Consider the following 57,217-nt stretch of genomic DNA (forward strand, 5'->3'; position numbering starts at 1 on the left):
CCGGTGGCGCGGGTGGCCTCGGACGGGCCGCTGATCACCCGGGTCCGGCTGGAGACCTCCGTGGGCGAGGTGGTCGTGGACCGCCCGACCGGCTCGCTGGCCACGCTGGTGCTGCCGGGCTGGCCCGATCGCAAGGTCGCGCTGAAGATCCGCAGCACCGCCGAGCTGATCGCGGAGGAGCTGCGGCGGCTCGACGCCGACGAGGTCTACGCCTCGGTGCTGCGCGGCCGGGCGGCCCAGGCGTCGCTCTCGGCGTAGTGGTTGTCGTACGTGGGCTGGCTGTCGATGATGTCCTGCACGGTGGCCTCGCCCGCGCGCACCCGCCCGAGGAGGCGGTAGTAGTCGAAGCGGGCCATGCCGGGGGTGAAGCCGACGAACACCTCGGCGGTGTGGCCGGCGGCCGGGGCGAAGGCGTGCTTCACGCCGGGGGCGATGCTGATGAAGTCGCCCTTGGCGAGGGTGTGGACCTCGTCCCCGACGAGGACGTCGAGCCGGCCGTCGGTGACGTGGAAGAACTCGGTGGCCTTGGTGTGGAAGTGCACCGGGGCCCCGGCCGCGCCCACCTCGAAGCGTGCGGTGTTGCAGGTGAGTTCGGGGGTGTCGGTGAGCAGGGTGATGAAGCTGCCGGGGCCGTCGGAGATGACTTCGGCGTTCGCGGCGCGGGTGAGGTTCTCGGTCATGATCCCGACCCTACGGCGACCGCTCCGCCGCTCTGCCGACGGGTGCCCCTGGAGCGCCCAACTCCGTTTGTCCGCTGCGAGTTCACGCCCCGTCGGCTGACGCGGAGCGCTTGGCGGCGGCCTTCTGGGCCTGCTTGTACTCGCGGACCTTCGCCAGGGACTCCGGGCCCGTGATGTCGGCCGCCGAGCGGTGGACGCCCGGCAGGCCGTAGCCGCCGGCGGCCTCGCGCCAGCCCAAGGGTCGGACGCCGAACCGCTTGCCCAGCAGGGCCAGGAAGATCTGCGCCTTCTGCTCCCCGAACCCCGGCAGCGCCTTCAGCCGGGCCAGCAGCTCGGCGCCGCTGGAGGCGTCGGCCCACACGGCGGCCGCGTCTCCGTCGTAGTGCTCCACCAGGTACGCGCAGAGCTGCTGGATCCGCTTCGCCATCGATCCCGGGTAGCGGTGCACGGCGGGCTTCTGCGACAGCAGCGCCGCGAAGGCCTCCGGGTCGTGGGCGGCGATGGCGTGCGCGTCGAGGTCGTCGGTGCCGAGCCGCCGGGCGATGGTCCAGGGCCCCGAGAACGCCCACTCCATCGGCACCTGCTGGTCGAGCAGCATGCCGGTGAGCGCGGCCAGCGGGCTGCGCGCGAGCAGGGCGTCGGCCTCGGGCTGCTGCGCGAGCCGGATGGTGATGTCGTCCATGCCCCAAGCCTCCCCCGGCGGCGGCCCCGGCGCCCGGTCGGCGCGCGATTGTCAGACCCCCCGCCTAGCGTGGGAGCGACAGGACAAGCACGCGTACGGACGGCAGACGACACAGGAGTCGATCGACCATGGCTGAGTTCCCGGAAGGCGCCCCGTGCTGGGTGGACGCGATGTTCTCCGACGTGGAGGGCGCCAAGGAGTTCTACGGCGACGTGCTGGGCTGGACCTTCGGCGAGGCCAGCAGCGAGTACGGCAACTACACGCAGGCCTATTCCGACGGCAAGGCGGTCGCGGCCGTGGTGCCGCCGATGCCGGGCGGTGACGCCCCCTCGCAGTGGTGTCTCTACTTCGCCTCGTCCGACGCCGCCGCCACCGCCGAGAAGATCAGGGCGGCGGGCGGCGCGCTGATGATGGAGCCGATGCAGGTCGGCTCGTTCGGGACGATGGCGATCGCCAAGGAGCCGAGCGGCGCGGTCTTCGGCGTCTGGCAGCCCGGTGAGCACAAGGGCTTCGAGAAGCTCGGCGAGGCCGGTGCGTACGCCTGGGCGGAGGTGTTCACGCGCGAGCCGGACAAGGCGGACGCCTTCCTTTCGCAGGTCTTCCCGTACGAGTCGCAGCAGATGGACCCCGGTGACGACCCGGAGGCGGCCGGGATGGACTTCAAGGTCTTCAGCGTGGGCGGTCCGCAGAACCCGGTGCTGGGCCGGATGAGGATGGGCGAGGAGTTCCCGCCGGAGATCCCCTCCTACGTACAGGTCTACTTCGCGGTGCCGGACTGCGACGAGGCGGTCGCGAAGACCCGCAAGCACGGCGGGCAGCTGCACTTCGGGCCGATGGACAGCCCCTTCGGCCGCTTCGCGGCGGTCACCGACCCGCAGGGGGCGGCGTTCGCGGTGATCGACCTGTCGACGACGGCCGGGGAGATGCCGAGCTTCGGCTAGGCCGCCCGGCTTGCGGGGCGCCTGGTGCCTACGGTCGGCCGTGCGGCCGGCCGTGGCGCCGGCCGCGCCGGACGGCCTCCCAGGCGGCGCCCAGCGCCGCGGACTGCACGAGGCCACAGGCGACCAGCACACCGGCGGAGAACCACAGGGGAGGCTTCGACGCGCCCCAGAGCAGCATGCCGACGGCCGTCGCGGCGAAGGAGGACGGGGCGGTGACGAGGGTGGGCCAGATCCAGACGAACCCCGGGTCCTGACCGAAGAGGGTGATGCCCGTCGCCACCGCGATGGCCCCGGCGACGAGGGTGAGGTAGACCGCCGAGGCGGGATTGGCGAAGGTCAGGCGTATCAGCGTGCGCGCGTTCATCGGCTCTCCCTGGGGCGTGGTGTGCCTCCAGCGTCGGCCCGGACGGCCGCGGTGTCGTGAGTACGCGTACCCAACCGCGCCCGGTACGGGCGCGGTTGCGCAGGCCGGCCCGCCCCAGGGGGAGGGGCGCTGGAGGCCCTGCGGCGTCCTACTCGATGAACAGGCTCCGGCCGTGACCGATCGCGATCCGGCCCGGGAGGATCGCGTGCACCACCCGGCCGTCGCAGTTCGCGCCGTCCCACACCCAGGCCACCCCGTTCGTGAAGTTGGCGACCTCCGAGGGGGCGAAGTCGCCCAGGGGGAAGCAGCCGCTGGGGGCTTCGTTCGGCGCGCCGTCGATGAACAGGACGCCCTGGGCCGCCTGTGCCGTACCGGGGGCCGCCAGCGCCAGCGCCACGGCCGCCGCGCACGCGCCGACCAGCCCCGCCGCCCTCCGCGCCCGCGTCCCCATTCCCCTCCGCGTCCCCACACCCATCCGGTTCCTCATCCGGTTCCTCATCCGCTTCCTCCTCGTTTCCCGCCCGGCCAGCTGTCATGACCGACGGTAGGCGGAGGTCACGTTCCGTGACACGGCGTGTGGTGGTGAAGGAGGGGCGTGAGGGGCGGGCCTGCGCCCGGGTGTCATCAGTGGCCGGTGAAGGCGGCGGCGTTCTCGCGGGCCCATTGCGCGTAGGTGCGGGCGGGCCGGCCGAGCAGGGTCTCGGTGGTGTCGGCGACGGTGGCGGGGCCGTGGTTCGCGGCCTCCCACAGGTCGAGCAGCGAGGAGACCATCGGGGCGGGCATGTGGGCGCCCATCTGGCGCTCGGCCTCGGCGCGGGTGATCTGCTCGACGGGGATCTCGCGGCCGATCGCGTCGGCCAGGACCGCCAGTTGGTGTCGGAAGGTGAGCGACTCGGAGCCGGTCAGGGTGAGCCGGCGGCCGGTGAGGGCGTCGCCGGTGAGGGCCTCGAAGGCGATGTCGGCGATGTCCTCGGGGTGGATGGGCGCGATGTGCGCGTCCGGGTAGGCGAGCTGGAGCGGCAGGGACCGGCCGATGGGGTACGCCCAGCCGAAGGAGTTGCTGGCGAAGGCGTCCGGGCGCAGGAAGGTGCAGGTCAGGGCGGAGGCGGTGAGGGCTCGCTCGACCTCCAGGCTGTGGCTCGCGAGCGCGTCGTGCGCGGCGCCCGGGGCGAGGACGGAGGACGAGGACAGCAGGACGACGTGCTCGACGCCGGCGGCCTCGGCGGCGGCGATCAGCTCCTGGATGCCGGCGGGCTCGGGATAGAGGAAGACCTGCCGGACGCCGTCCAGTGCGGCGGCGAAGGTCTCGGGACGGTCGAGGACGAGCTCACGGGTCTCGACCCCGTCCGGGACGGTGAGCCGCGCGGGGTGGGAACTGGCGGCGCGGACGGCGTGTCCGGCGGAGTGCAGGCGGCCGACGAGGGCCCGGCCGACCTTGCCTCGGGCGCCGGTGACGAGGGTGCTCATGGGTTCTCCGTTCGCGAGGGCGGCCGTCATTGCCTGACCGCTGACATATGCATGCTTGCATGCACACGTTTTCGGGTCAACACATGTTTGCCGACAGTCACGTATGTACGATGAGGGTCATGACGAAGCAGCAGGCGGACGCGGCGGACATGGGCGACGAGGACCTCCTGAACGCCGTCGGCCCGGCGTTCGGGAAACTGCGGCGCTCCTCGCTCCTGGAGGTCGAGAACCCGATCTCCCAGAAGGACCTGGGCCGGACCCTGGTCCTCAACGTGGTCCTGGAGATCGGGCAGGACGGCGCCCGCGAGGTCACCGTCGGCGCGGTCGGCGCGCACCTGGGCACCGACCCCTCGGTGGCCAGCCGCATGGTGTCCGACTGCATCTCCGCCGGCTACCTGGTCCGCGCCGCCTCCCAGCGGGACGGCCGCCGCACGGTCCTCCACCTCAGCCCCGAGGGCGAGGAGCTGATGGCCCGCTTCCGCAGGCACCAGCGCTCGGCCTTCGAGTACGTCACCGCCGACTGGAGCGAGCGCGAACGGCTGGACTTCGCCCGCCTGATGCTGAAGTACGTCGCCGCCCAGGAGTCCCTGCGCCGACGCGGGACCTGAGCCGCCCGGCGCCGACGGGGGCACTGTCGACGCCGGGGAGTAGACAGTGTCTACGAAAGTGGCCACTTCTGAGTACGCGTACTCAGGACGCGTCGGTCCCGCACTGGGAGCGTCTGACGCATGGACAAGATCTACTCAGTGGTGGGCAGCACCCTCGCCGGTCTGTTCACCGGATACCTGGCGATGGGGCTGTGGTGGTGGGGCGCCACCGAGGACGGCCGCTGCGAATCCGGCCCCACGATCTGCTTGCCGGTGTTCCAGTTCATCGCCTTCGCCTCGTGGCTGGCCGTGACGGCGGTCTTCTACGTGGTCGCCCTGCGCCTGCTGGACGTCCGGCCGAGGGTGGCGACCGTTCCCGCCTGCCTCGCCCTGCAGATGTACGCCCTGGCGCTGCTGGCCCCGCTCTCCGTCCGCGAGTACCCGGAGCCCTCGCTCCTGAGCTTCGCCGCCCTGGCCGCCGGCCCGGGCCTGGTCGCCCTGTGCGCCTTCCCGGAGTGGCGCCGGCGGGGCCTGGCCGCGACCGCCGTCCTGATGGCCGGCGCCTTCGTCGCGTACGGCTGCGCCGAGGGCTTCCCGTGGTGACCGCGCAGGGGAACTGGCCGGGCGCTTGATCCCACGTCTGGGGTGGCATGGCCGCGGAACGGCGAAGGACCCGGCCGCTGAGCGGTCGGGTCCTTCGGTTGCCCTTGCGGGCGAGTGCGGAGGATACGAGATTCGAACTCGTGAGGGGTTGCCCCCAACACGCTTTCCAAGCGTGCGCCCTAGGCCTCTAGGCGAATCCTCCGCCGCAAACAATACAAGACGTTGAGGGGTGCTCGCGAACACGATCCCGGCCGGCGGTCCCGGGTGGATCCGGGGAGGGGTCCGGCTCGATTCCGGGGCCCCGTATCCGCTAGGGTGGGGCCCAGCCCCTCACGTGGCGCTATCTCACCCAACTCCCCCAGGGCCGGAAGGCAGCAAGGGTAAGTGGGCTCTGGCGGGTGCGTGAGGGGCGCTTTGCGTTCCGGGGCGGGTCCGGGGCGTCGGCGGGCCGTGGTTGTCGGTGGGCCCGGATAACCTCGTAGACGTGTCGTCCCTTGCGCTGTACCGCCGCTACCGCCCCGAGTCGTTCGCCGAGGTCATCGGGCAGGAGCATGTCACTGCCCCGCTGATGCAGGCCCTGCGGAACAACCGGGTCAATCACGCGTACCTGTTCAGCGGCCCGCGCGGCTGCGGCAAGACGACCAGCGCGCGCATCCTGGCGCGCTGCCTCAACTGTGAGCAGGGCCCCACCCCGGATCCGTGCGGGGAGTGCCAGTCCTGCCGGGACCTCGCCAGGAACGGGCCGGGGTCCATCGACGTCATCGAGATCGACGCCGCCTCGCACGGTGGTGTCGACGACGCCCGTGACCTGCGCGAGAAGGCCTTCTTCGGGCCCGCGTCGAGCCGGTACAAGATCTACATCATCGACGAGGCGCACATGGTCACCTCGGCGGGCTTCAACGCCCTGCTGAAGGTGGTCGAGGAGCCGCCGGAGCACCTCAAGTTCATCTTCGCGACCACCGAGCCCGAGAAGGTCATCGGGACGATCCGCTCCCGGACGCACCACTACCCCTTCCGGCTCGTGCCGCCCGGGACGCTGCGCGACTACCTCGGCGAGGTCTGCGGGCGCGAGGGCGCCAAGGTCGAGGACGGCGTGCTGCCGCTCGTCGTGCGCGCCGGTGCCGGGTCCGTGCGTGACTCCATGTCCGTCATGGACCAGCTCCTCGCCGGTGCCGGCGAGGAGGGTGTGACATACGCCATGGCCACCTCCCTGCTCGGGTACACGGAGGGGTCGCTGCTCGATTCGGTGGTCGACGCCTTCGCCGCCGGGGACGGGGCCGCCGCGTTCGAGGTCGTCGACCGGGTGGTCGAGGGCGGCAACGACCCGCGCCGGTTCGTCGCCGACCTGCTGGAGCGGCTGCGCGACCTGGTGATCCTGGCCGCCGTGCCCGACGCCGGGGAGAAGGGGCTGATCGACGCCCCCGCCGACGTCGTGGAACGGATGCAGGCCCAGGCGTCGGTGTTCGGCGCCGCCGAGCTCAGCCGCGCCGCCGACCTGGTCAACGCCGGGCTCACCGAGATGCGCGGCGCCACCTCGCCCCGGCTCCAGCTGGAGCTGATCTGCGCCCGGGTGCTGCTGCCGGCCGCCTTCGACGACGAGCGCTCCTTCCAGGCCCGGCTGGACCGGCTGGAGCGCAGCGGGCCGCCCGCCGCCGCTTTCGCCGCGCCGGCCGCAGCGCCCGCCATGGGCTACGTGCCCGCGCCCGAGGCGCACGGCATGGCCCCGGCCGGTCCCGGCGGCGGGGTCGCCGCCGCGCGTGCCGCCGTACGGGGACCCGGGCCGGACGCCGCCGCGGCGCCGGCGCAGGTGCCGCCCGTGCCGGCTCCCGCCCCGGCTCCGGCGCCCGCGCCCGCCCAGGCGCCCGCGCCCGTCCAGGCCCCCGCTCCGGCCGCCGCCGCTCCCGCGCAGGCGCCCGGTGCGTGGCCCGGGGCGGCGCAGCCCGGCAGCGGGGCACCCGCCCCCGGCGCCTGGCCCGGGGCCTCCACACCGGCCGCGTCCGCCGCGCCCGCCGCCCCGGCCACGCCCGCCGCCGGGGCCTGGCCCTCCGCCGCCGTCCCCGGCAGCGGAGCCCCGGCCGCCCCCGCACCCACCCCCGCCCCGGCGGCCTCCGCTCCCGCCGCCCCGGCCGCCGCCGCGCCCTCCGCCGAGATGGCGGTCGGCGTCGGGCAGGTCCAGGCGATGTGGCCCGGCGTGCTGGAGGCCGTCAAGAACCGCCGCCGCTTCACCTGGATCCTGCTCAGCCAGAACGCCCAGGTCACCGGCTTCGACGGGACCACCCTCCAGCTCGGCTTCCCCAACGCCGGAGCCCGCGACAACTTCGCGAGCAGCGGCAGCGAGGACGTCCTCAAGGCGGTCCTGGCCGAGCAGTTCCAGGTCAACTGGAAGATCGACGCCGTGGTCGGGGGCGGCGGGCCGGCCCCGGCCGCGCCCTCCTCGTACTCCTCCTACTCCGCGCCGGCCGCCCCCGCCTACAGCCCGCCCCCGGCGGCCCCGCAGGCCCCGCCGTCGCAGCAGGTCCCGCAGCCGCCCGCGTACCAGCCGCCGCCCCCGCAGGCGGCCCCCGCCCCGCAGCCGCCCGTGCAGCAGGCGCCGCCGCCGGTCGCCCCCGAGGACGACGTCCCGGAGGAGGACGACCCGGACCTCGTCGACAGCGCCCTGACCGGACACGACCTGATCGTGCGCGAGCTCGGGGCGACCGTTGTGGAGGAATACACGAACGAGTAGCCCCCGCTGATTGGGTGGCCGCACGAAACCGGCCGCGCCGTCCGGGCTACCCTGGGCGGCGTGAAGGTCCTCGTCATCGGCGGCGGCGCCCGCGAACACGCCCTGTGCCGCTCTCTGTCCCTCGACCCCGACGTCTCCGCGCTGTACTGCGCCCCCGGCAACGCCGGCATCGCCGAGGTGGCGGAGCTGCGCCCGGTCGACGCCCTCGACGGCGCGGCGGTCGCCGCCCTCGCCGTCGAGCTCGGCGCCGGGCTGGTCGTCGTCGGCCCGGAGGCCCCCCTCGTCGCCGGCGTGGCGGACGCCGTCCGCGCGGCCGGCATCCCGGTCTTCGGGCCGTCCGCCGAGGCCGCGCGGCTGGAGGGTTCCAAGGCCTTCGCCAAGGACGTCATGGCCGCGGCCGGGGTCCCGACCGCGCGCAGCTACGTCTGCACCACCGCCGAGGAGGTCGACGCGGCCCTCGACGCCTTCGGCGCCCCGTACGTCGTCAAGGACGACGGCCTCGCCGCCGGCAAGGGCGTCGTCGTCACCGAGGACCGGGCCGTCGCCCGCGACCACGCGCTGGCCTGCGACCGCGTCGTCATCGAGGAGTACCTCGACGGCCCCGAGGTCTCCCTCTTCGCCATCACCGACGGCGTCACCGTGCTGCCGCTCCAGCCCGCCCAGGACTTCAAGCGCGCGCTCGACGGCGACCAGGGCCCCAACACCGGCGGCATGGGCGCGTACTCGCCGCTCCCATGGGCGGACCCGAAGCTGGTCGACGAGGTCATGGAGCTGGTGCTCCAGCCGACCGTGGACGAGCTCCGCCACCGCGGCACCCCCTTCTCCGGGCTGCTCTACGCGGGCCTGGCCATCACCAGCCGCGGCACCCGCGTCATCGAGTTCAACGCCCGCTTCGGCGACCCCGAGACCCAGGTGGTCCTGGCCCGGCTGCGCACCCCCCTCGCCGGCGTGCTGCTGAACGCCGCCAACGGCACCCTGAACTCCCTCCCGGCGCTGAACTGGAGCGACGACGCGGCCGTCACGGTGGTCATCGCCTCGCACAACTACCCCGATACCCCGCGCACCGGCGACCCGATCGAGGGCCTCGGCGACGTGGCGGCGAAGGACGCGCCCGACGCGTACGTGCTGCACGCCGGGACCCGCCGCGAGGGCGACGCCGTCGTCAGCGCGGGCGGTCGCGTCCTGTCGGTGACGGCGACCGGTTCCGACCTGGCGCAGGCGCGCGAGAAGGCGTATAAGGCGGTCGGGCGGATCAAGCTCGACGGGTCCCAGCACCGCACGGACATCGCCGCCAAGGCGGCCGAAGGCCGCTGACCAGCACGGCCGTCATGACGCGGGCCCGGTGTGCGGAGAAGCGCACCGGGTCCGCGCGTGCGTACGCGTGCGACTGCATCCGGCCGCCTTCGAACGCAGCCACCTTTAGCCAAAGCCATTCCATCGGGTGATCGTCACCCGGACTGCCTGACGTCCGCGCCCGCCCCAACTAGGGTGCGGCGCAAGCATTCCGGCACATGGCCCACCGGCATTGCGATGTCAGTGGCGGGTGTCACAGTGGGGGAGTGAGCAAAGCCGCCGCAGGGCAGAGGGGGTGAGGTCCGGCCGTGTCCGGAACCGGTTCGATCGCAGAAGTGGGCGCGCCGTCCGCGCGTTCACGGGCCCTCGCCGTGCTGCGGGTCCGCAGCAGGGCCACGGCCGCCGTCCTGCTGCCCGCCGCCCTCGCGGTGGTGCTCGTCGCCGCCCGGATGACGGGCCGGCTGGGCGGTGACCCCTGGCCGGCGGTGACCCTGGCCGTCTGCGCGGTGGCCGCCCTGGTGCTGCTGGCGGGCGGGATATTCGGCGCGGTGGTGCTGCGCGCGGGTCCCGCCGTGACCCCGACGGTGCCGCTGCCGGAAGCCGCCGCCCCCGACCTCTACCGCCTCGTGCGGGACCTGGCAGACCGGATGGACGTCCCCGCGCCCTCCGCGATAGCCCTCACCCCGGACTGCGACAGCTGGCTGGAGGACCGCACCCATGCCGCCCACCGCCGCCGGGGCAGGGGCACGGGCACCGGACCGGAGTCCGAGCCCGGCGCGGCCCCCGTCCTGGTGATCGGATCGCCCTTCCTGTGGTGGATGCGGGTCGCGGAGCTGCGGGCCGTCCTCGCGCCCGTCGTCGCCGGTACGGGCCCCTCCGCGCATCCGGACATAGCCGACGCGCGCGGCTTCGTCCGCGGGCTCGACGCGGCGGCGGACATCGGCGGCAGGCCCGGCCTGGGCTGGATCGGCCGCCCGGCCCGGCTGCTGCTGCGGCTGTGCCGGACGGACGCCGCCGAGATGGAGCGCGGGGTGGCCGCCGCCGCCTCCGACCGCGCACAGGGTGTGGACTACGGCCTGCGCATCGTCGCCCAGGAGCAGGTCGGCCTCGCCTACGCGGGCTGGGACCGGCTGCTGACCCGGGTCGCGCTGCCCGCCTGGCGGATGGGCCGCTGGCCGGCGCACCTGGACGCCGGGGTGGTCTCCGCCCTGACCGAGCTGTCCCGGCGGGACCGGCTGGCGGAGGGGTTCACCTCGCGGCTCGGCGAGCGCCCCGCCTGCGACCTGCTGGAGCAGCCCGGCGTGGTCGACGAGGCCGCCTCCCTGCTGGCGGCCAGGCTGTTCCACGGCGGCCCGGCCGAGGCGGGCCCGGACTGGTCCCCCGTGGACTGGGCGGCGTACCCGCAGGAGGTCGTGGACCGCAAGTGGCGTACCGAGGCGGCCCGCCTGCACGCCGCCCTGGACGCCCTGTCCGTCCCGGCGGAGCTGGCACCGCCCGCCGCCGGCCGGCCCCGGCCGGACGCCCCCGCGGCCCCGGCGGAGCCCGTGCCCGTCACCACGGGCGCCCCCGCCCCCGCCGGAGCCTCCGTGAGCGGTGCCCCGGGTGCCCCCGGCGGCCCCTCCGCCCCCGCCGCCGCCCGCGCCGCGGACCGGGCCCCCGGCGCGGGCGGACCGGTTCCCCCGGGCGGGGCGACGCTGGAGCGGGTCCTCGGCTACCTCACCGACCCCGCCGGGGAGGGCGCGGCCGGGGAGGCCCTCGCCGGGCGGCTCAGCGGCGACCTGGCCCGGGAGGAGCGCGCCGCCGGAGCCGCCAGGCCGCAGCCCCGCGGCGGCGCGGACACGCTGCCGCTGTTCCCGCTCCAGCCCCCGCGCAGCGGGCGCGACCTGCTCGCCGACCACGTCACCGCCCTCGTCTGCTGCGCCGCCGTGGACTCGGCCGGCGCGGGCCCGGGCATGGACTGGCTGGACGGCCCCGTCCTGCTGGTCGGCGGCGAGCGCCGCGCCGACCTCGCCCCACGCGTGCTCTCCCTCGTCGAGGACGGGGACCCGGCGCCGCTGCGCGACTGGCTCGCGGAGCTCGGCGTGCGCCCCGAGAAGCCCGTACGCCTCCTCTGAAGCGCCCGCCCGCCCCCCGCGTTCCGTTCACGTCAATTCACGACGAACGGTGACGGAGTGAGTGCGTTATGTGATGTGCTTGGGACCGGTCGCGGAAAGGTGTCCGAAATGCCGCCGCGCACCTGACGGGAGCAAAGGCGTTCGGGGGAGCGAGGGAGGGAAGCGGTATGGGTGCGGACCAGATCCGGCGTTGGGAGTCGGGCGCGCTCGCGCACGCGGTCACCGACCCCTTCGGGCAGGGCCCGCTGCCCTGGTTCCGGGGCAGCGAGCTGTACTTCGACGACACCGGCCAGGTGGTCCCCTGGTACGTGGACCCCGCCGTCGCCACCCCGGGCCACGGCCCGGACGGCCGCCCCCGCGTCCCCGCCCAGAGCCCCCGGGGCGGCGGCCCCCGCACCGCGGACGACGTGCACCGGCAGATCAAGGGCTTCGCCTCCACCGGAGCCGTCGCCCCCGGCGAGGCCATCGACTTCCACGTCACCGTCGACCCGCCCCAGCAGTTCTCCGTCGACGTCTACCGGATCGGCCACTACGGCGGCGACGGCGCTTCCAAGATCACCACCAGCCCCCGGCTGTCCGGCATCGTCCAGCCGCCCCCGCTCACCGCCGACCGCACCGTCTCCTGCCACCACTGGTGGCTCTCCTGGCGGCTCCAGGTCCCCTCGTACTGGAGCATCGGCGCCTACGTGGCCGTCCTCACCACCGCCGACGGATACCGCTCCCACATCCCCTTCACGGTCCGCGACGACCACCCCGCCGACCTCCTCCTGCTGCTCCCGGACATCACCTGGCAGGCCTACAACCTCTACCCCGAGGACGGCCGCACGGGCGCCAGCCTCTACCACGCCTGGGACGAGCAGGGCCGGCTGCTCGGCGAGCGCGACGCGGCCATCACCGTCTCCTTCGACCGCCCCTACGCGGGCGCCGGCCTGCCGCTGCACGTGGGCCACGCCTACGACTTCATCCGCTGGGCCGAGCGCTACGGCTACGACCTCGCGTACGCCGACACCCGCGACCTGCACTCCGGCCGCGTCGATCCGACCCGCTACCGGGGCCTGGTCTTCCCCGGCCACGACGAGTACTGGTCGGTCCCCATGCGCCGCACCGTCGAGCGCGCCCGCGACCACGGCACCTCCCTTGTCTTCCTCTCCGCCAACACCATGTACTGGCAGGTGGAGCTCTCCCCCTCGCCCTCGGGGGTCGAGGACCGGCTGCTGACCTGCCGAAAACGCCGCGGCCCCGGCCGCCCCAGCCTGTGGCGCGAGGTCGACCGCCCCGAACAGCAGCTGCTCGGCATCCAGTACGCGGGGCGGGTCCCCGAGCCCGCGCCGCTGGTCGTCCGCAACGCCACGCACTGGCTCTGGGACTCCACCGGCGCCGCGGAGAACGACGAGCTCGACGGGCTGGTGGCCGGCGAGGCCGACCGATACTTCCCGCGCACCCAGCTCCCCGAGCACCAGGACCGCATCCTGCTCGCCCACTCCCCGTACCTCGACGGCGAGGGGGCCAAGCGCCACCAGGAGACCTCCCTGTACCGGGCCCCGAGCGGCTCCCTGGTCTTCGCGTCCGGCACCTTCGCCTGGTCCCCGGCACTCGACCGCCCCGGGCACGTGGACGAGCGGGTCCAGCGGGCGACGGCGAACCTCCTCGACCGGATCTGCAAGCGGGACTGACCGGACCCGTTGTCCCCGTTCGCGGACGGGTGCGGGAGAATGGTCCCGCGCTCGTACAGAACCACAGGGAGAACCCGTGCCCGGATTCGTCGAAAAGCCCGAGCCGGTGCAGGTGCCCGGCCTCCACCACCTCCACACCGGCAAGGTCCGCGACCTCTACCGCGACGAGGACGGCAACCTCGTGATGGTCGCCAGCGACCGGATCTCCGCCGCCGACTGGGTGCTGCCCACCGAGATCCCGGAGAAGGGCCGCATCCTGACGCAGCTCTCCCTCTGGTGGTTCGACCAGCTCGCCGACCTGGTCCCCAACCACGTCATCGGCACGGACCTGCCCGCCGGCGCCCCCGCCGACTGGGAGGGCCGCACGCTGGTCTGCAAGAGCCTCGACATGGTCCCCGTCGAGTGCGTGGCCCGCGGCTACCTCACCGGCTCCGGTCTCAAGGAGTACGTCCAGACCCGCACGGTCTGCGGACTCGCCCTCCCCGAGGGCCTGGTGGACGGCTCCGAGCTGCCCGCCCCGATCTTCACCCCGGCCGCCAAGGCGGAGGTCGGCGACCACGACGAGAACGTCTCCTACGAGGAGGTCGCCCGCACCACCGGCGCCGAGACGGCGGCGCTGCTGCGCCAGACCACCCTCGCCGTGTACGGGCGGGCCCGGGACATCGCCCGCGAGCGCGGCATCATCCTGGCGGACACCAAGTTCGAGTTCGGCTTCGACAAGGACGGCACGCTCGTCGCCGCCGACGAGGTCCTCACCCCGGACTCCTCCCGCTTCTGGCCGGCCGACCAGTGGCAGCCGGGCCGCACCCAGCCCTCGTTCGACAAGCAGTACGTCCGCGACTGGCTGGCCTCCCCGGCCTCCGGCTGGGACTCCAAGGGCGAGCTCCCGCCGCCGGTCCTCCCGCAGGAGGTCGTGGCGCGGACCCGCGCCAAGTACGTCGAGGCCTACGAGCGCCTCACCGGTCAGACCTGGAGCTGACACGACGAAGGCCCCGATCGGTGATCGGGGCCTTCGCCAGCTGAGCGGACAACGCGACTCGAACGCGCGACATCCACCTTGGCAAGGTGGTGCTCTACCAACTGAGCTATGTCCGCCTGTGCGCCGTAGCGCGACACCCACTATACCCAACCCCGCTGCCGTGCGAGACGCACCGCGGTGTGCCGGTTCTCCGCGCCGAGCTTCGTCGCCGCCGAGGACAGGTAGTTGCGTACGGTCCCCTGCGACAGCGAGGCCCGCTCCGCGATCTCCGCGATCGGCGCCCCGTCCGCCGCGAGTTCCAGCACCTCCGCCTCGCGGGCGGTCAGCGGGGAGTCGCCCGCGCTGATCGCGTCGGCCGCCAACTCGGGGTCCACGTACCGCCCTCCGGCGTGCACGGTGCGGATCAGCTCGGCCAGCCGCTGCGCGGAGACCGTCTTCGGCGCGAAGGCCCGCACCCCGGCCGCGAGGGCCCGCTTCAGGTGCCCGGGACGCCCGTGACTGGTCACGATCATGGTCTTGCAGTCGGGCAGTTCGGCCCGCAGCGATGTGGCCACGCTCACACCGTCGGCGCCCGGCATCTGGAGGTCCAGCACCGCCACGTCCGGCCGGTGCGCCCGCGCCATCGCCAGCGCCTCCGGCCCGGAGGCCGCCTCGGCCACGACGACGAGGTCGTCCTCCAGGCCCAGCAGTGCGGCCAGCGCGCCCCGGATCAGGTGCTCGTCGTCGGCCAGAAGTACGCGTACGGGGCTCACGCCCGCACCTCCACTCGTCGTGTGTCCAGGGGCACCTCGGCCCGCAGCCGGAACCGGCCGCCCTCGGCCGGCCCCGCCAGCAGGGTCCCGTCCACCGCCGCGAGCCGCTCCCGCAGCCCCGCGAGGCCGGATCCGGGCATTCCGGCGGGTGTCTCGGGCACCCCGTCGTTCTCCACCAGCAGCGTCACCGTGCCCGAGTCCGCCGGCGCGGCGAGCCGGATCAGGCAGCTGCGCGCGTCCCCGTGCCGCAGGACGTTCGTCGTCGCCTCCCGGACCACCCAGCCCAGCGCCGACTGCACCTCGCCCGGCAGCTGCCGCCCGGCCGTCGCGTACTCGACGCGGCAGTCCATCCCGGCCGCGCTCAGCACCCCGCGCGCGCCCTCCAGCTCCACGGAGAGGTCCGCCTCCCGGTAGCCGCGCACGACGTCGCGCACCTCCCGCTGCGACTCGCGCGCGATCCGCTGCACCTCGATCATCTGGTCCACGGCCTCGGGGCGTTCGCGCCGGGCCAGCTGCACCGCCAGCTCGCTCTTGAGGGCGATCACCGCCAGGTTGCGGCCCATCACGTCGTGCAGGTCCCGCCCGAAGCGCAGCCGCTCCTCGGCCACCGCCAACTGCGCCTGGACTTCCCGGGCGTGGTCGAGTTCGTAGACGGTGCGCAGCAGCCAGCCGGAGAACCCGCAGGTGAAGGCGAGGAAGACGCCGGCGACCAGGACGGCGACGAAGTACCCCACGGCCTCGCCGAGCGGCAGGCCGAGCGCGGCGACGGTCGCTCCGGTGCCCACCGCGGCGACCAGGGGTACGTACTTCATGTGCTGGACCTTCTCCACGGCGAGGACGAGGGATCCGCAGCCGAAGCAGGTCACCCCCACGACCAGGCCGGGGGCCACGGATTCGTCGAGGCTGCCGAACCGGCGCAGGAACAGGAAGAGCAGTACGGCCGCGACGGTGGCGGCGGTGGTCACCACCGCGAGCCGGACCGGGCGTTCGCGGCGGCCGCAGACGGCGTCGAGGGCGCTGGAGGAGAGGAAGCCGATGAGGACCGCGTGGGCGACGACCACGGCCAGGGCGGCGAGTGCGAGGGGCCGCGGTGTGTCGTTCTCCGCGCTGGAGACGACGGCGACCAGTCCGAAGGACACGATCTCGATGAGCACGAACAGGTGGAAGGACCAGCGTGTGTACAGCTCGACCTTCCCCGCGCTGTTGCGCTTCTTCCACCACCCGGTCAGCTTCGACACGTTCCGTCCCCCCGGCTCTTCGCTCTGGTCAGCGGCGCGGCTCCCAGCGGAACCACCGCTGGACAGCAAACACCGTGACGATCATCCAGGCCAGCGTGGTGAGTGCGGCCCCCAGCAGGTCGTACCCCGTGCTCCCGCCGCTCCACCCGGCGCGGACGAGCGTCATCACACCGCTGAGCGGCAGGAGTTCGCACACGGAGGCCACCACGTCGGGCATCTTGTCCGTCGGCGCGAACACCCCCGAGCCGAGCATCGTCGCCAGGAACAGCGGCAGCGTGGTCAGCCCCGCGGTCTCCACGTTGCGGGTGACCGCGCTGGTGAGGGCGGCCAGGCCGGCGAGCAGCGGGAGCGCGGCGAGCACGCCCGCCACGACCAGCGCCGGGTTGTCGGGCATCGGCGCGCCCAGTACCGCGGCGCCCGCCACGGTGAGCGCGGCGATCTGCGCGAGGGCGATGGCGGTGGCGGGCAGCGCGCTCCCGGTGAGGATCTCCAGGTCGCCGGCCTCGCCGGTGCGCAGCCGCTTCAGTACGAGTTCCTCGCGGCGGGCCACGTACGCGGAGACCAGGTTCATGTAGACGACGAGCAGCAGCACCATCCCGATGCCGCCGGTGAGGGTGGCCTCGGCGACCGCGGCCGCGGTGTCCCCGCCGACGGAGGAGCGCAGGACGAACACCATCAGGACGGGCAGCAGCACGGCCACGCTCAGCGCGGCCCGGTTGCGCAGCAGCAGGGTCAGCTCGGAGCGGCCGAGGGCCGCGATCCGGCCGGGGTTCACGGTCATGGTGTTCATCGGGTCCCCGCCATCGTGTCGTCGTGGGCCAGAGCGCCGGTGCCCGTGTGGCGCCGGTTCCGGGCGATCTCCAGGAAGGCCTCCTCCAGGGAGGCGTGGCGGGCGTCGAGCCCGGCCAGGGCCACCCCGGTCCCGTCGGCCCAGCGCAGGAGGGCGCCGAGGTCGTGCTGGAGCCGGTCGGTGCGGATCTCGACCCGCTGCCCGTCGGCGGCCGCGCGCAGTTCCAGCGGGAGCCGGGCGGCCGGGACGCCGTCCGGCAGGGTGAAGCGGATCCGGGAGGGCTGGGTGGCCGTCACCTCCTCGGGGGTGCCGGACAGGACCAGCTCCCCCTCGTGCAGGATCGCGAGGCGGTCGGCGAGCTGCTCGGCCTCCTCCAGGTAGTGCGTGGTCAGCAGCACCGTGGTGCCCTGCGCGCGCAGTTCCCGGACGAGGGCCCAGGTGTCCTGGCGGCCCTCGGGGTCCATCCCGGTGGTCGGCTCGTCGAGGAAGAGCACCTCCGGCCGGCCCAGCAGGGCGAGCGCGAGGTCGAGCCGCCGCCGCTCGCCGCCGGACAGCTGCTTGACGCGTACGGACGCACGCGCGCCCAGTCCGACCAGGTCCAGGACCTCCGGAGCGGGGCGGGCGCCGGTGGTGACCCCGCTCCACATCCGGACGGTCTCGGTCACCGACAGGTCCGAGGGGAAGCCACCCTCCTGGAGCATGACCCCGGTCCGCGGGCGGACCTCGGCGCGCCGGGTGTGGGGGTCGAGGCCGAAGACGCGGACCTGTCCGCCGGTCGGGGCGGCGAGCCCCTCCAGCAGTTCGACCGTTGAGGTCTTGCCGGCGCCGTTGGTGCCGAGCAGGGCGAAGACCTCGCCGCGGGTCACGGAGAAGGTGACGCCCCGTACGGCTTCGAAGCCCCCGGCGTAGCCGCGGCGCAGTTCCTCGGCCTGGATCACTGTGTCGGTGGTCATGGCTCAAGCCTCGCGGCGGCCCGGCGGGCGCGGCAGTGCGCGCTGTCACGGCCCGCGATGACATTTGTCATCGGGTGTGCGCCGCGTCACGCACACGAAAGCGGGGAGGGAAATGACGAAGGCCCCGATCGGATTCCGATCGGGGCCTTCGTTCACTGAGCGGACGACGCGACTCGAACGCGCGACATCCACCTTGGCAAGGTGGTGCTCTACCAACTGAGCTACGTCCGCATGCTGCTACGACCTGGGCCGTTGCGATGCGAGCACTACTCTACCTGATCCACAACCGTGGTCGGTAAAGCGGTGCAGAGCGGGTGACAGGGATTGCACACTGCGCCTCCCCCCTGGAAGGGGGGTGTTCTGCTACTGAACTACACCCGCACGACTTCGGGGTTCTTGCCTTTCGGCCTCGCCCCTCGGCGTGATCCACACACTAGCCGATCGGAGGGGGTGCATGGCAAATCCGGGTCGGCGGACCACCGGACGGTGGCCGCCCGGTGGTCACCGGACGGCCACCGTCCGGTCAGTGCGCGGCTTCGTACGCGCTGTAGACGGTCTTGGGGATGCGGCCCCGCGGCGGCACGTCGTGCCCGTGCGAGCGGGCCCAGGCCCGCACGACCGCGGGGTCCGGCGCGATCGACGTCGTCTTGAACGCCTTCCCGGAGCGCGACCGGCGGCGGCCGGCGGCCACGAAGGGGGCCAGGCTCTTCCGCAGTTTCTTTGCGTTGGCCGCATTGAGGTCGATCTCGTACGACTTACCGTCCAGGGCGAACGTGACCGTTTCCGCCGCTTCTCCGCCATCGATGTCGTCGGAGATCGTGACTACTACGCGCTGCGCCACGGATATCGGTCCCTTCGTGCGCCGTCGCCGCGCGCTGACGTGCGGTGATGTCGCCTGTGTGGATGTTTCGGTGGAATACGTCAAACCGTTGGAATCCCGGCTGATTCCTTTGTACCGCGATTCGCATTGAATTGCGAAGCCCAGTTAATTGTCTCCGCGTGTCCCGTCGCAATCCCGGGGGCGTGGTTTTCCGGTGGATTTTGCGAAGCGTTGGTGAAGCCGAAACGGCGGCGGGTTCGGGCCGGGCAGATATCTACCCGCGTAGAAATTTCGGGCGGGTACGCTGAGGGAACCGCCTTCGCACCAACCACCTCATCGGGAGTGCCAGTGGCACGCGTCGTAGTCGACGTCATGCTCAAGCCGGAGATCCTCGACCCCCAGGGCCAGGCGGTGCAGCGTGCACTGCCGCGCCTGGGCTTCGATGGGATCGCCGACGTCCGCCAGGGGAAGCGTTTCGAACTGGAGGTGGAGGGACCGGTCGACCAGGCCGCCCTCGACCGCATCCACAAGATGGCCGAAACGTTCCTCGCCAACACCGTCATCGAAGACTTCACCGTGAAGGTCGAGGCCTGACGGTGACCACACGCATCGGAGTCGTCACGTTCCCCGGAACGCTCGACGACCGTGACTCGCTGCGCGCCGTCCGCCTCGCGGGGGCCGAGCCGGTCTCGCTCTGGCACCGCGACAAGGACCTGCACCAGGTCGACGCGGTCGTCCTCGCGGGCGGCTTCTCCTACGGGGACTACCTGCGCGCCGGAGCCATCTCCCGGTTCTCGCCGGTGATGGAGACCATCATCGAGCAGGCCAAGGCCGGCATGCCCGTCCTCGGCATCTGCAACGGCTTCCAGGTCCTCACCGAGGCCCACCTGCTGCCGGGGGCGATGCTCCGCAACAACCACCTCCACTTCATCTGCCGCGACCAGAAGCTGCGGGTGGAGAACGCGGACACCGCGTGGACCGGCGACTACACCGCCGGCCAGGAGATCTCCGTGCCGCTCAAGAACATGGACGGCCGCTACGTCGCCGACGAGCGCACCCTCGACGAACTGGAAGCCGAAGGCCGAGTGGCCTTCCGGTACCTCGACGTGAACCCCAACGGCTCGCTGCGCGACATCGCCGGCATCACCAACGCCGCGGGCAACGTCGTCGGCCTCATGCCGCACCCCGAGCACGCGGTCGAGCCGCTGATCGGGACCGGCCGCACCGATGGCCTCCCGTTCTTCACGTCGGTCCTGAAGAAGCTGGTCAGCGCATGAGCCTCGACACCGTAAAGAACGCCACCGAGACCCCGGACGCCTCCCAGCCCTGGAAGGAACTCGGCCTCAAGCAGGACGAGTACGCCCGGATCCGCGAGATCCTCGGCCGCCGCCCCACCGGCGCCGAGCTCGCCATGTACTCCGTGATGTGGTCCGAGCACTGCTCCTACAAGAGCAGCAAGGTCCACCTGCGCCAGTTCGGCGAGAAGGTCCCGGAGAACGACGCCATGCTCGTGGGCATCGGCGAGAACGCCGGCGTCGTCGACGTCGGCCAGGGCTACGCGGTCACCTTCAAGGTCGAGTCGCACAACCACCCGTCGTACATCGAGCCCTACCAGGGCGCGGCCACCGGCATCGGCGGCATCGTCCGCGACATCCTCGCGATGGGTGCCCGCCCGGTCGCCGTCGTGGACCCGCTGCGCTTCGGCGCGGCCGACCACCCCGACACCAAGCGCGTCCTGCCGGGCGTCGTCGCGGGCATCGGCGGCTACGGCAACTGCCTGGGCCTGGCCAACATCGGCGGCGAGGTCGTCTTCGACGAGTGCTACCAGGGCAACCCGCTGGTCAACGCCGGCTGCATCGGCGTCATGAAGCACGAGGACATCCACCTCGCCAAGGCCTCCGGCCCCGGCAACAAGGTCATCCTCTACGGAGCCCGCACCGGCGGCGACGGCATCGGCGGCGTCTCGGTCCTCGCGTCCGAGACCTTCGACGACACCAAGCCCACCAAGCGCCCCGCGGTGCAGGTCGGCGACCCCTTCCAGGAGAAGCTCCTCATCGAGTGCACCCTGGAGATCTTCAAGGAGAAGCTGGTCGCCGGCATCCAGGACCTCGGCGGCGCCGGGCTCTCCTGCGCCACCAGCGAGCTGGCCTCCGCCGGCTCCGGCGGCATGCGCGTCGAGCTCGACACCGTGCCGCTGCGCGACGCGACGCTCTCGCCCGAGGAGATCCTCATGAGCGAGTCGCAGGAGCGCATGTGCGCGATCGTCGAGCCGCAGTACGTCGACCGCTTCATGGAGATCTGCGAGAAGTGGGACGTCATCGCCACCGTCATCGGTGAGGTGACCGACGGCGAGCGCCTGGAGATCTTCTGGCACGGCGAGCAGATCGTGGACGTGCCCCCGGGCACCGTCGCCCACGAGGGCCCGGTCTACCAGCGCCCGTACGCCCGTCCCTCCTGGCAGGACGCCCTCCAGGCCGACGACGCGGGCGCGCTGCCCCGCCCCGGGACCTCCGAGGAGCTGCGCGCACAGGTCCTGGCCCTGGTCTCCTCCCCGAACCAGGCCTCCAAGTCCTGGGTCACCGACCAGTACGACCGCTTCGTGCAGGGCAACACCGTGCTGGCGCAGCCCGAGGACGCGGGCATGGTCCGCATCGACGAGGAGTCCAACCTCGGCGTGGCCATGTCCACCGACGGCAACGGCCGCTACGCCAAGCTCGACCCCTACGCGGGCGCGCAGCTGGCACTGGCGGAGTCGTACCGCAACGTCGCCGCGACGGGAGCGAAGCCGCTGGCCATCTCCAACTGCCTGAACTTCGGCTCCCCCGAGGACCCGGACGTCATGTGGCAGTTCGCCGAGGCCACCCGCGGCCTCGCGGACGGCTGCCTGGAGCTGGGCACCCCGGTCACCGGCGGCAACGTCTCCCTGTACAACCAGACGGGCGACGTCGCGATCCACCCGACCCCGGTCGTGGCCGTGCTCGGCGTCATCGACGACGTCAACCGCCGCACGCCGATGGCGTTCGCCGAGGCCGGCCAGCTGCTGTACCTGCTCGGCGACACGGCCGGGGAGTTCGGCGGCTCGGCCTGGTCCCAGGTCGTCCACGGCCACCTCGGCGGCCTGCCGCCCAAGGTGGACCTCGGCCGCGAGAAGCTGCTCGGCGAGATCCTGATCTCCGCCTCGCGCGACGGCATGATCGACGCCGCGCACGACCTGTCGGACGGCGGCGTCATCCAGGCGCTCACCGAGTCCTGCCTCAAGGGCGGCAACGGTGCGCGCGTGGTCGTCCCCGAGGGCCTGGACGCGTTCACCTTCCTGTTCTCCGAGTCCGCGGGCCGCGCCATCGTGGCCGTCCCGCGCAGCGAGGAGCTCCGCTTCACCGACATGTGCGGCGCGCGGGGCCTGCCGGCCGCCCGCATCGGTGTGGTCGACGGCGACGCGATCGAGGTCCAGGGCGAGTTCACGATCCCGCTGGCCGAGCTCCGCGAGGCCCACGAGGCGACGATCCCGGGCCTGCTGGCCTGATCCCGCACTCCGACCCGCACTGCGACCGACCCCCGTCCGGAACCTTCCGGGCGGGGGCCGGCCGTTTCCACGGCCGTCCGGCCCGCCGCCCGCCCGAGTAGGGTCGGGCCATGCCGCCCGCCAAGAAGAAGCCGCGCACCTACGACCAGGCGAAGATCCGTGCCGCGGTCACCGCCCAGTTCGGGCATCTGGCCCGGGGCGTCGCGGAGTTGACCCCCGAGCAGCTCGCCCGGCCCAGCGGGCTCGGGGAGTGGAGCGTGGCCGAGCTCGCCGCGCACGTCGCCTGGATCGCCGACTCGCTGGCCCACGGCCTCGCCCGGCCGCCCGCCGCCGTCGCCGAGCTGACCGCCGCCGAGTGGCCCTTCGCCACCGCCTCCCTCGCCGGCAAGATCTCCGAGGCCGCACGGGAGACCCTGACCGGCGCCCCGCTGCCCGAGCTGTACGAGCGGGCCGGCGCCCGCCTCGCCGCGGCGCTGGAGGCCAACCCGGGCAGCCGGGTGCTGGACCTGTGGATCGGCGACATGACCCTGGCCGACTTCCTGGTCACCCGCACCGTCGAGCTGGTCGTCCACACCGACGACCTGAACCGCGCCGCGGGACTCGGCATCCCCCTCGAGCGCCAGGCCCTGGCCGCCTGTACGCGCCTGCTCGCCGACGCCCTCGCGCTCAAGGCCCCCGGCGGTTCCGTCGAGGTACGGGTCCCGCCCTTCGCGGTGGTCCAGTGCGTCGAGGGCCCCCGTCACACCCGGGGCACCCCGCCGAACGTGGTGGAGACCGACCCGCTGACCTGGATCCGGCTCGCTACGGGCCGTACCCGCTGGGCCGGGGAACTGGACGCCGCCCGGGTCAGCGCCAGCGGCGAGCGCGCCGACCTGTCGGGGCTGCTGCCCCTGATGAGCTGAGCGGGACGGAACCGGCCGGGCGCCCGGTCCGTCCCAGGGGCATGCGTACCCTCAGGCTCCTCACGACCGGCGCCCTGGCCCTCGTACTGGCCCTGACCGCGTGCAGTGCGGCCGGGCAGGACGGCGGCGACGCCGCCCCGACCGAGCAGACCCCCGCCACGGCGCCCGTCCCGGACGCCCCGCTCACCACCACCGCCTGGACCGTGCGCTCCGTCGCCGGGACCACCGCCCCCGCGGACCGGGAGGCCCGCTTCACCCTCACCCCCGAGGGCGCGGCGAGCGGCACCCTCGGCTGCAACCGCTTCAGCGCCCCCGTCACCGTCGACGGCACCACCGTGACCTTCGGCCCCGTCACCAGCACCCGGATGGCCTGCGAGGGCGCGGCGGGGGAGGTGGAGCGGGCCCTGACCACCCTCTTCGGCGCCGGGCCCCTGACCTGGAAGATCCAGGGCGGGACCCTCACCCTCACCGCCCCCGACGGCGCCACCGCCACCGCCGAGGCGGCCTCCGCCGCGGAGTGACCCCGTCCCGCGCCTCCGCCGGTCAGGCCGGGTAGGGCAGCAGCCCGGCGTCGACCGTCTCCCAGGCGCGGCGCAGCTCCGCCAGCCGGGCCGGCTCGGAGGCGGCCTTGTCGGCCTGCTCCCGCAGGTCCCCGGCCAGGTTGAACAGCTGGTCGCGCCCCGACTTGCCGCGGTAGTACTTCCAGTCGCCCCGACGCAGCGCCCGCTCACCGCGCACCCGCCAGAACAGGTCCCGCTCGGCCGGCTTCTCGCCGCGCAGCAGGTACCCGGCCAGGCTCACCCCGTCCAGCGGGTACGCCCGGTGCGGCCGGGTGCCGGCCAGCTCCAGCAGGGTCGCGGTCCAGTCGGGGCTGAACACGGGCACCCGGCTGACCTGGCCGCCGTCCAGCCGGGCGGGCCAGCGGACGATGTTCGGCACGCGGATCCCGCCCTCCTGGAGCGAGGCCTTGTTGCCGGACAGCGGCCAGTTGTAGGAGAAGCGCTCGCCGCCGTTGTCGCTGGAGAAGACGACCAGGGTGTTCTCCTCCTGGCCGGAGCGCTTCAGCGCCTGGAGCACCTCGCCGACCGACCGGTCGAGGTCCTCGACCATCTGCTGGTACTTCCGGACCGAGCCGCCGTCCTGGTGCCACAGCGCCCGTGCGTCGCCCGCCTTGATCCGCCGGACGATCTCGGCGCTCTCGGCGGTGTCCCCGTCGGCGATCCACGGCCAGTGCGGGGTGGTGAAGTTGAGGTTCAGCAGCCACGGCCTTCCGCCGTGGTCGCGCGAGACGTACTCGCTCGCCCGCTCCGTGATGATCCGCGTGTAGTAGCGCAGGTCCTTGTACTCGGCGTCGCCCTCGTAGAGGTCGTACTCGCCGCCCAGGCCCAGCTTGGAGTAGTACTCCAGGGCCCCGCCGAAGTTGCCGAAGAACGTGTCCCAGCCGGACTTCGTGGGGCTGTAGTCGGGCAGGTAGCCGGCGTGCCACTTGCCGATCAGCGCGGTGGCGTAGCCGGCTTCCTTCAGCAGCGAGGCCAGCGTCGGGTGCGTCGGGTCCAGGCCCGCCGACTTGTCGGCGATCGGCTCCGCCAGGCCGCCCCTGGTACGGGCCGGGTAGCGCCCGGTGTACAGGCTGAACCGGGTCGGGGAGCAGGTCGCGGAACCGGAGTAGGCGTCGGTGAAGCGGACCCCCTGGCGGGCGAGGCGGTCCAGGTTCGGGGTCTTGATGTGCGGGGAGCCGTACGAGGAGAGGTCGGCCCAGCCGAGGTCGTCCCCGAGGATGAACAGGATGTTCGGGCGGCGGGACGACCGGCCGCGCGCGGCCCGGAACTCGCGCTCCTGCGGACCCGTCTCACGGGCGTCGGCGGCCTGCGCCGGAGCCGCGCCGAGGCCCACCGCGGCGGTGGCCGCGGCCCCTCCGACGGCCCCTCCGAAGGCACGGCGGGACAGCTTGCTGTTGTACGAAGACACGAGAACTCCAAGGCGCGGCCCGGCCACCCCCGCCCCGGCCGGGCGCGGGACGGCGCGCGACACGGCGGGGCGGGGGCCGGGCGGGGCTGGGCGGGCGAAATCAGGAAGAAGCAGAAAGAGTTGTGGCTACGCAGAACAGCGACAGATGGCGCTCGCGACACGGACCAGGTCTACGTGGCGGCGCTCGACGAGGGTGACGGAACGGTCACCGAGAGGCTGCATGGGGCGAGAGCCTGTACGAATTCCCTCGTAGCTGTCAACAAAGTGATCGGAATACGAGACGGGGCCGCCCCGTCACCCTCTGTGCTGTGAGATTTCCCGGCCGTCCCCAATTCGGACCAGTGGTCGATCTCGCCTACACTCGGTGGCGTGCCTCGTGGTGATGGACGACTCAACCACGACCTGCTCCCCGGTGAGAAGGGCCCCCAGGACGCTTGCGGCGTCTTCGGTGTCTGGGCTCCGGGTGAAGAGGTCGCCAAGCTCACCTACTTCGGACTGTATGCACTGCAGCACCGCGGACAAGAGTCCGCGGGAATCGCTGTGAGCAACGGTTCCCAGATCCTCGTCTTCAAGGACATGGGCCTCGTTTCCCAGGTCTTCGACGAAACCTCCCTCGGATCCCTCCAAGGTCATATCGCGGTCGGTCACGCCCGCTACTCGACCACCGGAGCCTCCGTCTGGGAGAACGCTCAGCCCACCTTCAGGGCGACCGCCCACGGCTCTATCGCCCTGGGTCACAACGGCAACCTGGTGAACACCGCCGAGCTCGCCGAGATGGTCGCCGACCTCCCCCGTCAGGACGGCCGTGCCACCCAGGTGGCCGCCACCAACGACACCGACCTGGTCACCGCCCTCCTCGCCGGACAGACCGACGAGGACGGCAAGCCCCTGACCATCGAGGAGTCGGCCGCCAAGGTCCTCCCCCAGGTCAAGGGCGCCTTCTCCCTGGTCTTCATGGACGAGGGAACCCTCTACACCGCCCGTGACCCGCAGGGCATCCGCCCGCTGGTCCTCGGCCGCCTGGAGCGCGGCTGGGTGGTCGCGAGCGAGACCGCCGCCCTCGACATCTGCGGCGCCAGCTTCGTCCGCGAGGTCGAGCCGGGCGAGCTCATCGCGATCGACGAGAACGGCCTGCGCACCTCGCGCTTCGCGGAAGCGAAGCCCAAGGGCTGCGTGTTCGAGTACGTCTACCTGGCGCGCCCGGACACCGACATCGCCGGCCGGAACGTCTACCTCTCGCGCGTCGAGATGGGCCGGCGCCTCGCCAAGGAGGCCCCGGTCGAGGCCGACCTGGTGATAGCGACGCCGGAGTCCGGCACGCCCGCCGCCGTCGGCTACGCCGAAGCCAGCGGGATCCCGTACGGCTCCGGCCTGGTCAAGAACGCCTACGTCGGCCGGACCTTCATCCAGCCCTCGCAGACGATCCGCCAGCTCGGCATCCGCCTCAAGCTCAACCCGCTCAAGGAAGTCATCCGGGGCAAGCGCCTCGTCGTCGTCGACGACTCGATCGTCCGCGGCAACACCCAGCGCGCCCTGGTGAAGATGCTCCGCGAGGCCGGTGCGGCCGAGGTCCACATCCGGATCTCCTCCCCGCCGGTGAAGTGGCCGTGCTTCTTCGGCATCGACTTCGCCACCCGGGCCGAGCTGATCGCCAACGGCATGACGGTCGACGAGATCGCCACGTCGCTCGGCGCGGACTCGCTCTCGTACATCTCGCTCGACGCGATGATCGAGGCGACCACCATCCAGAAGCCCAACCTCTGCCGTGCCTGCTTCGACGGCGAGTACCCCATGGAGCTGCCCGACCCGCAGCTCCTGGGCAAGCAGCTCCTGGAGAACGAGCTCGCGGGCGGCACGGACGCCGCCGACGCGCTCCGCCGCCCGTAGGCCCGTGGGCCGGCCCTCTCCGGGCCGGCCCGGCTCCACCTGCGCCGAGCCCTGTCTTTGAGGCTTCTCCCAGGGCCCGGCACCACACGCAGCAACGACACGAAAGCTCTCGCCTGCCATGACAGAGAAGACCACCGGTGCCAGCTACGCAGCCGCCGGCGTCGACATCGAAGCGGGCGACCGCGCCGTCGAGCTGATGAAGGAGTGGGTGAAGAAGACGCAGCGCCCCGAGGTCCTCGGCGGCCTCGGCGGCTTCGCCGGCCTCTTCGACGCCTCCGCCCTCAAGCGCTACGAGCGCCCCCTGCTGGCCTCGGCCACCGACGGCGTGGGCACCAAGGTCGACATCGCCCGTCAGCTGGGCGTGTACGACACCATCGGCCACGACCTGGTCGCCATGGTCATGGACGACATCGTCGTCTGCGGCGCCGAGCCGCTCTTCATGACGGACTACATCTGCGTCGGCAAGGTGCACCCCGAGCGTGTCGCGGCCATCGTCAAGGGCATCGCCGAGGGCTGTGTCCTCGCCGGCTGCGCCCTCGTCGGCGGCGAGACCGCCGAGCACCCGGGCCTGCTCGGACCGGACGACTTCGACGTCGCCGGCGCCGGCACCGGCGTGGTCGAGTACGACCGCCTCCTGGGCGCCGATCGCATCCGTACGGGTGACGCCGTCATCGCGATGGCTTCGTCCGGCCTTCACTCGAACGGGTACTCGCTCGTCCGGCACGTCCTCTTCGACCGGGCCGGGATGTCCCTGGACCAGCACGTCGAGGAGCTCGGCCGCACCCTCGGCGAGGAGCTGCTGGAGCCCACCAAGATCTACTCGCTGGACTGCCTGGCCCTCACCCGGACGGCCGAGGTCCACGCGTACTCGCACATCACGGGCGGCGGCCTCGCGGCCAACCTCGCCCGGGTCATCCCGGACCACCTGCACGCCACCGTCGACCGCTCCACCTGGACGCCCGGCGCGATCTTCGACCTGGTCGGCAAGGCCGGCAGCGTCGAGCAGCTGGAGCTGGAGAAGACCCTGAACATGGGCGTCGGCATGATGGCCGTGGTCCCGCAGGAGTCGGTGGAGGTGGCCCTGACCACCCTCGCGGACCGGGGCGTCGAGGCCTGGGTCGCCGGCGAGATCCTGGACCGGGGCGACCACGCCAAGGGCGCGACCCTGACCGGGAGCTACGCGGTCTGAGCAGCACTGAAACCCGGTCCGGGGCAATGCCCTGGACCGGGTTTCGGCACGTGTGGAACGAGTTCAGTCAGCCTGCGGGTCCGCACGCCGTGAACAGAGGACCGCTGCGTCAAGCCCCGCGACGGTGCGCTGAGGGACCGGACTGTTCGTCCTCGTCCTCGTCGTCATCGTTGTACAGATCCGCGTACTTGGCGTACGGGTCGTCGTCGTCCAGATCGTCATCGACTTCGACCGGCGCGCTGATAGGCAGCGGCTCTGTCTGCGATGCGCCCAGCTCATTGGCCAGACGCGAGAGGTCAGTCCCGCCGCTGTTGTACTTCAGCTGGCGGGCGACCTTTGTCTGCTTGGCCTTGGCCCGGCCGCGCCCCATGGCTCGACCCCCTCGGTGACGGGGCTCGACGGCCCCAGAGTCTGACACGCGTTCATGGTTCGGAGCGGGCTCTCCGTGGAGAGACCGTCCGTAGGGGTTTAACGGTACCTGCTTCCGCGGCCATACGGTACGCCGCCCGCATGACGCGCCTCTCCACAGAACCAGCGGGACACCCCGTACTCGCTGGTCAGCTGCGATTTTAACGCTTTCCTGGCCGCCGACCCGCCGAAGCGCAGTGAGTTCTGTCTCGCCGCGCTCCGGCGGGTCCCGGAAGGGCTACGCCTTGCGTGCCGCGGCGCGCTCCGCGAGGGCCTCGGACATCCGCTGCTCGGCGATCCGGTCGGCCGCCGCGGCCGGCGGGATCCCGTCCGCCTTCGCACGTGCGAATATGGCCAGCGTGGTGTCGAAGATCTTCGAGGCCTTCGCCTTGCACCGGTCGAAGTCGAAGCCGTGCAGCTCGTCGGCGACCTGGATGACCCCGCCCGCGTTGACCACGTAGTCGGGGGCGTAGAGGATCCCGCGGTCCGCGAGGTCCTTCTCCACACCGGGGTGGGCGAGCTGGTTGTTCGCCGCGCCGCAGACGACCGTCGCGGTCAGGACCGGGACGGAGTGGTCGTTGAGGGCACCGCCGAGCGCGCAGGGGGCGTAGATGTCCAGGCCCTCCACGCGGATCAGGGCCTCGGTGTCGGCGACGGCGCTGAGCTTCGCGTCCGGGTGGAGGTCGAGGAGCTCGCGGACGGACTCCTCGCGGACGTCCGTGATCACGACCTCGGCGCCGTCCTCCAGCAGGTGCCGCACCAGGTGCTTGCCGACCTTGCCCACGCCCGCGACACCGACCTTGCGGCCGCGCAGCGTCGGGTCGCCCCACAGGTGCTGGGCGCTGGCGCGCATGCCCTGGAAGACGCCGTAGGCGGTGAGCACGGAGGAGTCGCCGGCGCCGCCGTTCTCGGGGGAGCGGCCGGTGGCCCAGCGGGTCTCGCGGGCGACGACGTCCATGTCCGCGACGTAGGTGCCGACGTCGCAGGCGGTGACGTAGCGGCCGCCGAGCGACTCCACGAACCGGCCGTAGGCCAGCAGGAGTTCCTCGCTCTTGAGGGTGGAGGGGTCGCCGATGATCACGGCCTTGCCGCCGCCGAGGTCGAGACCGGCGAGGGCGTTCTTGTAGGACATGCCGCGCGAGAGGTTCAGCGCGTCGCGGACGGCTTCCTCGTCCGAGGCGTACGCGTGGAAGCGCGTGCCGCCGAGGGCGGGGCCCAGGGCGGTGGAGTGGATGGCGATGACGGCCTTGAGGCCCGTGGCTCGGTCCTGGCACAGCACGACTTGCTCGTGGCCGCCCTGCTCCGAGCGGAACAGGGTGTGCAGGACGCCGTCGGTCATTTCGGTCACGGTGGTGACTCCCATGGAAGAGATGCGGCGGAAAGACGCCCGCCCTGCGGGTGGGGGAGGGCGCACTGGGAGCAGAGTAAGACCTGCGGCGCGCGGGGGTACCCCCTGTCCGGGGATCGGAACGCTCCCGGGTTGCCGCGGCCCCGGAGGTGAGCCGGAGCGGCAAAAGGGGGAGGACCGGTGCGTGAGCGAATCCCCACGGCCCGCGCCGGCCGTCCCGTACGCCTCCTACCTGCGCGTGTACGAGCCCCTGGCGGCGTTCGCGGAGCCCGAGCGCACGCACTGGGCCGCGTACGCCCGGCGCGGGACCGCCCCGACGGCCCAGGACGAACTGCGGCGCTCGCTCTCCGATTTGGTACGGGTCCCCGTGGTCGGGGTCCCGGTGCACGAGAGCGGCGACGCCTTCACGGCGGAGCGGGACGGGGTGCTGCTGGTGTGTCCCTGGCGGACCCGGCTGCGCGGCTGGCTGGCGCTGCAGGAGCTGGTCGCCGAGTTCCCGCGCCCGGTGCTGGACGCGGCGCTGCCGCCGGCGCAGCGGCGCCGGGCCGCCGAGGCGTACGAGGCCTGGCGCGAGCGGAACCCGGACGGCCGGCCGTGGATCCGGACCGGGGTGTGGCAGGTCCCGCTGCGCTGGTTCGTACTGGTGGCGGACGAGGAGCGGGAGTACCTGCCGGGCGAGCGGCTGCGCTACCGGACGCCGATGGTGCAGGCCCGGCGGCGGCTCGCGCGGGCGCTGCGGACGCTGCGGGCGCAGGAGGGCCGGGGCTACGGGCCGCTGGCGGACGGGCTGGTGGAGGTCGGGAGCTGGCTGGAGGAGTTCCATCCGCGCTCGATGGTCGAACTGGACTACGGGGGGCTGCTGCACGCGCTGCCGGCTGACGGCCTGGCGGGGGACCGGTCGGCCCGCGACCTGGCGGAGGGCCTCGCCGCGCTGCGGGCGGGTGACCTGGAGGGCGCCGCGGAGGTCTACGGGGAGCTCTCGGTGCGGTGGCGGGCGGTCCGGGAGAGGCTCTTCGCGAACTAGGAGGGCTTGGGGCCTTTCGGAACCGGGGGCCGGTGGGGATCATGTACGAATCCCGTTCGGTACCCGTTCGGACCCCTGGCGTATCGCCCGTATCGGTTGTCATCGGCTGATCCGCCACAATACGCAGATCAGGGGTTCGATCACCGCATTAGGGTCTTAGTTCCAGGACCTACGTCCCGATACGGGCCATTGGCCCAAGCGTGACGGAACGCACTATCCACACCCTTGCGTCCTTCCCCTACCCTCGTGCCAAAATAGGACAAGGAGTCCGGGGAGGGTTCCTTCCACCCAACTTTGGGCGGAATGCTCGGTATTGCACTCTATGGGGGGTCTGACGACTCCTGATCGCTCTGTGACTGATCGTCACAGTGGGGTGACTGTCCGTTATGGGACGGTCCATCGGCTTCCGCCGCTGATGAACACCTCGGAGGGCAATTCCATCGGTTTGGCCGTCGAGGCTGGACGGATGGTGTAGTTGTAGTGCCGAGGACAAGCCGTTCGTCCTATAACCGACTCGGCCTGCGTATGTCCATTTCGGGCAACGTGGGCCAAGGTGCAGAATTTAGAGGAAAGAACCGAGATGGTTCGGTTCTCCCGAGGAGGCCGCTCATGACCGCTCGCACCCCTGATGCCGAGCCGCTGCTGACCCCGGCTGAGGTTGCCACGATGTTCCGCGTGGACCCGAAGACGGTCACCCGCTGGGCCAAGGCTGGCAAGCTCACGTCCATCCGCACCCTGGGTGGACACCGCCGTTACCGCGAGGCCGAGGTCCGCGCACTGCTCGCGGGAATTCCGCAGCAGCGCAGCGAGGCCTGAGGTCCCGTAGCAACACCGCATTAACGGGTACGTGTCGGATCCCCCAATCCGATGAAACCCACATGGCTTCATCGGCTGGGCCTGCCCCAACAGGTCACTGCCGTTCGATCGCGCTGGACTCCGCCGGGTCCAGCGCGATCTTTTTTGTGTCCGTGACACTCCCGGGCGGCCCCGGGAGGAGTCCGGGGATCCCGTCGTTCCCGGGCGCCGGCGGGCTGGGTGCCATTGCACATATTAAATTGAGCATGCGTAGGGGTCCGATAAGCGTACGCATCTCAAAAACTCATGCGGTGACTCCCGTCACAGCTGATAACTCTTGTACATCCGGCAATGCCCCCCGTAAAGGGAGGTCCGGTACAGAGCGCCTCATGCGTACGGGGGATTTCTCCCCTCTGGGCGATGTGTTCCCCCGGCCCGCTCAGGGGCCCCTGCAAGGCCCCGGGGGCCGGGCCGGTGAACCGGGAGCGCCGAGGGGGCGCCGGGGCTTCCAGCGGCCCCACAGGGGCGCCGCGCGCCCCGGCCGATCACGACACGGAGGGCCGGGCGGGCCCGCCGGTGCCGCGCGCACGGTCCGGTACCCGGATACGCGTCAGGGCCCGTATCCCTGGCGGGATACGGGCCCTGACGTTTCTGCGATCCTGACGGGACTTGAACCCGCGACCTCCACCTTGACAGGGTGGCGAGCTAACCAACTGCTCCACAGGACCTTGATTCGCGGCCCACTGGCGCGGCTGCGAAACAGACTGTACAGCAGCTCAGGGGGTGCGGTCGAACCGGATCACGGCGCCGCCGCGTCCACGGCCTTCACGATCCGCTTGTCGGAGATCGGATACGCCGTTCCCAGGGCGTGCGCGAAGTAGCTGACCCGCAACTCCTCGATCATCCAGCGGATCTCGGTGACCGCCTCCGGGACCGGCCGGCCCTTCGGCAACTGCTCGAGCAGCCACAGGTACTCGTCCCGCATCTCGTGGACCTTCTGCATGCGCGTCGTGTCGCGCTGGGCGCCCGTCGGCATCTGCTGCAGCCGCCGATCGGCCGCCACCAGATAGCGCATCAGGTCCGGCAGCCGCTTCAGCCCGGTCAGGGTCACGAAACCGGCCGGCACCAACGCCGCCAGCTGCGCCTTCACGTCCGCGACGTTCGCCATCAGGGCCAGGCTGTTCGTGGCCTTCAGCCGCCGCTCACAGGCCTGCCAGGCCGCCAGCACCTGCTGCACCTGCGCGACCGTCCGCACCGTCGTGTCCACCAGGTCCGCCCGTACCTTGTCGTACAGCCGGCGGAAACCGGCCTCGTCCCAGGCGGGACCGCCGTGGTCGGCGATCAGCTTGTCGGCGGCCGCCGTCGCGCAGTCGTCGAACAGTGCCTGGATGGAGCCGTGCGGATTGCGCGACAGCGCCAGCTTCTGCTGGTTCGACAGCTTCTCCGAGGCGAACTTCGCCGGGTTCACCGGGATGTTCAGCAGGATCAGCCGCCGCGTGCCGAGCCACATCGCCCGCTGCTGCTCGGCCTCCGTGTCGAAGAGCCGTACGGAGACGCTCGCCCCGTCGTCCACCAGCGCCGGGTACGCCTTCACCGGCTGGCCGGCCCGGCGGGTCTCGAAGACCTTCTCCAGCGTGCCGATCGTCCAGTCCGTCAGACCGGTGCGCTCCAGGGACTCCCCGCCCGCCCGCTCGGCGGTGGCCGCCGCGGCCTTGGAGAGCGCCTGGCGGGCCTTCGGCTTCAGCTTCAGCCGCAGCGCCTCCAGGTCCTTGTCCTCGGCCAGGTTGCGGCGCCGCTCGTCGACGATCCGGAACGTGATCTTGAGGTGGTCCGGGATCCGGCCGAGGTCGAAGTCCTCCGCCGACACCGGCACGCCCACCATCCGGTGCAGCTCGCGCGCCAGCGTCACCGGCAGCGGCTCCTGCATCGGATGCGCCGTCCGCAGGAAACGCGTCGCGTAGTTCGGCGCCGGTACGTAGTGCCGGCGGATCGGCTTGGGCAGCGAACGGATCAGCTCCGTGACGACCTCCTCCCGCAGACCCGGGATCTGCCAGTCGAAGCCCTCGTCCGTGACCTGGTTCAGCACCTGGAGCGGAATGTGCACGGTCACACCGTCCGCGTCCGCACCCGGCTCGAACTGGTACGTCACCCGGAACTTCAGCTGCCCCTGCCGCCAGGAGTCCGGATAGTCGGCCTTGGTGACCCCGGCCGCCTTCTCCGTCAGCAGCATCTCGCGCTCGAAGTCGAGGAGTTCGGGCTCCTCGCGCTTCTTGTGCTTCCACCACGAGTCGAAGTGCGCCCCCGACACCACGTGCTCCGGGATCCGCTGGTCGTAGAAGTCGAACAGGGTCTCGTCGTCCACGACGATGTCGCGGCGCCGCGCCCGGTTCTCCAGCTCCTCGACCTCGGTCAGCAGCTTGCGGTTGTCGGCGTAGAACTTGTGGTGGGTCCGCCAGTCGCCCTCGACCAGCGCGTTGCGGATGAACAGCTCCCGCGACACCTCCGGGTCGATCCGGCCGTAGTTGATCTTCCGCTGGGCGACGATCGGCACGCCGTACAGCGTGACCTTCTCGTACGCCATCACGGCCGCCTGGTCCTTCTCCCAGTGCGGCTCGCTGTACGTGCGCTTGATCAGGTGCTGGGCGAGCGGCTCCACCCACTCCGGCTCCACCTTGGCGTTCACCCGCGCCCACAGCCGCGAGGTCTCCACCAGCTCCGCCGACATCAGGAACTTCGGCTGCTTCTTGAACAGCGCCGACCCCGGGAACACCGCGAACTTCGCCGACCGCGCGCCCAGGTACTCGTTCTTGTCGGTGTCCTTCAGCCCGATGTGCGACAGCAGGCCGGCCAGCAGCGAGATGTGGATGTTCGTCTCGGCGCCGTCGGCCTCGTTGACGTGGATCCCCATCGTCCGCGCCACCGACCGCAGCTGGGCGTAGATGTCCTGCCACTCCCGGATCCGCAGGAAGTTCAGGTACTCCTGCTTGCACATCCGGCGGAAGGACGACGAGCCGCGCTCCTTCTGCTGCTCGCGGACGTACCGCCACATGTTCAGGTACGAGAGGAAGTCGCTCGTCTCGTCCTTGAACCGGGCGTGGTTCTGGTCCGCCTGCGTCTGCTTGTCCGACGGCCGCTCCCGCGGGTCCTGGATGGACAGGGCCGCCGCGATGACCATGACCTCGCGGACGCAGTTGTTCTTGTCCGCCTCCACGACCATGCGGGCCAGCCGCGGGTCCACCGGCAGCTGGGAGAGCTGGCGGCCCATCGGCGTGAGCCGCTTGCGGTGGTCCTTCTCGGCCGGGTCCAGCGCGCCCAGCTCCTGCAGCAGCTGCACGCCGTCGCGGATGTTGCGGTGGTCCGGCGGGTCGATAAACGGGAACTTCTCGATCTCGCCGAGCCCGGCCGCCGTCATCTGGAGGATGACCGACGCCAGGTTCGTCCGCAGGATCTCGGCGTCCGTGAACTCCGGACGGGCGTTGAAGTCGTCCTCGGAGTACAGCCGGATGCAGATGCCGTCACTGGTACGGCCGCAGCGGCCCTTGCGCTGGTTGGCGCTGGCCTGGCTGATCCGCTCGATCGGCAGCCGCTGCACCTTGGTGCGGTGGCTGTAGCGGGAGATGCGGGCCGTACCCGGGTCGATCACGTACTTGATGCCGGGGACCGTCAGGGAGGTCTCGGCGACGTTCGTCGCGAGGACGATCCGGCGGCCGGTGTGCGCCTGGAACACCCGGTGCTGCTCGGCGTGCGAGAGCCGGGCGTAGAGGGGGAGCACCTCCGTGAAGCGCAGCTTCTTCTTCACCAGCGCGTCGGCGGTGTCGCGGATCTCCCGCTCACCGGAGAGGAAGACCAGGATGTCACCCGGGCCCTCGGCCTGGAGCTCGTCGACGGCGTCGCAGATCGCGGTGATCTGGTCGCGGTCGCTCTCCTCGCTGTCCTCTTCCAGCAGCGGCCGGTAGCGGACCTCGACCGGGTACGTCCGGCCGCTGACCTCGACGATCGGGGCGTCGCCGAAGTGGCGGGAGAAACGCTCCGGGTCGATGGTCGCGGAGGTGATGACCACCTTCAGGTCCGGGCGCTTCGGCAGCAGCGTGGCCAGGTAGCCGAGCAGGAAGTCGATGTTCAGCGACCGCTCGTGCGCCTCGTCGATGATGATCGTGTCGTAGGCGCGCAGCTCGCGGTCCGTCTGGATCTCGGCGAGCAGGATGCCGTCCGTCATCAGCTTCACGAAGGTCGTGTCCTGGTCCACCTGGTCGGTGAAGCGGACCTTCCAGCCGACCGTCTGGCCGATCTCGGACTTCAGCTCCTCCGCGATGCGCTCCGCGACCGTGCGGGCGGCGATCCGCCGGGGCTGGGTGTGCCCGATCATGCCTCGGACGCCGCGCCCCAGCTCCATGCAGATCTTGGGGATCTGGGTGGTCTTGCCGGAGCCGGTCTCGCCCGCGACGATCACGACCTGGTGGTCGCGTATCGCCTCGGCGATCTCCTCCTTCTTCTGGCTGACGGGCAGGTTCTCGGGATACGTGACCTCCGGCATGCGCGAGGCGCGGCCGGCCAGTCGCGCGGCGGCCTTCTCGGCCTCCGCGGCGATCTCGTCGAGCACGGCCTGCCTGGCCTCGGGCTTGCGGATGCGGCGGGCGCCCTCGAGGCGGCGGCCGAGGCGGTGCGCGTCACGGAGGGAGATCTCCCCGAGAAGCGTCTGCAGGGCGGCGAAGGAAGTAGACATACCTGATCGAGGATCTCACCTGGGCCGGGCGGGTGGCGAACGCATTTGTGCCCCTCCCCGTACCATTTCGGGACGAGTCCCCCAGTTGTGCCAGTGAGAGGCCGCCCACCCTTGTCCTTCCGTCCCGGCGCGTGGCGCCTGCGGGCTGCCGCCGCGCTGGTGCTGGTCCTGGGCCTCGCCCTCGCCCTCGCCCTGGCCGGGCGCGCACCGGTGACCCCGGACCGGGACCCGGCCCGGGCGGTGGCCGCCGGCGTGGACCGGGCTCCGGCCCCGGGGACGGCCGTCGCCGCCGCGGGCGGGGCGGATCAGGCCGCCGGCCCGGCCGGGGAGCGGGGGCCCTCCTGCGATCCCGGAGGGCACGGGCACGGGCACGGGCGGGGGGCCGGGGTGCTGCCCCGGGGCGGGGTCCAGGAGCACGCGCAGCTCGCGGCCGGCCGGTACGCGCCCGAGCAGGCGCGCCCGCGCGCCGCGTCCCGCGCACGGGTGCCCGTACGGGGGCCCGACCAGCGGGCGCCCAAGCCCGTGGAGCTGTCCGTGATGCGGGTGTAGGGGGAGCCGCACCGCCGGTCCCCTTCACCACACGCAGTCCTGGAGCACCCATGTCCCGCTCGTCCCGCAAGCCCCTGCTGATCTCCGCCGGGGTCGCCGTCGCCGCCGTCGCCCTCGGGCTGGTGTCCTGGCAGGCCACCGCCCCCCAGGAGGAGCCGCGCCGCGACAGCGCCACCGCGACCGCCGCACCCCGCACCGACCCCGCCGCCGAGCTCATGGCGCTGGCCCGCCGCGAGCCCGGCGACAAGCTCGCCGTCGGCCGCGCCGACGCCCCCGTCGTCCTCATCGAGTACTCCGACTTCAAGTGCGGCTACTGCGGCAAGTTCGCCCGCGACACCGAACCCGAACTGGTGAAGCGGTACGTCGAGGACGGCACCCTGCGCATCGAGTGGCGCAACTTCCCGATCTTCGGCGCCGAGTCCGAGGCCGCCGCCAAGGCAGCCTGGGCCGCCGGGCAGCAGGACCGCTTCACCGCCTTCCACGCGGCCGCGTACGCGGAGGGCGCCAAGGCCAAGGGCTTCGGCGAGGACCGCCTCCTGGAACTGGCCCGCGAGGCCGGCGTCCCCGACCTGGACCGCTTCAAGGCCGACCTGGCCGGCGAACAGGCCGCGGCCGCCCTGCGCCGCGACCAGGAGGAGGGCTACCGCATCGGCGTCCAGTCCACCCCCTCCTTCCTCGTCAACGGGCAGCCCATCGCCGGCGCCCAGCCCCTGGACGCCTTCACCGCGGCCATCGCCAAGGCCGGGGCGGCGGCCCGGCGGTGACCCACATCGGATACCTGGCCGCCCTGCTCGGCGGCCTCCTCGCCCTGCTCAGCCCGTGCAGCGCCCTGCTGCTGCCCGCCTTCTTCGCGTACTCCATCGACTCCCGCTCACGGCTCCTGGCACGCACCGGGATCTTCTACGCGGGCCTCGCGAGCACCCTCGTACCGATGGGGGCGGCGGGCTCCTACGCGGGCCGCTTCCTCCACGGCAACCGCGACCTGCTCGTCCTCGCCGGCGGCTGGCTGATCATCGCGCTCGGCCTCGCCCAGATCCTGGGCCTCGGCTTCGCCCCGAGGCGGATCACCGAGCTGTCCGGCCGGATCCGCCCGACCACCGCCCTGTCGGTCTACGCCCTCGGCGCGGTCTACGGGCTGGCCGGCTTCTGCGCGGGCCCGATCCTCGGCAGCGTCCTGACGGTGGCCGCCGTCAGCGGCAGCCCGGCCTACGGGGGCCTGCTGCTCGCCGTGTACGCGCTCGGCATGGCCGTACCGCTGTTCGTGCTGGCCCTGCTCTGGGAGCGCTTCGACCTCGGCCGGCGGCGCTGGCTGCGCGGCCGGACCCTGCGGGCGGGCCGCCTCGAACTGCACACGACCTCGCTGCTGTCCGGGCTGTTCTTCATCACCCTGGGCGCGCTCTTCCTGGCCTACGACGGGGCGAGCGCCCTGCCCGGGCTGCTGGACGTGGACGACTCGTACGCCGTCGAGCGGTGGGTGGGTTCGGTCGCGGACGCCGTACCGGACTGGGCGCTGCTGGGCCTGGTCGCCACGGGCGCCCTCGCCGTCGGCCTGGCGCGGTGGCGGCGCTCCGCCCGGGACGGGCGACGGGAGGGGTAGAACGCGGAAGGCCCCGTCCGATGGACGGGGCCTTCCTTCTGTGGCTGGGGCCGGGGTCGAACCGGCGACCTATCGCTTTTCAGGCGATCGCTCGTACCAACTGAGCTACCCAGCCACGAGACTGTTTCCAGCCTCAGCGATCCTGACGGGACTTGAACCCGCGACCTCCACCTTGACAGGGTGGCGAGCTAACCAACTGCTCCACAGGACCTGGTGTGTGCAAGAGCAAGTCTTGCACATGGTGTTGCGTACCCCCAACGGGATTCGAACCCGTGCTACCGCCTTGAAAGGGCGGCGTCCTGGGCCACTAGACGATGAGGGCTAAAGGCCCGCCGGGCACTTTGCAGCGCGTCGGGGACGTGAGAAGCATATGGGATCGGAGGAGCTATCGCCAAAACGGTTTCCCCCCACCGGCTGCGCGCGCCCGCGGCGGGGCGACAATGGCCGGGTGCTGGAGATGACGCGCGAGGAGTTCGAGGAGCTCGTCGCAGAGGCCCTGGACCGGATTCCGCCGGAGCTGACGCGGCTGATGGACAACGTCGCCGTGTTCGTCGAGGACGAGCCGCCGGCCGACGACCCCGAGCTGCTCGGCCTGTACGAGGGGACCCCGCTGACCGAGCGCGGCGAGTGGTACGCCGGGGTGCTCCCCGACCGCATCACCATTTACCGGAACCCCACGTTGCGGATGTGCGAGGACCGGGAGAGCGTGGTCGCCGAGACGGAGGTGACGGTGGTGCACGAGATCGCCCACCACTTCGGGATCGACGACGAGCGGCTGCACGCCCTGGGCTACGGGTGACCGAGCCCGTCCCCGGCGCGGAGGCCATTGACCCCGACGTCGACCTGCACGTGCCGGCCCAGCGGGCCGAACCGCAGGGCCGGGTGCTCGCGGCGGTCGCCGCGGGCGGGGCCGTCGGCGCCTCGGCCCGGTACGGGCTGGCACTGCTGTGGCCGGCCGCGCCCGGGGCCTTCCCGTGGGCGACCTTCTGGACCAACACCGCGGGCTGCGCGCTGATCGGCGTACTCATGGTGCTGATCAGCGAGGGCGGGCGGAGCGCGCCGCACCCGCTGCTGCGGCCGTTCGCGGGGGTGGGGGTGCTGGGCGGGTTCACCACGTTCTCCACCTACGCCGTGGACTTCTCCCGGCTGCTGGACGAGGGCGAGGCGGGGACCGCGCTGGCGTACGCCGGGCTGACGGTGGTGGCCGCGCTGGGCGCGGTGTGGGCGGCGGCGTCGGTGACCCGGCTGGGGCTCGCCCGGCGGGGGAGCCGGTGAACTGGCTGCTGGTGGTGGCGGGCGCCGTCGTCGGGGCGCCGCTGCGGTACCTGACCGACCGGGCGGTGCAGGCGCGCCACGACTCCGTCTTCCCGTGGGGGACCTTCGTGGTCAACGTGGGCGCGTGCCTGCTGCTCGGGGTGCTGGCGGGGGCGGCGCTGGCCGGGGCGGGCTCCTCGCGGGTGGACCTGCTGCTGGGGACGGGGCTGTGCGGGGCGCTCAGCACCTACTCGACGTTCTCGTACGAGACGCTGCGGCTGGCCGAGCGCGGACGGCGGTTCCTCGCGGCGGCGAACGTGGCCGCGTCGGTGCTCGCGGGGCTCGGAGCGGTGACGCTCGGCTCGCAGGTGGCGCGGCAGCTGTTCGCGTAAGGGGCGTGTCTCTTACGGGGTAAAGGGAGTTGGGCTCATTGACCCGCTCATCGCGGACCCCGCCGCAGTGCTCCGGAGGTGCCCCCGTGCGCCCTTTGAACGCTTCCCTGTCCGCGTCCCTCAGACTGGCCGTCTCCGCGCTCGCGGTGGCGGCGACGGCCGGCTGCATGAGCGTCGGCGAGGACGCCGCGAAGCCGGGGCCCTCCGCTTCGGTCGGCGGCAAGGACACGGGCGGGCCCGTCGGGGCGGCGGCCGGGGGCCACGGCTCCGGGGTGCACGGCAACGGCCACGGCGTGAAGGACGGTACGGGGAACCAGGCGGGCAAGCCCGGGGAGCCCGGGAAGGCCTCCGGCGCGACCGGCGCCTCGCCCGGCCCGGGCACGCCCGCGAAGCCCGGGCAGCCCTCCCCGTCGGCCGGTCCGGGCGGCGGCGCGGGCGGCCAGGGCGGCCAGGTGCCCTCCGGGGGCGGTACGGGGGCCGGCGGCGCGGGGTCCGCGGCGGGCGGGTCCGGGTCGGGCTCGGGGTCCGGCGGCGCGGGGCCGGCCGCCGGCGGCACGGGATCCGGTTCGGGGTCCGGGTCGGGTTCGGGCTCCGGCGGGTCGGGTTCGGGCTCGGGATCCGGTTCCGGCGGCTCCGGATCCGGTTCGGGCGGGACGAGCACCCCCACGCCGGACCCCACCCCCACTGTGACGGAACCCACACCGAGCGGGTCCTCCGACGCGGGTCCCGGAGCGACCATGGCCTAGGGGTGCTCTGCCCCGGTCTGCGGGGTTCTGGGGCACCCTTCCGGGGTTCGCGTCGCTCGTCCCCGGCGCATCGCCGCAGGTCAGGTGCGGGGTCCGGGGGGTGATTTGCCAGACCCCCGGGAGGGTGCGTATGGTTATAGATCGTTTGATCCCATTGCCCGGCGCCGAATCCGAAGAGCGCCGTGTGGCGCGTACTCTCCCTAGCCGTGGCTGACCGCATTGAGGCGGTCGATTTGCGATTCACGGAGTTTGGGCGCGTGCCGAGACTCCGGAAGGTTTCGCATTTCGCATGTCCATTTCCAGTTCTGACCGTTCCGTCATGCCCGAGAACGACTCCACCGAGATCGTCGACGCCGAGACCCTCGCGGTCACCGAGGCCATGGACGCCATCGAGCGCGACGAGATCATCGAGGCCCTCGAGGCGGACGTGGCGGACGTCGCCGACGTGACCGCCGAGGCGGACGCGGCCGACGCCGACGACGCCGAGCCCACCATCACCTTCGCGGACCTCGGTCTGCCCGAGGGCGTCGTGCGCAAGCTCGGCCAGAACGGTGTCACCAGCCCGTTCCCGATCCAGGCCGCGACCATCCCGGACGCCCTGGCCGGCAAGGACATCCTCGGCCGTGGCCGCACCGGCTCCGGCAAGACCCTCTCCTTCGGTCTGCCGACCCTGGCCCGCCTGGCCGGCGGCCACACGGAGAAGAAGAAGCCCCGCGCCGTCATCCTCACCCCGACGCGCGAGCTCGCCATGCAGGTCGCCGACGCCCTCCAGCCCTACGGCGACGTCCTCGGCCTGAAGATGAAGGTCGTCTGCGGCGGCACCTCCATGGGCAACCAGATCTACGCCCTGGAGCGCGGTGTCGACGTCCTCGTCGCCACCCCCGGCCGTCTGCGCGACATCATCAACCGCGGCGCCTGCTCCCTGGAGAACGTCGAGGTCGCGGTCCTCGACGAGGCCGACCAGATGGCCGACCTGGGCTTCCTGCCCGAGGTCACCGAGCTGCTCGACCAGGTCCCGGCCGGCGGCCAGCGCATGCTCTTCTCCGCCACCATGGAGAACGAGATCGGCACCCTGGTCAAGCGCTACCTGAGCAACCCGGTCAGCCACGAGGTCGACAGCGCCCAGGGCAACGTCACGACCATGACCCACCACGTCCTCGTCGTGAAGCCGAAGGACAAGGCCCCGGTCACGGCCGCCATCGCCGCCCGCAAGGGCCGCACCATCATCTTCGTCCGCACCCAGCTGGGCGCCGACCGCATCGCCGAGCAGCTCATCGAGGCCGGCGTGAAGGCCGACGCGCTGCACGGCGGCATGACGCAGGGCGCCCGTACCCGCGTCCTCGCCGACTTCAAGGACGGCTACGTCAACGCGCTCGTCGCCACCGACGTCGCCGCCCGCGGCATCCACGTCGACGGCATCGACCTGGTCCTCAACGTGGACCCGGCCGGCGACCACAAGGACTACCTGCACCGCTCGGGCCGCACCGCCCGTGCCGGCAAGTCCGGTGTCGTCGTCTCCCTGGCCCTGCCGCACCAGCGCCGCCAGATCTTCCGCCTGATGGAGGACGCGGGCGTCGACGCCTCGCGCCACATCGTCCAGGGCGCCGGCGCGTTCGACCCGGAGGTCGCCGAGATCACCGGTGCGCGCTCGCTCACCGAGGTCCAGGCCGACTCCGCGAACAACGCCGCCAAGCAGGCCGAGCGCGAGGTCGCCGACCTGACCAAGCAGCTGGAGCGCGCCACCCGTCGCGCCGCCGAGCTGCGCGAGGAGGCCGACCGCCTCGTCGCCCGCTCCGCCCGTGAGCGCGGTGAGGACCCGGAGGCCGCTGTCGCCGAGGTCGCCGAGGCCGCCGAGGCCGAGGTCGCCGCCGCCGTGGCCGCCGTCGCCGAGCCGGTCGCCCAGGAGCGCACCTTCGAGCGCCGCGACGACCGGGGCAACTACGAGCGCCGCGACAACCGCCGTGACGACCGCGGTGGCGACCGAGGCGGTGACCGTGGTGGCTTCCGCGGTGGCGACCGTCCCTCGGGTGGCTTCCGCCGTGACGACCGTCGTGACGACAACCGTGGTGGCTTCCGCCGCGATGACCGTCCGTCGGGTGGTTTCAACCGTGACGACCGCGGTGGCGACCGTGGTGGCTTCCGCGGTGGCGACCGTCCCTCGGGTGGCTTCCGCCGTGACGACCGTCGTGACGACAACCGTGGTGGCTTCCGCCGCGATGACCGTCCGTCGGGTGGTTTCAACCGTGACGACCGCGGTGGCGACCGTGGTGGCTTCCGCGGTGGCGACCGTCCCTCGGGTGGCTTCCGCCGTGACGACCGTCGTGACGACAACCGTGGTGGCTTCCGCCGCGATGACCGTCCGTCGGGTGGTTTCAACCGTGACGACCGCGGTGGCGACCGTGGCGGCTTCCGCCGCGACGACCGTCCCTCCGGTGGCTTCCGCCGCGACGACCGTCCGTCGGGCGGCTTCAACCGCGACGACCGCGGTGGCGACCGTGGTGGCTTCCGCCGCGAGGACAAGCCCCGCTGGAAGCGCAACGGCTGACGCCTGAGCGTCACCTGACGAGGACTCGGCCCCCACAGCACTCCGGTGCGGTGGGGGCCGAGCCCATTTCCGGCCGTTTCGCCCCACCCGCACCGGATGGCGGGAAACCGCCGGAGCCACACCCGGCGATACCCGATCGGTCCGCGGCCCCTCTCCGGCTATGCTCTGGGGTGAGCACCTGGAGGGCCATTAGCTCAATTGGCAGAGCAGCGGACTTTTAATCCGTTGGTTGTCGGTTCGAGTCCGACATGGCCTACCGCTCGCAGGGCGGGGGATCTCCCCGGAACCTGCGCCGAGCGCCCCGTCCGACTTCTTCGGACGGGGCGCTCGGTCGTTCCGGGGGCCGGCCGGTGGCCTGATCCCGTCCCCACCGGGATTTGACCAGTTAAAGAGGCTCTGACCTGCGCTTATGCGGTTTCGGAGGGGTGTGGGCGAGTTAATTGGCGGGAGACGTCCCCCGGATGACGTAGAGTTGGGTTTACCGACGCGGGGTGGAGCAGCTCGGTAGCTCGCTGGGCTCATAACCCAGAGGTCGCAGGTTCAAATCCTGTCCCCGCTACTCAGAACGAAGGCCCGGTTCCTTTTGGAACCGGGCCTTCGTCGTGTCTGCGTCGGGGTGCTGGAGTGGGTGCCGGGGTGTGGGTGCCCGGGTCACCCCTTCGGACCGGTCCGGTCGCCGTGCGGGGGCCGCTGCCGCCAGCCTGGAGGGGCGGGGCGCGACCGGGCGGCGGGAGAGCAGCGTGGTGCTGGGCCGGCAGGGCAGGGACGGCGGTGCGGACGTCAGTGCGGACGGTGCCGCCCGGCGGGTGGTGCGGATGCTGCCGGTGCTGCTGATCGTGCTGGGGACGCTCTTCGACCTCGCCACCCCTCCCAGCTTCACCGGATCCCCCTTCTTCACCGCGGCCCCGCTGATCGCGGCGCCGCTGTTCACCCTGCGGGCGACCGCGCTGACCGGGATCGCCGCCTCGCTGGTCGTCGTGGCCCTGCACATCCACAACGGCACCAGCTGGAAGGTGGAGGCGCTGACCGAGCTGGCGACGGTGGTGACCGTCTCCGGGCTGGCCCTGCTGATCAACCGCGTCGTACGGCGCAGCGGTGAGCGGCTCGCGTCGGCGCGCGGGATCGCCGAGGCCGTGCAGCGGGCCGTGCTGCCCACGCCGGCCGAGCGGATCGCGGGGCTGCACGTCTGCGCCCGGTACGAGGCCGCGCAGGCCGACGCCTTCATCGGCGGGGACCTCTACGCCGTCCAGGACACCCCGTACGGCGTGCGGTTCGCGGTGGGCGACGTACGCGGCAAGGGGCTGGGGGCCGTGGAGGCCGTCGCCGTGGTGCTGGGGGCCTTCCGGGAGGCGGCGGAGACCGAGCCGACCCTGGAGGGCCTCGCACGGCGCCTGGAGCGCGCCCTGAGCCGGGAGGGGACGCGGCGGGGCAGCCTGGACGCGGTGGAGGGGTTCACGACGTGCGTGCTCGGCGAGATCCCGCCCGGCGCCGCACGGCTGCGGCTGCTGAACCGGGGCCACCCCGAGCCGCTGCTGCTGTACGCGGACGGCGGCCTGGAGGCCCTGGCCCCGGCCGAGCCGGCGCTGCCGCTGGGCCTGGGCGAGCTGGCGGCGGACGCGGTGTCCCGGCCGGGGGAATGGCCCTTCCCGCCGGGCAGCACGCTGCTCCTCTACACCGACGGGCTGACCGAGGCGCGGGACGGGTCGGGCACCTTCTACGATCCGGCGGCCCGGCTGCGGGGGCGGGTCTTCCCGGGGCCGGACGAGCTGCTGGGCGCGCTCAGCAGCGATGTGCGGCGGCACACCGGCGGCGGCACGACCGACGACATGGCGCTGCTCGCGGTGGGGCGGGCGGGGGAGGGGCAGCCGGAGCGCAGGAAGACGGTCCCGGTGGTGCGCCGCGACGGCCCCTGAACGGGTGCCGGGTGCCGGACGGCGGGCGGCCTGGTCACCTTGCGTGGCCGAAGGGGTGCCCTGCGCGAAGGTCTTGACAGGGCGTCATCGAGCCCCTGTGGCTGAAGTGATGGGGGTGAGGCGAGGGAATCGCCCCGAGTTGTCGCCCTGTGGGGCGAATGTAGAGGCCAAAGCCGTTCGGGGCGTGGCCGATTGGTGTTAACGATCAGTCGCTTCGGCTTGGAATCATTCCCCCGCGTAGATTACCTTTCGATAACGCAGCGCGGTCGTCCCAGCCGTCGCAACGACGGCACCCGTGTGCGTTCTCGCCCATGAGGAGTGTGCCCCCGTGGCCTCCAACTCGCCTGCCCCTGACGGTATCGACGTCCAGGAGACGCCCACCGCAGGAGCCTGGGGCGAATGGAATCCCACGGAGGACTCCGCCCGCCCGCTCCGCGGCAAGCACCGCGTCCTCAAGCCGCGCGGCGGACTCGCCCGCAGCTCCACCGTGCTCGGCGTCGGCGTGATCGCCGCGGTCGGCGCCGGCGGCATCGCCACCGCGCAGGACCGGCCCCAGGTCTCCATATCCATGCCCGACCTGCTCGGCGGCGGGAGCGGCCACTCCGGCAGCGGCGGCGACGCCGTACGGAGCGCCGCCGCGGCCGACACCGGCACGGGCACCGGCGTCGCGGGCGGTACGGAGACCCCCGCGGCGGCGCAGCAGGGCGGCGACGCCGGCGAGGCGCTGCTCAGCCGGATCCTCCTCCAGGCCGAATCGCAGCAGGACGCCGACCAGGCCCAGGCCCGCGCGGACGCCGAGCGGACCGCGCGCGAGGCCGCCGCCCAGGAGGCCAAGGCCCAGAAGGAAGCCGCCGACAAGGAGGCCGAGACGGCCCGCGCCGCCGCCGAGCAGGCTGCCGCCGCGGAGAAGGAGGCCGCGGAGAAGGCCGCCGCCGAGCAGACCGCCACCAAGGCGGCCACCGGTTCGGGTCCGGGCTCCGGTTCGCAGTCGGCGGGCGGCTGGTCCCTGCCGACCTCCTCCTACACCCTCACCTCCCACTACGGGGTCGCCGGCTCCATGTGGTCCTCCGGCTACCACACCGGCCTCGACTTCGCCGCCCCGACCGGCACCCCCGTCAAGGCCGTGGGCAGCGGCACGGTCATCTCCGCCGGCTGGTCCGGGGCGTACGGCTACCGGATCGTGCTCAAGCTCGACGACGGTACCGAGATCTGGTACTGCCACCTCTCCTCGATGTCCGTGACCTCCGGCTCCGTCGGCGCCGGCGAGACCATCGGCCGGGTCGGCGCGACCGGCAACGTCACCGGCGCCCACCTCCACCTCGAGGTGCGCAAGGGCGGCTCCACGGTCGACCCCCTGGCCTGGCTGGGCTCGAAGGGCCTCGACGTCTGACGCACGCCCCTGCGGGCGCCTAGCCGGGCGCGGGCGACAGCTCCGGAGTCCTGGACACCGGTACGAAGACCCGCGCGGGCGCCGGGGCCGCGGTCTGCGGGGGCCGGTGCGGGGCGGGCAGCAGCTCCTCCAGTACGGCCGCCCGGGCCAGCGCGGGCGCGGCCGTCGCCCGGCGGTGCCAGAGCCGGTGCAGCAACTCGCGCTCCCGCTCGGCGAATTCCGGGTCCCGGCCGCCCGGACCCGAGCGGCGGGCGTGCCGGCGGAGCAGGGCCAGGGCGGCGGCGTCCGCCGCGTACCGGGACACCGCGCGGGCGGCGGGGCGGCCTCCGCTGCGGCGGGCGAGGGCCCGGGCCAGTGACCGGGCCGGCATCGAAGCCAGGGCCGGCACCTCCGCCGGACTGAGCCAGCCCGCGGCGGCGTACACCGACAGCTCGGCGGCGACGGCCCGCAGGCGCTGGCGCCGGACCCGCACGGCCAGCCACAGCAGCAGCCCGAACGCCGGGACCATCACGCAGCCGTAGACCAGGTAGAAACCGTACTCACCGAAGTGCGAGGAACCGTTCCACAACGCGTGGGCGCCCATGGCGAGGCCCAGGCCCAGCAGGGGCAGGCCGGTCCTGCGCGCACGGCGGGCGGTGAGCGCGGCAGCGCCGAAGCCGAGGCCGGTGAGCACCGTGAAGAGCGGGTGCGCGAACGGGGAGAGCACCACCCGCACGAAGAACGTCGCCGCCGTCACGGAGTCCAGCACCCGGGTGCCGTTGGCCAGGTCCTCCTCGAAGGCGTTGCCCAGGTAGAGGATGTTCTCGGTGAAGGCGAAGCCGGTGGCGGTGAACCCGGCGAGCACGATCCCGTCGGCGGCGCCGGCCAGCCGCCGTCTTCGGAAGACGAACACCAGGAGCAGCGCCGCGGCCTTCGCGGTCTCCTCCACCACCGGGGCGACCGCGACCGAGCCGAGCCGGTCGGCGGCGGACGGGTCGGTGGAGGCCGCGGCCATCCACTCCGTGGCGAAGCTGTTGGCCAGTATCGCGATCAGCGCCGCGGTGCAGGCCCCCCAGCCGAAGCAGAACAGCAGCTGCCGCCAGGGGCCCGGCGCGGCCCGGCCGAGCCACCGGAACGCCGCCATCAGCGGCGGCACCGGCAGCAGGGCCAGGCCCAGACCCACGAAGAACCCGGCCGTGCCGGTCTGCTCCCGCACGAGCTCCAGGATCACGGCCCCGGTGGCGGTGAGCAGCGCGCCGAGCACGCACGTGCGGGCCGTGCCCGACGGGCGTGCGAGCACACGGGAGAGCGCTCGGTACACATGATGACCCTAGCGAGCGGGTCGGACACTCGGAGTGACGTTTGTCAGTTCTTGGAGTCAGGTTCGACTGCCGGTTCGATCTCCTCGGCGCCGCGGCGGGCGAAGAGGAGGTCGTGGACGACGTGGCCCTTGTCCAGGCCCTGCCCCTCGAACCGGGTGAGCGGGCGGAACTCGGGCCGCGGCGCGTATCCGCCGTCGGCCTGGGTGTTCACGAACTCCGGGTGCGCGGTGAGGACTTCGAGCATCTGCTCGGCGTAGTCCTCCCAGTCCGTCGCGCAGTGCAGCAGGGCCCCGGGCGCCAGGCGGGTGGCGGCCAGGTCGAGGAACTCGGGCTGGATCAGCCGCCGCTTGTGGTGACGGGCCTTGGGCCACGGGTCCGGGAAGTACACGCGCATCCCGGTGAGGGAGGCCGGCGGGAGCATCTCGCGGAGCAGGATGATCGCGTCGCCGTTGGCCACGCGGACGTTGGTCATCCCGCCGCGCTCGGCGAGGGCGAGCAGGTTGCCCTGGCCGGGGGTGTGGACGTCGGCGGCGAGAATGCCGGTGGAGGGGTCGGCGGCGGCCATCTGGGCAGTGGCCTCGCCCATGCCGAAGCCGATCTCCAGGACGACGGGGAGCCCGCCGAAGAGCTTCTCCAGATCGATGACCTCGCGGCCGTCGATGTCGAGCCCCCAGGTACCCCACAGCCGCTTCAGTGCCTCGCCCTGGCCGGTGGTCACCCGGCTGCGGCGCGGCTGGAAGCTGCGGATCCGGCGCTCGTGGTGCGAACCGGCGGGGTCGGGCGCGGGACCGTCGGGGAACCGCGGCTCGGTGCGCCACTTGGGCGGCGTGTACGCCTCCGGCGGGGAGTCGGGGAGGCCGGGCTGGGGATTCAGGGGCTCAGACACAATGCCGAGATTCTACGTCGGCCCCCGACTCCGCCCCGGCGGGCGCGGCTGCCGCGCCCGGCGCCGTCCTCGGCGGCCGCTGCGCGGGGCTGGTCCCCTATCCGCCCTTCGCCCGTTCCCCGGGGCTGCGCCCCGGAACCCCCTGGGGGCTCCGCCCCCAGACCCCCGCGCCTCAAACGCCGGCGAGGCTGGATTCTCCAGCCCGCGCGACGTTTGAGCGCACCGGGCGCGGAGCGTCCGGTAACGGGGTCAGGGGCAGCGCCCCTGGGAACGGTGGAAGGGCGGGTAGGGGACCCCGCCCCGCGCAGCGGCACACCACCCGCAGACGACCCACACGCCCCGCCACCCGAACCGGCCCCGCCCCGCACCCGACGGACGGAGTCCGGCGCAGCGGCGCGAAGCCGGGGAGGCCACCTGCGGCCGAGCCGCGCGAGCGACGCGTCAAGAAGAGGAGAGGTGGGCGAGGGCGCGCCCGGCGATCTCGCGGCCGATCGGCAGGGACGCGGTCGCCGCCGGCGACGGGGCGTTCAGGACGTGCACCGTGCGCGGCGCCTCGCGGATGAGGAAGTCGTCGACGAGGGTGCCGTCCCGCAGCACCGCCTGCGCCCGCACCCCGGCCGCCGCCGGGGTGAGGTCCGCCTCCGTGACGGCCGGCAGCAGGCGGCGCACGGCCTCGGTGAAGGCCCGCTTCGACAGCGAGCGGTGGATCTCCCCCGCCCCGTACCGCCAGTGCCGCCCGGCCATCCGCCAGGATCCCGGCCACGCCAGTTCCGTGGCGATGTCCCGCGGGCGGACCGTGCCCCAGCCGTAGCCCTCGCGGGCCAGGGCCGGGACGGCGTTCGGGCCGACGTGGACCCCGCCGCCGATGCCGCGGGTCAGGTGCACGCCGAGGAAGGGGAACGCCGGGTCGGGCACCGGGTAGACCAGGCCCCGGACCAGGTCCGGGCGGGCCAGGTCGTGGTACTCGCCCCGGAAGGGGATGATCCGCATGCCCGGGTCGTCCCCGGCCAGGCGGGCCACCCGGTCGCACTGGAGCCCCGCGCAGTTCACCAGGACGCGGGCGCGGAACACCCGGCCCGAGGTGGTGCGGACCGCCACCGCCGAAGGCCGGCGCGAGATCAGGTCCGCCTCCGCGCCGTAGACGACCTCCGCCCCGGATTCCTCGGCGAGCCGCGCCGCGACCTGCCCGTAGTCCACGATCCCGGTGGTGCCGACGTGGATCGCGGCGAGGCCCCGGACGTGCGGCTCGTACTCCGTGATCTGGGCCGGCCCCAGCTCGCGCACCGGGATGCCGTTCTCCCGGCCGCGCTGGACGAGGGAGTGCAGCCGCGGCAGCTCCGACCGCTCGGTGGCGACGATCAGCTTGCCCGTCACCTCGTGCGGGATGCCGTGCTCCGCGCAGAACTTGACCATCTCGGCGGCACCGGCCACCGCGAAGCGCGCCTTGAGCGAGCCCGGGCGGTAGTAGATGCCGCTGTGGATCACCCCGCTGTTGCGGCCCGTCTGGTGCCGGGCCGGGGCGGACTCCTTCTCCAGTACGGTCACCCGGGTTCCCGGGGCCAGCCGTGACAGGGCATGGGCTGTCGACAAGCCGACGATCCCGCCACCGATCACCAGCACGTCGCAATCCACGCTGACACCTCCCACCCCTGCATACTGCACCCCACCACCGACAACCGGGCTACGCGGGGGCCACCAGAAGCGGCCGGGCGCGCTCGCGCAGCTCCGCGACCCTCGGTTCGTCCCCGTACGGTTCGAGCCTGTGCAGCAGGTCACGCACGTACTCGGTCGTCCGCGCCGAGGAGATCCGGCCCGCGACCTCGACGGCACGGGTGCCCGCCGCGCACGCCGCGTCCAGGTTCCCCGACTCCAGCTCGGCGACCGCGCTCACCACCAGGCGCAGCCCGTGCGAGCGTACGTACTCCTCCGTGGGGCGCGACAGCGCCTGCTCCGTGAAGCGGCGCACCTGACGGGGGAGTTTGAGGTCCCGGTAGCACTCCGCCGCATCCGCCGCGAATCGGTCGTACGAGTAGAAACCCAGCCATGTCGGGTCGGAATCGCCCTCCCGTGAACGCTCCAGCCAGCCCTCCGAGGCCCGCAGCGCCGCCCCGGCGGCCGCCGAGTCGCCCGCCTTCGCGTGGGCCCGCGCCTCGACCAGCCGGAAGAAGCTCATCGTGCGGGCGGTGGCGAGGCCGCGGTTGCGCTCGACGGCGGCCTGCGCGAGGTCCACGCCCTCGTCGGGGAAGTCCCGGTAGGTCGCCTGGAGGGACATCGAGGCCAGCACGTACCCGCCCAGCGGGACGTCGGCGGCCGCCCGGGCCAGGCGCAGCGCCTGGATGTAGTAGCGCTGCGCGGCCTCCTGCTGGCCGGTGTCGAAGGCCATCCAGCCGGCCAGCCTGGTCAGTTCGGCGGTCGCCCCGAAGAGGGCGCGCCCCACCTCGTCGGTGTAGGAGCCGAGCAGCAGCGGTGCCGCGTCGACCCGCAGGCACTCCGGGACCATCGACGAACGCCAGTCCCCGCCGCCGTACTTGGAGTCCCAGCGGCGCGCGTCCTCGGCGGCCTCCCGCAGCTTCGCCACGTCGCTGTGACCCACGCGCTGCGGGGAGGCGTCCGGGACGGGCCGCACGGCGGCGGCGGTGGCCGCCGCCGCGACGGCCGGTGGCGCGGTTTCGGGCCCGGAGCGCGCGGGCACAACGCCCTGCGCGGGGGTTTCCGGCGTCCGCCGCAGCGGGGCGGCCGTGACGGGGGCCGGGGCGGCTGCGGGGGCCGGTGAGGGGGCCGGTGCGGGCGCCGACGGGGGTACAGGGCCCTGGGCGGCCGAGGCCGCGGCTGTGGGTGCCGCGTCCGGGGTGGCGGGGCGCGGGTCGCCGGCGGGGCCCGGTTCGCGGGCCACCGAGCTGTCGGCCGGAGATATCAGCCACCGCGAGGCGGGCGTCGCGTACGCCGACACCGAGAACGAGCCCGCGAGCGACTGCCAGATCCCGCCACCACCGCGCCGACCGGCGAGGTCCAGCCGGTACAGGTCGGTCGCCGAGCGCACCGCCGCCCCGATGTCGCGCGGGAAGGCCAGCCCGACCTCCGGCGCCGGATCGGCGTCCGCCAGCCCGATCTCGTGCAACGGAACCGGCCGGCCCAGCTTCGCGCCGATGGCTGCGGCGATCAGGTGCGGGGCCGCGCCCTGCGGCACCATCCCCTTGGACACCCACCGCGCCACCGACGTCTTGTCGTACCGGAGCGTCAGACCGCGCTGCGCGCCCAGGTCGTTGACCCGCCGGGCCAGCCCGGCGTTGCTGATGCCCGCCAGGGCGAGGACGGCGCCGAGCTTCTCGTTGGGCTCGCGGAGCTCCCTGGACATGCGCCACCCCTCGTCACACGCGGAACGCAGACGCCGCCGGGGCATAGGCGCCCGGCATTTCGTAAACCCAGCGTAGTTCCCCGCCTCCCAAGCGTTAAGGCCCCGACTTCCGTATGGCGGGATTGTTGTCCGTATGCACAGCCGGCCCCGGGGGTCGTGCCCCGGGCGCACGTGTCCGCTCGTGCTCCGGCCGTGTGGCCGTGCGCCCGGCCGTGCGCTCTGGCCGCTGCCGGGACCCGGCGATTCGATGTGCGGTGCGTGGGTCGGCCCGCCGCGTGGATCCGGTGGGCCGGGGGATGCCGCTGCCTCAATCCCCGCGGGTGGCGGAACGGTCCGGGAGGTGGCAGACGCCTCCCGGACCGCGCCCCGCGGCCTCCCGGGCTCCCCGCGCGAGGGCCCGTACCAGCCCTCAGTGCGGCCGAAGAATGGCCGAAACCGACCTATGGGGCGGTGGGAACGGAACGCCAAATACCGTGTGGCCGGGGCGTGTTCGTTTACATGTGCGCCCCCCGAAGCCACTCTCGCACGCCCTTCTCGTGGCAGCATGGACCCCGAGCCACCCGGGGTCCCGCCGGCCGCGCCCTCCGAGCGCCGACGCACGCCGACGCACGCCGTCCGTGTCGTCCCGGCCGTCCGTTGCCCCGGTCATTTGCCCACGGGCTGGGGGAGGCGGCGGTGCGCTGGTTGGTCGGCTGGAGCAGTATCGCCGCGAGCTTCGGCACGGCCGGGCGGGTCCCGTCCGGCCCCGGCGGCTCATCGGACCCCCACGGCTCCGGCAACGGCCACGGACCCCACGGCCGCGGCGCCGACGGGTACGGATCCGCGTACGGCAACGGCGGACACGGCGCCCCGTACGGCACCGGCTCCAGCGGCCACGGATCCCCCTACGGCGGCCCCTCCCGACCCCACCCCCAGCCGCCGCAGCACGGCGGCATCGCCGACGCCGCCTACGCCGACGACCCCGCCGCCCAGGACGCCGAACGCACCGTCCACCCCGTCGGCGCCCAGCTCCTGTGGGGCGACCCCGACCCCCTCTGGGCCGTCGGCGACTGGCGCCCGGACGAGATCCGCACCGTCACCGCCGACCCCGCGGACCCCTTCACCCGCCTCGCCGTCCTCGGCTGCTGCGGCGCCACCGACGCCGAACTCCGCCGCGCCCTCTACGCCGCCCGCGGCGGCGCCCTGCGCCACCTCACCGACTGGCCCGGCAGCTACACCGCCGTCGTCCAGGCCGGACGCCGCATCACCGTCCTCGGCGACCTCGCGGGCGCCCGCCCCGTCTTCTACACCCCCTGGGCCGGCGGCACCGCCTACGCCACCGCCGCGCTCCCCCTCGCCGACCTCATCGAGGCGCAGCTCGACGTCGGCCACCTCGCCGCCCTCCTCGCCTGCCCCGACAGCCCCGAGGCACTGGGCGACGGCACACCCTACGAAGGCGTCCGGCGCATCCCGCCCGGCCACGCCCTGATCCTGCGCGAGGGCTCCCGGGAGATCACCGGCTACGAACAAGTGGCCTCCCTCGCCGTCGCCGCCCCCGAAGCCGACCCCGAACGCGCCGTGGAGGGCGTACGGGAAGCGTTGACCGCCGCGGTGCGCGCCCGGCTCACGGCACCGAGGCATGCCCCCGAGACCCTGCTCCCCGACCCCGGACCCGTGCCCGGAATGGGCCCCGCCGACCGGCGCGCGGCCCGCGGCGCCCCCGCGCCCGGCGTCGGCGCCGACCTCTCCGGCGGCACCGCCTCCGCGACGCTCGCCCTCCTCGCCGCCGGCCTGCCCGGCGCCCCCGGCACCCTCCCGGGCTCCGGCTCACGGCTCCTCGCCGTCACCTTCAACGACCTCGCCACCCCGCGGGGCCGCGAGGGCGAACTCGAACGCGCCCACGCCCTCGCCGCCGACCCCCGGCTCCACCACGTCGTCGTGGCCGCCGCCGAGGAAGCGCTCCCCTACGCGGAACTCGACGGCCCCCTCACCGACGAACCCGGCCCCTCCCTCGTCTCCGCCGCCCGCGAGCGCCGCCGCCTCGCCGCCGGCTCCGCCGACCACTTCACCGGACACGGAGCCCGCCGCGTCCTCGACGCCCACCCCGCCCGCATGGCCGACCTCCTGCTCGACCGCCGCCGCCGCCACCTGCTGCGCCCCGTCGCCGCCCTCGCCCGCTCCGCTCCCGCCGACCCGCTGCTCGTCCCCTTCTCCGTCTACACGGCCGCCCGCCGCCTCGCCCGTACGCCGTACCGCGCGGGCATGGAGGCCGCCGCGGCCCGGCTCCGGGAGGGCGGTGCGGCCGTCGCCGCCGCCTCGGGGCCGGTCGACGCCTCGCTCGCCGCCCTCACCTGGTCCCGCCCCGGCCCCGCCGCGGGCTGGCTCACCGGCGAAGCCCTCGCGGAAGTATCGATCCGGCTGCGCGCCGCCGCCGGCCGGCCCCCGCTCTCGCTGCGGCCCGGCGAGGCCCGCGCCCGCGCCCTGCTGGCCCGGCACGCCGCCGACCACCGCGTCTTCGAGCAGGCCGTGGAGGTCCGCAGCCAGCGCCTGCACGCGCCGTTCCTCGACAACCAGGTCGTACGGGCCGCGCGCGCCCTGCCCGAGTCCCTGCGCGTCCAGCCCGGGGCCCGCGCCGAGATCCTGCGCAGCGTCCTGTCCTCCGCCGGGGTGCGCGAACTCCCGCCCGGCTGGGGCGCCACGGCCCACACCCCGAACGAGAACGCCACCCGCCTGGGGCTGCGGGCCGCCCTCACCTCCCTGCTGGCCCTCTTCGCGGCGCCGCTCCTCGCGGACGCGGGCCTCGTCGACGCCCGGGTGGTGCAGCAGGCCCTCATCGACGCGGCGGAGGGGCGGCCGGTGCCGCTCGACGGGCTCGCGGAACTCGTCTCGATGGAACTGTGGCTCCGCCGCCTCCTGGCCCGCCGCGGCACCTGCTGGACCGGCACCTCCACCCCCCGCCGCCGCGCGGTCCCACCCCTGGACACCCCCCTCCCCCGCCTACCCCCCAGAGCCCTCCCAGCAGGCCGCTGAAGCCCCGCCGGCCCCTCCGCCCCCTCCAGCCCCGCCGGCGTTTGAGGCGCGGGGGTCCGGGGCGGAGCCCCCAGAAGCGGGTCCGGGCGCAGCCCGGGGAACGGTGGAAGGGCGGGTAGGGGACAAGCTCGCGCAGAGCCCCACCCCACCGGCCCCGCCCACGGCCCGGCCCATGGCCCCGGCCCCGCCCACGGCCCGGCACGCCGGCCAAGCCCCGGCCGCCCGCCCCAGGCCTCGACCTCGGCCCCCAGCCAGCGGCCCCCGCCCCCGGCCGCCCCGCCGAAAACCCCCACCCACCCCCGGCAGGGGCAAGGCAGAATTGCCCGGTGCGCTACCAAATCCTCGGCCCCACCCGGGCCCACGACGACACCGGCGCCCCCCTCACCCCCGGCGGCCCCCGCGTCCGCGCGCTCCTCACCGCCCTCGCCCTCCGCGCCGGCGCCCCGGCCGCCGCGTCCGTCACCGACCTGGTCGACGAGGTCTGGGGCGACGACCCGCCCCAGGACGCCCCCGCCGCGCTCCAGGCCCTCGTGTCCCGCCTGCGCCGCACCCTCGGCCCCGGGCGGCTCACCACCGACCCCGCCGGCGGCTACCGCCTCACCGCCGCCCCCGACGACGTCGACCTCCACCGCTTCACCCGCCTCGCGACCCTCGGCGCCGAGCAGCTGGCCACCGACCCCGCCACCGCCGCCACCACCCTCCGCGAGGCCCTCGCGCTGTGGCGCGGGCCCGCCCTCGCCGACCTCCCCGAGCCCGCCCGCACCGCGTACGCCGCCGCCTCCGAGGCCCGCCGCTCCAGCGCCCGGCGGGACCGCGTCGAGGCAGACCTGCGCAGCGGCGCCACCGCCCCCGCCGCACTCCTGCCGGAGATCGAGGCGCTGATCCGCGAGCATCCGTACGACGAACCACTGCGCGCCCAGCAGCTGCGCGCCCTGCGCGCCGCGGGCCGCTCCGCCGACGCCCTCGCCGCCTACGAGCGCACCCGCCGCGACCTCGCCGAAGACCTCGGCGCCGACCCCGGACCCGAGTTGCGCGCCCTGCACGCGGAGCTGCTCCGAACCCAGCCCCCGCACCAGCCCCCGCAGCCCCGCGGGAACATCCGCCCCCGCCTGACCTCCTTCGTCGGCCGCGAGCCCGAACTCGCCGCCCTCGCCGCCGACCTGGACCGGGTACGCCTCGTCACCCTCACCGGCCCCGGCGGCTCCGGCAAGACCCGCCTCGCCGAGCACGCGGCCGCCGCCCGCCCCGACTCCGGCTGGATCGTCGAACTCGCCCGCCTCGACCACCCCGCCGCCGTGCCCGGCGCCGTCCTCAGCGCCCTCGGCCTGCGCGAGAACAGCCTCGTCGCCCGCGAGAAGACCCCCGCCGACGACGACCCCACCGCCGCCCTCCTCGAACACTGCGCCCACCGCCGCCTGCTCCTCGTCCTCGACAACTGCGAGCACGTCATCGCCGCCGCCGCCGAACTCGCCGAACGCCTCCTCACCCACTGCCCCGGCGTCCGGATCCTGGCCACCAGCCGCGAACCCCTCGGCGTGCCCGGCGAGTTCCTGCGCCCCCTCGAACCGCTGCCGCCCGGCCCCGCGCACCGCCTCTTCGCCGACCGTGCCGCCGCCGCCCGCCCCGGCTTCGACCCCGGCGACGACCCGGCCGCCGTCGCCGAGATCTGCGCCCGCCTCGACGGCCTGCCGCTCGCCATCGAGCTGGCCGCCGCCCGGCTGCGGCTGCTCACCCCCCGCCAGATCGCCGACCGGCTCGACGACCGGTTCCGGCTGCTGACCGGCGGCGCCCGCACGCTGCTGCCCCGCCAGCAGACGCTGCGCGCCGTCGTCGACTGGTCCTGGGACCTCCT

At 73.3% G+C, this 57,217-nt stretch carries 48 protein-coding genes, 10 tRNA genes and 1 other RNA gene (2 of these 59 only partly in view); 33 read left to right on the top strand and 26 right to left on the bottom strand.

Annotated features, from left to right (window positions below; translation table 11 throughout):
- On the top strand, positions 1-258 hold the final stretch of the coding sequence (gene opcA / locus D1J60_RS18190) for a glucose-6-phosphate dehydrogenase assembly protein OpcA (protein ID WP_125821797.1). The gene continues 675 nt to the left of window position 1, outside the view; 258 of the gene's 933 nt are visible here — the last part of the coding sequence; its start codon lies off the left edge, out of view; the stop codon is at positions 256-258.
- Here opcA and D1J60_RS18195 read toward each other — a convergent pair.
- Positions 207-680, bottom strand: coding sequence for a cupin domain-containing protein (locus D1J60_RS18195; protein WP_125821798.1), 474 nt, complete (start codon positions 678-680; stop codon positions 207-209). The two genes, opcA and D1J60_RS18195, sit on opposite strands and share 52 nt — an antisense overlap.
- An 82-nt stretch (positions 681-762) precedes the next feature.
- Entirely contained in the window at positions 763-1,362 is a 600-nt protein-coding gene (locus D1J60_RS18200) for an HhH-GPD-type base excision DNA repair protein (protein ID WP_125821799.1), read from the bottom strand.
- Between the two features lie 128 nt (positions 1,363-1,490).
- Here D1J60_RS18200 and D1J60_RS18205 point away from each other — a divergent pair, with 128 nt between their 5' ends.
- The gene (locus D1J60_RS18205; RefSeq protein WP_125821800.1) at positions 1,491-2,303 is read left to right on the top strand and encodes a VOC family protein; all 813 of its coding nucleotides are present in this window, start codon (positions 1,491-1,493) and stop codon (positions 2,301-2,303) included.
- Between the two features lie 28 nt (positions 2,304-2,331).
- Here the strand turns inward: D1J60_RS18205 and D1J60_RS18210 are convergent, their stop codons facing one another.
- From D1J60_RS18210 to D1J60_RS18220, 3 genes are all read right to left on the bottom strand, one after another.
- Positions 2,332-2,667 carry a hypothetical protein gene (locus D1J60_RS18210; RefSeq protein ID WP_125821801.1) on the bottom strand — a complete coding sequence of 112 codons (336 nt, stop codon included), beginning with the start codon at positions 2,665-2,667 and terminating at the stop codon, positions 2,332-2,334.
- 148 nt (positions 2,668-2,815) lie between these two features.
- Positions 2,816-3,118 (bottom strand): hypothetical protein, encoded by a 303-nt coding sequence (locus D1J60_RS18215; protein WP_125821802.1) that lies wholly within the window; start codon positions 3,116-3,118, stop codon positions 2,816-2,818.
- A gap of 173 nt (positions 3,119-3,291) precedes the next feature.
- Entirely contained in the window at positions 3,292-4,134 is an 843-nt protein-coding gene (locus tag D1J60_RS18220) for an NAD(P)H-binding protein (protein ID WP_125821803.1), read from the bottom strand.
- 119 nt (positions 4,135-4,253) lie between these two features.
- Between D1J60_RS18220 and D1J60_RS18225 the strand changes: the two genes are divergently transcribed.
- Together D1J60_RS18225 and D1J60_RS18230 are read left to right on the top strand one after the other, a co-directional pair.
- Complete coding sequence (locus tag D1J60_RS18225; protein ID WP_125821804.1) at positions 4,254-4,742, top strand: MarR family winged helix-turn-helix transcriptional regulator; 489 nt, start codon at positions 4,254-4,256, stop codon at positions 4,740-4,742.
- Between the two features lie 120 nt (positions 4,743-4,862).
- Positions 4,863-5,324, top strand: a complete 462-nt coding sequence (locus tag D1J60_RS18230; protein WP_125821805.1) for a hypothetical protein — start codon at positions 4,863-4,865, stop codon at positions 5,322-5,324.
- 117 nt (positions 5,325-5,441) lie between these two features.
- Here the strand turns inward: D1J60_RS18230 and D1J60_RS18235 are convergent.
- Positions 5,442-5,526 (bottom strand) — tRNA-Ser (locus D1J60_RS18235).
- Between the two features lie 119 nt (positions 5,527-5,645).
- On the opposite strand from D1J60_RS18235, the gene ffs reads away from it, so the two are divergent.
- From ffs to D1J60_RS18265, 6 genes are all read left to right on the top strand, one after another.
- Positions 5,646-5,744, top strand: an RNA gene (gene ffs / locus D1J60_RS18240) — signal recognition particle sRNA small type.
- A 64-nt stretch (positions 5,745-5,808) separates the two neighbouring features.
- Positions 5,809-8,049 (top strand): DNA polymerase III subunit gamma and tau, encoded by a 2,241-nt coding sequence (locus tag D1J60_RS18245; protein WP_125821806.1) that lies wholly within the window; start codon positions 5,809-5,811, stop codon positions 8,047-8,049.
- 60 nt (positions 8,050-8,109) lie between these two features.
- Positions 8,110-9,363, top strand: coding sequence for a phosphoribosylamine--glycine ligase (purD, locus tag D1J60_RS18250; protein ID WP_125821807.1), 1,254 nt, complete (start codon positions 8,110-8,112; stop codon positions 9,361-9,363).
- 287 nt (positions 9,364-9,650) lie between these two features.
- Positions 9,651-11,456: a hypothetical protein gene (locus D1J60_RS18255; RefSeq protein ID WP_125821808.1), complete on the top strand. Its 1,806-nt coding sequence runs from the start codon at positions 9,651-9,653 to the stop codon at positions 11,454-11,456.
- A 167-nt stretch (positions 11,457-11,623) separates the two neighbouring features.
- On the top strand, positions 11,624-13,129 hold the full coding sequence (locus D1J60_RS18260) for a N,N-dimethylformamidase beta subunit family domain-containing protein (RefSeq protein WP_125821809.1): 1,506 nt from the start codon (positions 11,624-11,626) through the stop codon (positions 13,127-13,129).
- Positions 13,130-13,205: 76 nt separating this feature from the next.
- On the top strand, positions 13,206-14,108 hold the full coding sequence (locus tag D1J60_RS18265; RefSeq protein ID WP_125821810.1) for a phosphoribosylaminoimidazolesuccinocarboxamide synthase: 903 nt from the start codon (positions 13,206-13,208) through the stop codon (positions 14,106-14,108).
- 43 nt (positions 14,109-14,151) lie between these two features.
- Here D1J60_RS18265 and D1J60_RS18270 read toward each other — a convergent pair.
- The 8 genes from D1J60_RS18270 to D1J60_RS18305 all read right to left on the bottom strand — a co-directional run bounded on the left by D1J60_RS18270 (position 14,152) and on the right by D1J60_RS18305 (position 18,682).
- Positions 14,152-14,224: transfer RNA gene (locus tag D1J60_RS18270), tRNA-Gly, on the bottom strand.
- Positions 14,225-14,248: 24 nt separating this feature from the next.
- The gene (locus D1J60_RS18275) at positions 14,249-14,860 is read right to left on the bottom strand and encodes a response regulator transcription factor (protein ID WP_007265383.1); all 612 of its coding nucleotides are present in this window, start codon (positions 14,858-14,860) and stop codon (positions 14,249-14,251) included.
- Positions 14,857-16,098, bottom strand: a complete 1,242-nt coding sequence (locus tag D1J60_RS18280; protein ID WP_125821811.1) for a histidine kinase — start codon at positions 16,096-16,098, stop codon at positions 14,857-14,859. The genes D1J60_RS18275 and D1J60_RS18280 overlap by 4 nt, the downstream gene beginning before the upstream one ends.
- A 28-nt stretch (positions 16,099-16,126) precedes the next feature.
- Positions 16,127-16,888 (bottom strand): ABC transporter permease, encoded by a 762-nt coding sequence (locus tag D1J60_RS18285; RefSeq protein ID WP_125821812.1) that lies wholly within the window; start codon positions 16,886-16,888, stop codon positions 16,127-16,129.
- Complete coding sequence (locus D1J60_RS18290) at positions 16,885-17,841, bottom strand: ABC transporter ATP-binding protein (protein ID WP_125821813.1); 957 nt, start codon at positions 17,839-17,841, stop codon at positions 16,885-16,887. The genes D1J60_RS18285 and D1J60_RS18290 overlap by 4 nt, the downstream gene beginning before the upstream one ends.
- A gap of 158 nt (positions 17,842-17,999) precedes the next feature.
- Positions 18,000-18,072: transfer RNA gene (locus tag D1J60_RS18295), tRNA-Gly, on the bottom strand.
- Between the two features lie 78 nt (positions 18,073-18,150).
- A tRNA-Gly gene (locus D1J60_RS18300) sits at positions 18,151-18,222 on the bottom strand.
- Positions 18,223-18,364: 142 nt separating this feature from the next.
- Positions 18,365-18,682, bottom strand: coding sequence for an Lsr2 family protein (locus tag D1J60_RS18305; RefSeq protein ID WP_125594810.1), 318 nt, complete (start codon positions 18,680-18,682; stop codon positions 18,365-18,367).
- Positions 18,683-19,009: 327 nt separating this feature from the next.
- Here D1J60_RS18305 and purS point away from each other — a divergent pair, with 327 nt between their 5' ends.
- The 5 genes from purS to D1J60_RS18330 all read left to right on the top strand — a co-directional run bounded on the left by purS (position 19,010) and on the right by D1J60_RS18330 (position 23,607).
- A complete protein-coding gene (gene purS, locus D1J60_RS18310; RefSeq protein ID WP_042801325.1) occupies positions 19,010-19,255 on the top strand; it encodes a phosphoribosylformylglycinamidine synthase subunit PurS in 246 nt (81 codons plus the stop codon).
- A 2-nt stretch (positions 19,256-19,257) separates the two neighbouring features.
- Complete coding sequence (gene purQ / locus D1J60_RS18315; RefSeq protein ID WP_125594811.1) at positions 19,258-19,938, top strand: phosphoribosylformylglycinamidine synthase subunit PurQ; 681 nt, start codon at positions 19,258-19,260, stop codon at positions 19,936-19,938.
- Positions 19,935-22,184 carry a phosphoribosylformylglycinamidine synthase subunit PurL gene (gene purL, locus D1J60_RS18320; protein ID WP_125821814.1) on the top strand — a complete coding sequence of 750 codons (2,250 nt, stop codon included), beginning with the start codon at positions 19,935-19,937 and terminating at the stop codon, positions 22,182-22,184. Before purQ ends, purL begins: the two co-directional genes overlap by 4 nt.
- 110 nt (positions 22,185-22,294) lie before the next feature.
- Positions 22,295-23,086 carry a maleylpyruvate isomerase family mycothiol-dependent enzyme gene (locus D1J60_RS18325; protein WP_125821815.1) on the top strand — a complete coding sequence of 264 codons (792 nt, stop codon included), beginning with the start codon at positions 22,295-22,297 and terminating at the stop codon, positions 23,084-23,086.
- A gap of 41 nt (positions 23,087-23,127) precedes the next feature.
- On the top strand, positions 23,128-23,607 hold the full coding sequence (locus tag D1J60_RS18330; RefSeq protein ID WP_125821816.1) for an META domain-containing protein: 480 nt from the start codon (positions 23,128-23,130) through the stop codon (positions 23,605-23,607).
- 22 nt (positions 23,608-23,629) lie between these two features.
- On the opposite strand, the gene D1J60_RS18335 is transcribed toward D1J60_RS18330, so the two are convergent.
- Positions 23,630-25,054 (bottom strand): sulfatase-like hydrolase/transferase, encoded by a 1,425-nt coding sequence (locus D1J60_RS18335; RefSeq protein WP_241253312.1) that lies wholly within the window; start codon positions 25,052-25,054, stop codon positions 23,630-23,632.
- Positions 25,055-25,423: 369 nt separating this feature from the next.
- Between D1J60_RS18335 and purF the strand changes: the two genes are divergently transcribed.
- Both purF and purM read left to right on the top strand, forming a co-directional pair.
- Complete coding sequence (purF, locus tag D1J60_RS18340) at positions 25,424-26,941, top strand: amidophosphoribosyltransferase (RefSeq protein ID WP_125602472.1); 1,518 nt, start codon at positions 25,424-25,426, stop codon at positions 26,939-26,941.
- A 118-nt stretch (positions 26,942-27,059) separates the two neighbouring features.
- Entirely contained in the window at positions 27,060-28,130 is a 1,071-nt protein-coding gene (gene purM / locus D1J60_RS18345; protein ID WP_125821817.1) for a phosphoribosylformylglycinamidine cyclo-ligase, read from the top strand.
- 109 nt (positions 28,131-28,239) lie between these two features.
- On the opposite strand, the gene D1J60_RS18350 is transcribed toward purM, so the two are convergent.
- Both D1J60_RS18350 and D1J60_RS18355 read right to left on the bottom strand, forming a co-directional pair.
- Positions 28,240-28,500, bottom strand: coding sequence for a DUF3073 domain-containing protein (locus D1J60_RS18350; protein ID WP_125602468.1), 261 nt, complete (start codon positions 28,498-28,500; stop codon positions 28,240-28,242).
- A 276-nt stretch (positions 28,501-28,776) separates the two neighbouring features.
- On the bottom strand, positions 28,777-29,886 hold the full coding sequence (locus tag D1J60_RS18355; protein ID WP_125821818.1) for a Glu/Leu/Phe/Val dehydrogenase dimerization domain-containing protein: 1,110 nt from the start codon (positions 29,884-29,886) through the stop codon (positions 28,777-28,779).
- A 184-nt stretch (positions 29,887-30,070) separates the two neighbouring features.
- On the opposite strand from D1J60_RS18355, the gene D1J60_RS18360 reads away from it, so the two are divergent.
- On the top strand, positions 30,071-30,910 hold the full coding sequence (locus D1J60_RS18360) for a hypothetical protein (RefSeq protein ID WP_125821819.1): 840 nt from the start codon (positions 30,071-30,073) through the stop codon (positions 30,908-30,910).
- Positions 30,911-31,519: 609 nt separating this feature from the next.
- Entirely contained in the window at positions 31,520-31,726 is a 207-nt protein-coding gene (gene bldC, locus D1J60_RS18365) for a developmental transcriptional regulator BldC (RefSeq protein ID WP_003949541.1), read from the top strand.
- Positions 31,727-32,359: 633 nt separating this feature from the next.
- On the opposite strand, the gene D1J60_RS18370 is transcribed toward bldC, so the two are convergent.
- Both D1J60_RS18370 and hrpA read right to left on the bottom strand, forming a co-directional pair.
- Positions 32,360-32,433 (bottom strand) — tRNA-Asp (locus D1J60_RS18370).
- A gap of 71 nt (positions 32,434-32,504) precedes the next feature.
- Positions 32,505-36,428 (bottom strand): ATP-dependent RNA helicase HrpA, encoded by a 3,924-nt coding sequence (gene hrpA / locus D1J60_RS18375; protein ID WP_125821820.1) that lies wholly within the window; start codon positions 36,426-36,428, stop codon positions 32,505-32,507.
- A 111-nt stretch (positions 36,429-36,539) separates the two neighbouring features.
- Between hrpA and D1J60_RS18380 the strand changes: the two genes are divergently transcribed.
- From D1J60_RS18380 to D1J60_RS18390, 3 genes are read left to right on the top strand one after another with little or no spacing between them, the layout of a single operon-like run.
- Complete coding sequence (locus D1J60_RS18380; protein ID WP_125821821.1) at positions 36,540-36,977, top strand: hypothetical protein; 438 nt, start codon at positions 36,540-36,542, stop codon at positions 36,975-36,977.
- A gap of 50 nt (positions 36,978-37,027) precedes the next feature.
- Entirely contained in the window at positions 37,028-37,741 is a 714-nt protein-coding gene (locus tag D1J60_RS18385) for a thioredoxin domain-containing protein (RefSeq protein ID WP_125821822.1), read from the top strand.
- Positions 37,738-38,574: a cytochrome c biogenesis CcdA family protein gene (locus tag D1J60_RS18390; protein ID WP_125821823.1), complete on the top strand. Its 837-nt coding sequence runs from the start codon at positions 37,738-37,740 to the stop codon at positions 38,572-38,574. Before D1J60_RS18385 ends, D1J60_RS18390 begins: the two co-directional genes overlap by 4 nt.
- Positions 38,575-38,615: 41 nt before the next feature.
- Here the strand turns inward: D1J60_RS18390 and D1J60_RS18395 are convergent.
- The 3 genes from D1J60_RS18395 to D1J60_RS18405 all read right to left on the bottom strand — a co-directional run bounded on the left by D1J60_RS18395 (position 38,616) and on the right by D1J60_RS18405 (position 38,896).
- A tRNA-Phe gene (locus tag D1J60_RS18395) sits at positions 38,616-38,689 on the bottom strand.
- Positions 38,690-38,711: 22 nt separating this feature from the next.
- Positions 38,712-38,785 (bottom strand) — tRNA-Asp (locus D1J60_RS18400).
- Positions 38,786-38,823: 38 nt separating this feature from the next.
- Positions 38,824-38,896, bottom strand: a tRNA-Glu gene (locus tag D1J60_RS18405).
- A 126-nt stretch (positions 38,897-39,022) separates the two neighbouring features.
- On the opposite strand from D1J60_RS18405, the gene D1J60_RS18410 reads away from it, so the two are divergent.
- From D1J60_RS18410 to D1J60_RS18450, 9 genes are all read left to right on the top strand, one after another.
- Positions 39,023-39,373 (top strand): metallopeptidase family protein, encoded by a 351-nt coding sequence (locus tag D1J60_RS18410; RefSeq protein ID WP_030225620.1) that lies wholly within the window; start codon positions 39,023-39,025, stop codon positions 39,371-39,373.
- Positions 39,370-39,849 (top strand): CrcB family protein, encoded by a 480-nt coding sequence (locus D1J60_RS18415; RefSeq protein ID WP_241253313.1) that lies wholly within the window; start codon positions 39,370-39,372, stop codon positions 39,847-39,849. Before D1J60_RS18410 ends, D1J60_RS18415 begins: the two co-directional genes overlap by 4 nt.
- Positions 39,846-40,220, top strand: a complete 375-nt coding sequence (locus D1J60_RS18420) for a CrcB family protein (protein ID WP_125821824.1) — start codon at positions 39,846-39,848, stop codon at positions 40,218-40,220. The genes D1J60_RS18415 and D1J60_RS18420 overlap by 4 nt, the downstream gene beginning before the upstream one ends.
- A gap of 86 nt (positions 40,221-40,306) precedes the next feature.
- Positions 40,307-40,966, top strand: a complete 660-nt coding sequence (locus D1J60_RS18425) for a hypothetical protein (RefSeq protein WP_125821825.1) — start codon at positions 40,307-40,309, stop codon at positions 40,964-40,966.
- 289 nt (positions 40,967-41,255) lie between these two features.
- Complete coding sequence (locus D1J60_RS18430) at positions 41,256-43,511, top strand: DEAD/DEAH box helicase (protein ID WP_125821826.1); 2,256 nt, start codon at positions 41,256-41,258, stop codon at positions 43,509-43,511.
- A gap of 183 nt (positions 43,512-43,694) precedes the next feature.
- Positions 43,695-43,767: transfer RNA gene (locus D1J60_RS18435), tRNA-Lys, on the top strand.
- Positions 43,768-43,996: 229 nt separating this feature from the next.
- Positions 43,997-44,070, top strand: a tRNA-Met gene (locus D1J60_RS18440).
- 256 nt (positions 44,071-44,326) lie between these two features.
- Positions 44,327-45,424, top strand: a complete 1,098-nt coding sequence (locus tag D1J60_RS18445; protein ID WP_241253573.1) for a PP2C family protein-serine/threonine phosphatase — start codon at positions 44,327-44,329, stop codon at positions 45,422-45,424.
- A 358-nt stretch (positions 45,425-45,782) separates the two neighbouring features.
- Entirely contained in the window at positions 45,783-46,814 is a 1,032-nt protein-coding gene (locus tag D1J60_RS18450) for a M23 family metallopeptidase (protein ID WP_241253574.1), read from the top strand.
- Between the two features lie 19 nt (positions 46,815-46,833).
- Here the strand turns inward: D1J60_RS18450 and D1J60_RS18455 are convergent, their stop codons facing one another.
- From D1J60_RS18455 to D1J60_RS18475, 4 genes are all read right to left on the bottom strand, one after another.
- The gene (locus D1J60_RS18455; RefSeq protein WP_125821828.1) at positions 46,834-48,114 is read right to left on the bottom strand and encodes a PrsW family intramembrane metalloprotease; all 1,281 of its coding nucleotides are present in this window, start codon (positions 48,112-48,114) and stop codon (positions 46,834-46,836) included.
- A 44-nt stretch (positions 48,115-48,158) separates the two neighbouring features.
- Positions 48,159-48,989, bottom strand: a complete 831-nt coding sequence (gene trmB / locus D1J60_RS18460; protein WP_241253575.1) for a tRNA (guanosine(46)-N7)-methyltransferase TrmB — start codon at positions 48,987-48,989, stop codon at positions 48,159-48,161.
- Between the two features lie 453 nt (positions 48,990-49,442).
- Positions 49,443-50,663: an L-2-hydroxyglutarate oxidase gene (gene lhgO, locus D1J60_RS18470; protein WP_125821831.1), complete on the bottom strand. Its 1,221-nt coding sequence runs from the start codon at positions 50,661-50,663 to the stop codon at positions 49,443-49,445.
- Positions 50,664-50,682: 19 nt separating this feature from the next.
- Positions 50,683-52,356, bottom strand: a complete 1,674-nt coding sequence (locus D1J60_RS18475) for a sporulation protein (RefSeq protein ID WP_125821832.1) — start codon at positions 52,354-52,356, stop codon at positions 50,683-50,685.
- Between the two features lie 933 nt (positions 52,357-53,289).
- Here D1J60_RS18475 and D1J60_RS18480 point away from each other — a divergent pair.
- Positions 53,290-55,365, top strand: coding sequence for an asparagine synthase-related protein (locus D1J60_RS18480; protein WP_241253576.1), 2,076 nt, complete (start codon positions 53,290-53,292; stop codon positions 55,363-55,365).
- Between the two features lie 326 nt (positions 55,366-55,691).
- Positions 55,692-57,217, top strand: partial view of a BTAD domain-containing putative transcriptional regulator gene (locus tag D1J60_RS38655; protein WP_125821833.1) — the start only. 1,681 nt of this gene lie beyond the right edge of the window; only the first 1,526 of its 3,207 coding nucleotides appear in the window; the start codon lies at positions 55,692-55,694; the stop codon falls past the right edge of the window.

Origin of the sequence: Streptomyces sp. W1SF4, from assembly GCF_003950035.1 — a bacterium.
GTDB classification, from domain to species: domain Bacteria; phylum Actinomycetota; class Actinomycetes; order Streptomycetales; family Streptomycetaceae; genus Streptomyces; species Streptomyces racemochromogenes.

What these genes read in the sequence shown, in the direction of transcription:
- D1J60_RS18260 (WP_125821809.1), top strand. Translation starts at nt 11,624, where the DNA reads ATGGGTGCGGACCAGATCCGGCGTTGGGAGTCGGGCGCGCTCGCGCAC.
- D1J60_RS18230 (WP_125821805.1), top strand. Translation starts at nt 4,863, where the DNA reads ATGGACAAGATCTACTCAGTGGTGGGCAGCACCCTCGCCGGTCTGTTC.
- D1J60_RS18330 (WP_125821816.1), top strand. Translation starts at nt 23,128, where the DNA reads ATGCGTACCCTCAGGCTCCTCACGACCGGCGCCCTGGCCCTCGTACTG.
- D1J60_RS18290 (WP_125821813.1), bottom strand. Translation starts at nt 17,841, where the DNA reads ATGACCACCGACACAGTGATCCAGGCCGAGGAACTGCGCCGCGGCTAC.
- bldC (WP_003949541.1), top strand. Translation starts at nt 31,520, where the DNA reads ATGACCGCTCGCACCCCTGATGCCGAGCCGCTGCTGACCCCGGCTGAG.
- D1J60_RS18195 (WP_125821798.1), bottom strand. Translation starts at nt 680, where the DNA reads ATGACCGAGAACCTCACCCGCGCCGCGAACGCCGAAGTCATCTCCGAC.
- hrpA (WP_125821820.1), bottom strand. Translation starts at nt 36,428, where the DNA reads ATGTCTACTTCCTTCGCCGCCCTGCAGACGCTTCTCGGGGAGATCTCC.
- purL (WP_125821814.1), top strand. Translation starts at nt 19,935, where the DNA reads ATGAGCCTCGACACCGTAAAGAACGCCACCGAGACCCCGGACGCCTCC.
- D1J60_RS18385 (WP_125821822.1), top strand. Translation starts at nt 37,028, where the DNA reads ATGTCCCGCTCGTCCCGCAAGCCCCTGCTGATCTCCGCCGGGGTCGCC.
- D1J60_RS18220 (WP_125821803.1), bottom strand. Translation starts at nt 4,134, where the DNA reads ATGAGCACCCTCGTCACCGGCGCCCGAGGCAAGGTCGGCCGGGCCCTC.
- D1J60_RS18445 (WP_241253573.1), top strand. Translation starts at nt 44,327, where the DNA reads ATGCTGCCGGTGCTGCTGATCGTGCTGGGGACGCTCTTCGACCTCGCC.
- D1J60_RS18350 (WP_125602468.1), bottom strand. Translation starts at nt 28,500, where the DNA reads ATGGGGCGCGGCCGGGCCAAGGCCAAGCAGACAAAGGTCGCCCGCCAG.
- D1J60_RS18205 (WP_125821800.1), top strand. Translation starts at nt 1,491, where the DNA reads ATGGCTGAGTTCCCGGAAGGCGCCCCGTGCTGGGTGGACGCGATGTTC.
- D1J60_RS18225 (WP_125821804.1), top strand. Translation starts at nt 4,254, where the DNA reads ATGACGAAGCAGCAGGCGGACGCGGCGGACATGGGCGACGAGGACCTC.
- D1J60_RS18285 (WP_125821812.1), bottom strand. Translation starts at nt 16,888, where the DNA reads ATGAACACCATGACCGTGAACCCCGGCCGGATCGCGGCCCTCGGCCGC.
- D1J60_RS18215 (WP_125821802.1), bottom strand. Translation starts at nt 3,118, where the DNA reads ATGGGGACGCGGGCGCGGAGGGCGGCGGGGCTGGTCGGCGCGTGCGCG.
- D1J60_RS18325 (WP_125821815.1), top strand. Translation starts at nt 22,295, where the DNA reads ATGCCGCCCGCCAAGAAGAAGCCGCGCACCTACGACCAGGCGAAGATC.
- D1J60_RS18210 (WP_125821801.1), bottom strand. Translation starts at nt 2,667, where the DNA reads ATGAACGCGCGCACGCTGATACGCCTGACCTTCGCCAATCCCGCCTCG.
- D1J60_RS18200 (WP_125821799.1), bottom strand. Translation starts at nt 1,362, where the DNA reads ATGGACGACATCACCATCCGGCTCGCGCAGCAGCCCGAGGCCGACGCC.
- D1J60_RS18430 (WP_125821826.1), top strand. Translation starts at nt 41,256, where the DNA reads ATGTCCATTTCCAGTTCTGACCGTTCCGTCATGCCCGAGAACGACTCC.
- D1J60_RS18475 (WP_125821832.1), bottom strand. Translation starts at nt 52,356, where the DNA reads ATGTCCAGGGAGCTCCGCGAGCCCAACGAGAAGCTCGGCGCCGTCCTC.
- purM (WP_125821817.1), top strand. Translation starts at nt 27,060, where the DNA reads ATGACAGAGAAGACCACCGGTGCCAGCTACGCAGCCGCCGGCGTCGAC.